This is a genomic window from Streptomyces sp. NPDC001508 (assembly GCF_040298665.1).
Lineage (GTDB): Bacteria > Actinomycetota > Actinomycetes > Streptomycetales > Streptomycetaceae > Streptomyces.
In genome coordinates this window covers 1-43,322 of sequence record NZ_JBEPAP010000016.1, presented here as the reverse complement: position 1 = coordinate 43,322, position 43,322 = coordinate 1, and the positions used below count along the sequence as shown (strand labels likewise).

Annotated in this window: 31 protein-coding genes, 1 pseudogene and 1 riboswitch; of the genes and pseudogenes, 13 read left to right on the top strand and 19 right to left on the bottom strand. The window is 71.0% G+C overall.

The window, feature by feature from the left end; all coding sequences use genetic code 11:
- Positions 1-136: 136 nt before the first annotated feature.
- Both ABT245_RS17075 and ABT245_RS17070 read right to left on the bottom strand, forming a co-directional pair.
- Positions 137-1,702 (bottom strand): sodium:solute symporter, encoded by a 1,566-nt coding sequence (locus ABT245_RS17075; RefSeq protein ID WP_351734251.1) that lies wholly within the window; start codon positions 1,700-1,702, stop codon positions 137-139.
- Positions 1,703-1,710: 8 nt separating this feature from the next.
- Positions 1,711-2,700, bottom strand: a complete 990-nt coding sequence (locus ABT245_RS17070; RefSeq protein ID WP_351734249.1) for an N-acetylglucosamine kinase — start codon at positions 2,698-2,700, stop codon at positions 1,711-1,713.
- A 211-nt stretch (positions 2,701-2,911) separates the two neighbouring features.
- Between ABT245_RS17070 and ABT245_RS17065 the strand changes: the two genes are divergently transcribed.
- The 3 genes from ABT245_RS17065 (at position 2,912) to ABT245_RS17055 (ending at position 5,486) form a co-directional block, all read left to right on the top strand.
- Positions 2,912-3,859 (top strand): MurR/RpiR family transcriptional regulator, encoded by a 948-nt coding sequence (locus ABT245_RS17065; protein WP_351734247.1) that lies wholly within the window; start codon positions 2,912-2,914, stop codon positions 3,857-3,859.
- A gap of 55 nt (positions 3,860-3,914) precedes the next feature.
- Positions 3,915-4,811 carry an N-acetylmuramic acid 6-phosphate etherase gene (gene murQ, locus ABT245_RS17060; RefSeq protein WP_351734245.1) on the top strand — a complete coding sequence of 299 codons (897 nt, stop codon included), beginning with the start codon at positions 3,915-3,917 and terminating at the stop codon, positions 4,809-4,811.
- Positions 4,812-4,919: 108 nt separating this feature from the next.
- Positions 4,920-5,486, top strand: coding sequence for a hypothetical protein (locus tag ABT245_RS17055; RefSeq protein ID WP_351734398.1), 567 nt, complete (start codon positions 4,920-4,922; stop codon positions 5,484-5,486).
- Here the strand turns inward: ABT245_RS17055 and ABT245_RS17050 are convergent.
- The 6 genes and pseudogenes from ABT245_RS17050 to ABT245_RS17025 all read right to left on the bottom strand — a co-directional run.
- Positions 5,445-5,651: pseudogene (locus ABT245_RS17050) on the bottom strand (ABC transporter ATP-binding protein); the annotation flags it as partial. The gene ABT245_RS17055 and the pseudogene ABT245_RS17050 sit on opposite strands and share 42 nt — an antisense overlap.
- Before the next feature lie 83 nt (positions 5,652-5,734).
- Positions 5,735-6,970: a glycosyltransferase gene (locus ABT245_RS17045; protein WP_351734243.1), complete on the bottom strand. Its 1,236-nt coding sequence runs from the start codon at positions 6,968-6,970 to the stop codon at positions 5,735-5,737.
- Positions 6,971-7,777, bottom strand: coding sequence for an alpha/beta fold hydrolase (locus ABT245_RS17040; RefSeq protein ID WP_351734241.1), 807 nt, complete (start codon positions 7,775-7,777; stop codon positions 6,971-6,973).
- On the bottom strand, positions 7,774-8,115 hold the full coding sequence (locus ABT245_RS17035; RefSeq protein ID WP_351734240.1) for an acyl carrier protein: 342 nt from the start codon (positions 8,113-8,115) through the stop codon (positions 7,774-7,776). Before ABT245_RS17035 ends, ABT245_RS17040 begins: the two co-directional genes overlap by 4 nt.
- Positions 8,105-12,706, bottom strand: a complete 4,602-nt coding sequence (locus ABT245_RS17030) for a beta-ketoacyl synthase N-terminal-like domain-containing protein (protein ID WP_351734239.1) — start codon at positions 12,704-12,706, stop codon at positions 8,105-8,107. Before ABT245_RS17030 ends, ABT245_RS17035 begins: the two co-directional genes overlap by 11 nt.
- A gap of 8 nt (positions 12,707-12,714) precedes the next feature.
- The gene (locus ABT245_RS17025; protein ID WP_351734238.1) at positions 12,715-19,521 is read right to left on the bottom strand and encodes an SDR family oxidoreductase; all 6,807 of its coding nucleotides are present in this window, start codon (positions 19,519-19,521) and stop codon (positions 12,715-12,717) included.
- 707 nt (positions 19,522-20,228) lie between these two features.
- On the opposite strand from ABT245_RS17025, the gene ABT245_RS17020 reads away from it, so the two are divergent.
- Complete coding sequence (locus ABT245_RS17020) at positions 20,229-21,065, top strand: SGNH/GDSL hydrolase family protein (RefSeq protein WP_351734237.1); 837 nt, start codon at positions 20,229-20,231, stop codon at positions 21,063-21,065.
- Positions 21,066-21,362: 297 nt separating this feature from the next.
- Here the strand turns inward: ABT245_RS17020 and ABT245_RS17015 are convergent, their stop codons facing one another.
- Entirely contained in the window at positions 21,363-21,980 is a 618-nt protein-coding gene (locus ABT245_RS17015; protein ID WP_351734236.1) for an IclR family transcriptional regulator, read from the bottom strand.
- Positions 21,981-21,990: 10 nt separating this feature from the next.
- On the opposite strand from ABT245_RS17015, the gene ABT245_RS17010 reads away from it, so the two are divergent.
- Positions 21,991-22,260 carry a hypothetical protein gene (locus ABT245_RS17010; RefSeq protein WP_351734235.1) on the top strand — a complete coding sequence of 90 codons (270 nt, stop codon included), beginning with the start codon at positions 21,991-21,993 and terminating at the stop codon, positions 22,258-22,260.
- A 172-nt stretch (positions 22,261-22,432) separates the two neighbouring features.
- Here ABT245_RS17010 and ABT245_RS17005 read toward each other — a convergent pair whose 3' ends face one another.
- From ABT245_RS17005 to ABT245_RS16990, 4 genes are all read right to left on the bottom strand, one after another.
- Complete coding sequence (locus ABT245_RS17005; RefSeq protein ID WP_351734234.1) at positions 22,433-24,859, bottom strand: glycoside hydrolase family 3 protein; 2,427 nt, start codon at positions 24,857-24,859, stop codon at positions 22,433-22,435.
- A gap of 141 nt (positions 24,860-25,000) precedes the next feature.
- Positions 25,001-25,813, bottom strand: a complete 813-nt coding sequence (locus ABT245_RS17000) for a carbohydrate ABC transporter permease (protein WP_351734232.1) — start codon at positions 25,811-25,813, stop codon at positions 25,001-25,003.
- Positions 25,813-26,784 (bottom strand): carbohydrate ABC transporter permease, encoded by a 972-nt coding sequence (locus tag ABT245_RS16995; protein ID WP_351734230.1) that lies wholly within the window; start codon positions 26,782-26,784, stop codon positions 25,813-25,815. Before ABT245_RS16995 ends, ABT245_RS17000 begins: the two co-directional genes overlap by 1 nt.
- Before the next feature lie 2 nt (positions 26,785-26,786).
- The gene (locus tag ABT245_RS16990) at positions 26,787-28,127 is read right to left on the bottom strand and encodes an ABC transporter substrate-binding protein (protein WP_351734228.1); all 1,341 of its coding nucleotides are present in this window, start codon (positions 28,125-28,127) and stop codon (positions 26,787-26,789) included.
- Positions 28,128-28,298: 171 nt separating this feature from the next.
- Here ABT245_RS16990 and ABT245_RS16985 point away from each other — a divergent pair, with 171 nt between their 5' ends.
- Complete coding sequence (locus ABT245_RS16985; protein WP_351734226.1) at positions 28,299-29,045, top strand: GntR family transcriptional regulator; 747 nt, start codon at positions 28,299-28,301, stop codon at positions 29,043-29,045.
- Positions 29,046-29,093: 48 nt separating this feature from the next.
- Here ABT245_RS16985 and ABT245_RS16980 read toward each other — a convergent pair whose 3' ends face one another.
- From ABT245_RS16980 to ABT245_RS16965, 4 genes are all read right to left on the bottom strand, one after another.
- Complete coding sequence (locus ABT245_RS16980; RefSeq protein WP_351734224.1) at positions 29,094-30,143, bottom strand: BadF/BadG/BcrA/BcrD ATPase family protein; 1,050 nt, start codon at positions 30,141-30,143, stop codon at positions 29,094-29,096.
- Positions 30,140-31,441 carry a family 4 glycosyl hydrolase gene (locus ABT245_RS16975; protein ID WP_351734222.1) on the bottom strand — a complete coding sequence of 434 codons (1,302 nt, stop codon included), beginning with the start codon at positions 31,439-31,441 and terminating at the stop codon, positions 30,140-30,142. The genes ABT245_RS16980 and ABT245_RS16975 overlap by 4 nt, the downstream gene beginning before the upstream one ends.
- A gap of 56 nt (positions 31,442-31,497) precedes the next feature.
- The gene (locus tag ABT245_RS16970) at positions 31,498-32,322 is read right to left on the bottom strand and encodes a 6-phosphogluconolactonase (protein ID WP_351734220.1); all 825 of its coding nucleotides are present in this window, start codon (positions 32,320-32,322) and stop codon (positions 31,498-31,500) included.
- 237 nt (positions 32,323-32,559) lie between these two features.
- The gene (locus tag ABT245_RS16965; protein WP_351734218.1) at positions 32,560-34,764 is read right to left on the bottom strand and encodes a SpoIIE family protein phosphatase; all 2,205 of its coding nucleotides are present in this window, start codon (positions 34,762-34,764) and stop codon (positions 32,560-32,562) included.
- Positions 34,765-35,094: 330 nt separating this feature from the next.
- Between ABT245_RS16965 and ABT245_RS16960 the strand changes: the two genes are divergently transcribed.
- The 7 genes from ABT245_RS16960 (at position 35,095) to solA (ending at position 42,463) form a co-directional block, all read left to right on the top strand.
- A complete protein-coding gene (locus ABT245_RS16960; RefSeq protein WP_351734216.1) occupies positions 35,095-36,018 on the top strand; it encodes an LLM class F420-dependent oxidoreductase in 924 nt (307 codons plus the stop codon).
- An 80-nt stretch (positions 36,019-36,098) separates the two neighbouring features.
- Positions 36,099-36,923 carry a DUF1684 domain-containing protein gene (locus ABT245_RS16955; protein WP_351734214.1) on the top strand — a complete coding sequence of 275 codons (825 nt, stop codon included), beginning with the start codon at positions 36,099-36,101 and terminating at the stop codon, positions 36,921-36,923.
- 178 nt (positions 36,924-37,101) lie between these two features.
- Positions 37,102-37,215, top strand: a riboswitch (SAM riboswitch).
- A 35-nt stretch (positions 37,216-37,250) separates the two neighbouring features.
- Positions 37,251-37,367 (top strand): putative leader peptide, encoded by a 117-nt coding sequence (locus ABT245_RS46095; protein WP_502982140.1) that lies wholly within the window; start codon positions 37,251-37,253, stop codon positions 37,365-37,367.
- 168 nt (positions 37,368-37,535) lie between these two features.
- The gene (locus ABT245_RS16950; RefSeq protein WP_351734212.1) at positions 37,536-38,252 is read left to right on the top strand and encodes a GntR family transcriptional regulator; all 717 of its coding nucleotides are present in this window, start codon (positions 37,536-37,538) and stop codon (positions 38,250-38,252) included.
- A 604-nt stretch (positions 38,253-38,856) separates the two neighbouring features.
- Positions 38,857-40,050: an acyl-CoA dehydrogenase family protein gene (locus tag ABT245_RS16945; protein WP_351734210.1), complete on the top strand. Its 1,194-nt coding sequence runs from the start codon at positions 38,857-38,859 to the stop codon at positions 40,048-40,050.
- Positions 40,051-40,169: 119 nt separating this feature from the next.
- On the top strand, positions 40,170-41,240 hold the full coding sequence (locus ABT245_RS16940) for an aldo/keto reductase (RefSeq protein WP_351734208.1): 1,071 nt from the start codon (positions 40,170-40,172) through the stop codon (positions 41,238-41,240).
- Entirely contained in the window at positions 41,216-42,463 is a 1,248-nt protein-coding gene (solA, locus tag ABT245_RS16935) for an N-methyl-L-tryptophan oxidase (protein WP_351734206.1), read from the top strand. The genes ABT245_RS16940 and solA overlap by 25 nt, the downstream gene beginning before the upstream one ends.
- Positions 42,464-42,516: 53 nt before the next feature.
- Here the strand turns inward: solA and ABT245_RS16930 are convergent, their stop codons facing one another.
- Both ABT245_RS16930 and ABT245_RS16925 read right to left on the bottom strand, forming a co-directional pair.
- A complete protein-coding gene (locus ABT245_RS16930) occupies positions 42,517-43,029 on the bottom strand; it encodes a P-loop nucleotide/nucleoside kinase family protein (protein ID WP_351734204.1) in 513 nt (170 codons plus the stop codon).
- Between the two features lie 32 nt (positions 43,030-43,061).
- Positions 43,062-43,322 (bottom strand): zinc ribbon domain-containing protein (locus tag ABT245_RS16925; protein ID WP_351734202.1); only part of this gene is annotated, 261 nt, incomplete at its 5' end.

Here is a 43,322-nt window from a genome sequence, read left to right as displayed (position 1 = left end):
GGGCCCGGGGGCGGGGCGCGGGGGGGGGGGGGGGGGGGGGGGGGGGGGGGGGGGGGCCCCGCGGCCGGGGGGGGGGGGGGGGGGGGGGGGGCCCCGCGCCCCCCCCCCCCCCCCACCGGGTCGGCTGCGTGCCTCGTCACTCGGTGCCGACGGCCGCCGCCGCACGGCCGGGTCCGGACCCGCCGTCGCCCGCACCGGCCTCGGTGGCCTCGGGGGCGCGGTGGAACAGGCTCATCAGGCCGCCGACGACCAGGGTGATCACCACGCCGATCGGGACCAGCCACTGGGCGGCGATCGCGGTGGGTACGGTGGCCCCGGCCACGGTGACGTCGATCTTCACCTCGCGCACGATGTAGGTCATGACCGCGATCGTCACCACGAACGCCACGAGGGAGTCGACCTCGTTGGCGCGTCTGACAAGCCGTCCGAGCAGGAACGCGCCGAGGAGCGCGCCGTAGGTGTAGCCGGCGATGGTCAGGCCCGTGAGGTAGACGTTGCCGGTGCTGGTGCTGAAGGCGCAGGCGAACACGGCCATCAGCACCGCCCAGACCAGGGTCATCACCCGGGCGAGTCGGAGCAGGAACTCCTCGGACGGCGTGCCGCGGAAGAAGCTGTGGATGATGTCGGCGACCGTCGAGTTCGACATCGAGTTCAGCGCCGAGGACAGCGAGCCCATCGCCGCGCCGAGGATTCCGGCCACGAGCAGGCCGGAGATCACCACGGGCAGGCCGTGCAGGATGAAGTCCGGGTACAGGTTGTCGGAGCTGGCAAGGCCCAGGTCCTTGAAGCTCTTGCCCTGGTTGTACGACCACAGCAGGGCGCCGACCAGGGAGAACGCGGCGAACTGCACGGTGACGAAGACACCGGAGGCGATCATGGCCTTCTGGCCGTCGCGCAGCGTCCGGGTGGCCAGGATGCGCTGGACGATCAGCTGGTCGGAGCCATGGCTGGCCATCGCGAAGATGGCACCGCCGATGATCGCGGTCGGCAGGGCGAACGGGCTGGTGAGGATGTGGGCGAGCCCGAAGTCGGTGTCGAACAGCCTGAAGTGCCCGGCGTGCAGGGCGTCCGCGTAGCCGGCACCGCCGACGTGGCTGGACAGCACCGCGATGGCGAGGATCGCCCCGCCCAGGTAGAGCCCCATCTGGATGGCGTCGGTCCAGATGACGGCCTTGATGCCGCCGAGATAGGTGTAGACGACGGTGATCACCGTGAGGACGACGATGATGACGCGGTAGCCGGCGTGCACTCCGAACTCGTCGAGCAGCAGCTTGATCGGGATCGCGGAGGCGAACAGCCGCACGCCCTCGGCCAGCAGCCGGGTGAAGACGAAGGTCACCGAGGCGAGCCCCTGCAGCTTGAGCCCGAATCTGTCCCGCAGGTACTGGTAGGCGCTGACGAAACCGCCGCGCTTGTAGAGGGGGATGAGCACGGTGGCCACGACGACGCGGCCGATGACATAGCCCAGGGCGAGTTCGACGTTGCCGAAGGCCTGGCCGCTGTAGGCGCCGCCGGGCACGCTGATGACCGTGAGCACGCTGGTCTCGGTGGCCACCACGGAGAACGACACCGTCCACCACGGCATGTGGCTCTCACCGACGAAATAGTCCTTCGCCGTCTTCTGCCGGCCGGCCAGCCGCAGTCCGATCACCGCGATGGCGACCAGATAGACGACGACCACCACGAGGTCGAGTTGGCGCACGCTCACTCCTAAACAGCGGCCGACGGTGTCGACGGCAGGGTGGGGACGAGGGGTGTCGCCCGTCGTACCCGGGCGACATGGGGTTCATGGGGTGCCGACGCGTCCAGCGCCAGCAGTCCCGCGCCGTCCAGTGGATCCCCGAGCGGGGCCTGGAGCCGGAGGGGGCGCGGGGAGTCGGTCAGGGCCGACCGCAGCGGACCGAGGAGCGGTTCGCCGAGGCCGGTGAGCCCACCGGTGACGGTGACGGCGTCGCCACCGGTTCGACGGGCGGCGGCGAGTACGGTCTCGGCGAGCGCTCCGGCGGCGTCCCGGAGGATCGCGGACGCCGTCGCGTCACCCGCGGCGGCCGCCCGTGCCACGTCCGGGGCGAAGGCCGCGATGCTGCGGGCCTGGTTGCCGTCCCAGCTGATGGCCGAGGGCAGCCGGTCCGCGTCGCCGAAGCGCTCGACGGCGGCGGCCAGCAACGCGGTGTCCGGTCCGCGCCCGTCGTGGGCGCGCAGCGCGGCCCGCAGACCGGCGGCGCCGATCCAGGAGCCGCCGCCCTCGTCACCGAGCCAGGGGCCCCAGCCGTCGACGCGGGCGTACGCCCCGTCGTCCCCGATGCCGACGGCGACGGATCCGGTGCCGATCGCCAGCACCACGCCGGTGCGACCGCCCAGGGCGCCCGCGTGGGCGGTGATCGCGTCACTGGTGACGGCCACCTCGTTGACGGGCAGGTCCTCAAGGAGCCGGACGGCCAGGTCCCGGGCCGCCTCCGGTGCGGTGGCCGCCCCCGCCGCACCGACGCAGACCGTGCCGGGCCGCAGCGAGGGCTCGCGTTCCAGCAGCGGCAGGACGGCGGCGCGCACGGCGGCACGGGCCAGCGCCACTCCGTTCTCGGCGGCGAGCCCGGGAGCCCCGGGCACCTCCTCGGCGGCACGGGAGCGACCGGCGCCGTCGGCCCACACAACGGCACGACAACCGGTCTTGCCCACATCTACCGCTACTGCTGCTGTCATACGGCATGCCTTCGGTCGGGGTAGATCCAGCGCATCGGACGGTCATGGAACGGACGGGGACCGGTGACCGGCGCGGATCGCGGTCCAGCGAGTATCAGAAGGCCGACCTCCCCATGTCAATAACTAACCTCACAGGTTTTTCTTCGTAACTTTTTGACGTACCGGCGCGGCACGGTTAGCGTGTGCCCAGCCACTCAGGAGGGAACAACCCATGGCCCGCCGGGAAACACCCCGCACCGCCACCCAGCCCGCGGAGGACACCTCCCCCGTCGAGACCCTGGCGCGCATCCGCGCGGCACTCCCGTCCCTGGCCCCTGCCGAACGGCGAGTGGCCGACATCGTCCTGGCCGACCCGGCTCAGGCGGCGGAGCTGTCCATCAGCGCGCTCGGCAAGCAGGCCGACACCTCGGTGGCCACGGTGATGCGCTTCTGCCGGGCCGTGGGCATCCCCAACTACCCGCAGCTGCGCCTCGCCCTGGCCGCCGCGGCGGCCCGCGAGCACGCGCTCGGCGGCCGGCGGCCCGTACCGGGCACCGACATCGGCGCCACCGACACACTCGGCGACATCGTCCGCAAGATCATCTACCACGAGGTGCGCGCCCTGGAGGACACCGGGTCCGGACTCGACACCGAGGCGCTGGGCCGGGCCGTCGCCGCGGTGGCCGAGGCCCGCCGTATCGACATATTCGGGATCGGCGCCAGCGCGTTCGTCGGCCAGGACCTGCACCAGAAACTGCACCGCATCGGCCACATGGCCTTCGTCTGGACCGACCGGCACGCCGCCCTGACCGCCACGGCCCTCCTCGGGCCCGGCGATGTCGCCCTGGCCATCTCCCACTCCGGGGAGACCGAGGACACGGTCGAACCGCTCCGGGCCGCCGCCGAACGCGGCGCCACCACCATCGCCCTCACCAACGTGCCGCGCTCCACCCTCGCGCAGAACGCGGAACTCGTCCTGACGACCTGCGCCCGCGAGACACCCTTCCGCTCCGGGGCCACCGTCAGCCGCATCGCCCAACTCGCGCTGATCGACTGCCTGTTCGTCGGCGTCGCCCAGCGATCCTTCGACGCCACGACCACGGCCCTCGAGAAGACCTACGGGGCCGTCCAGCGTCGCCGGCGCCCGCAGGCACAGCGCCGCACACCGGCCGACGACTGACCCCCCGACCCCGTTTCCGCCCAGCCGACACCACCCCCGAAAGGATGCCCGCGCCGTGGACCTGAGCACACTCGGCACCGAGGCTCGTAACGAGCGGACCACCGAACTGGACCGCATGCCGGTCTCCGAACTGCTCTCGGTCATGAACGCCGAGGACCAGACCGTCGCCCTCGCCGTCCGCGACGCCCTCCCGCAGATCGGGGCCGCCGTCGAGGCGGTCACCGAGTCGCTGCGCCGGGGCGGACGGCTCATCTACCTCGGTGCCGGCACCAGCGGCCGCATCGGACTGCTCGACGCCGTCGAGTGCCCCCCGACCTTCGGCACCTCCCCCGAGCAGGTCGTGGGCCTGCTCTCCGGTGGCCCGGGCGCCTTCATCGTGGCGGTCGAGGGAGCCGAGGACGAACCCGCGAGGGCGGTCGACGACCTCGAAAAGATCGGCGTGAACGACGGCGACACGGTCGTCGGGCTCGCCGCCAGCGGCCGTACTCCCTACGTCGTCGGCGGCCTGAAGCACGCCGCGGCCAAGGGCGCCGTCACCGTATCGGTGGCCTGCAACCGCGACGCGGTGGTCAGCCGCTACGCCGACATCCCCATCGAGGTCCCCACCGGCCCCGAGGTGCTCACCGGATCTACCCGGCTCAAGGGCGGCACCGCGGAGAAGATGGTCTGCAACATGCTCTCGACCGCGTCGATGGTGCAGGCCGGCAAGGTCTACGGAAACCTCATGGTCGACGTCAGGGCCAGCAACGAAAAGCTCGTCGACCGGGCCCGGCGCATCGTCGTCGAGGCCACCGGGGCCGACGCCGGCACCGCCGCCGAGGCCCTGCGCGCCGCCGACGGGCACGCCAAGACGGCCATCGTCATGCTGCTCGCCCACTGCACCGCCGAGGAGGCCGCCCGCCGCCTGGACCTGGCGCACGGCGACACACGTACCGCCGTCGGCCGCTCATGACGTCACGGTGAGCCACATCGCCGGTTGAGCACGGCTGTTGTGGATCTGTGACACAACGGCCCTGCAAGCGTGGGGGAACGGTGACGTCAAGGCTCCAGGATGGAGCCCGTGGACACGACGAACCGGTTCCGGGCCGTACGGCTGGGCTTTCTGTGGCGTTTCTCCGGCGTGGGCCCGGGCTGTCTCCTGGGCCTCGTGGTGGCCGTCGTCCTCGGCGCGAGCGGCGCGGTGGATCGGCTGGGCGTCGGTTTCAGTCTGCTGATCGTCGCCGCGGTCGTCCCCGTCGTGGCGCTGCCCGCACCCCGCAGCTTCTGGGTGCGGGCCGACGGCGACGGCCTCACCCTCTCCAGGGCGCTGCTGCGCCGCCGCTACCGCTGGCAGGACATCACGGGCCTGGACATGGCCTTCGGTGAGGACCCCGATTCGGACGCGGCCCGCCTCACGATGCGGCTGCGCCTGACCACCACTCCCTCCGGCGGCCGTGGACCGGTGGTCGGCGTCCTCGGCCTCGGCCCCGGCCATCAGCTGCGGGGCACCGAACCGCGGCAACTCGCGGACCTGTTCACCCTCCTCGCCGCCCACGGTGTCCCCCTCGCCGACTCCGGCTTCGCCGACCGCGTCCTGGCCGCCCACGGCCTCCCCCCGCTCGCCCAGGGCCCTGCCCCGACCGACTGACCGCTCCCCCGCGATCCGCTCCGCCGAGCCGCGCTCCAGGCCGTCGGCGAAGACACCGTCCGCGAGGAACAGCAGGCGCTCGGCCCAGGCTGCGGCCGGGTCGTAGGTAACCATGACGACCGTGGCACCAAGGTGGTCGACGGCGTGCCGGAGCAGTCCGAGCATGTGCCGTCGCGGACTTCGGGCTCCCCGAGGAAGAGGGCGTCGACGCGCTCGCCGCCCCCCAGTACGATGGGTTGGCCCCTCCGTCATCGGATGCCTGACCTTTCCTGCTCCCGGCCGCGGCCATGGCCGCCGGGGGGCGATTCGGGCCGCGGCAGAAGACCTTCGAGACGGTCGGCCGCGGCCCGGCTTCCGCCCGCCGCCCGGAACGAGCGGCCGATCGCCCGCGCCGCGGCACGATATCCGCCCGTCTCGTCCAGGACCGTGCCGACCGCATCGGCGATCCGCCGCGCGTCGGCACGGCCGAAGCGCAGCCGGACGCCCGCGCCCGCGGCGGTGACCTGGCCCGCGACGATGGGCTGGTCGTCCCTGATGGGTGCCACCACCAGGGGGACACCGTGCCACAGCGCCTCACAGACGGTGTTGTGCCCGGCGTGACAGACCACGGCGTCCACCCGGGCGAGCAGCGGCAGTTGGGGCACGTACGGGAGCAACAGGACGTTCTCGCCCGCCCCCGTCACGCTCCCGGCGGGGTCGGCGACGACGGCGCGTACGGTGGGCAGGCCCGACAGCGCCTGGACCGCGGCGTTCAGGAACGGCCCGCTCGCGTCCATGTTGGCGGTGCCCAGACTGACGAGGACGGTGCGCTCGGCCCCGTCGAGCCATTCCCAGGGAAAGCCGGCCGACGCCGGGCGGTCGGTGACGGACGGTCCCACGAGCCACACGTGTTCGGGCAGTTCGACCGGGCCGAGCAGGGCGCTGGTGGTGTAGGCGAGGACACCGTGCGGGGACATCCTCGGGTCGGCTGTGCCCTTCCCGTCCGCGATCCGGCCGCGCAGCGCCTCAAGGAGGCCGTCCAGCCAGGCCGCCACCTTGGGCATGCCCGCGAGCGGGTCGACCAGTTCGGCCGAGGTGGTCGCGGAGGTGACCCAGGTCAGCCCCAGCGACTCGGCGACGATGCCGCCCGCGACGGTCTGCTGGTCGGCGATCACGATGTCCGGACCGAACTCCTCGATGGCCGTGCGTATGCGGGGGGCCATATGGTCGGCGAGCGGGATCAGGAAGCGCTCCCACAGGAACTGGAAGGCCGCGGGTCCCTTCAGGTCGGCGGTCCGGCCCGCGAACTCCCCGACGTCGTCCGGCTCCGGATCGCACGGCACACAAGGAAACACATGTGCGTTCGGTCCGGCCAGACGGCGCACCAGGTCGGCGGGTCCGGCCCAGGCGATGTCGTGGCCCCGCGCGGCGAGCACGGCCGCGGTGCCGACCGCCGGGTTGACATGGCCGACCAGGGGCGGCACGACGAAGAGGAACCGGCTCATCTAGCCCGCCTCCACAGGTGTGTGGATGTCGTCCTCAAGCCAGCCCAGGATCAGGTCGGCCGTCTCTTTCGTGCGCTCCACGAGCACCGAGTGCCCCTGGTCGGGCAGGACGACGGTACGGCAGTGTGCCAGTGTGGCGGCCAAGTGGCTTGCCTGGACGGAGAGTTTGGAGTCGGCGCCGTACAGGGCGAAGACGGGGCAGCGGATGTCGGCGAGTTCGTCGCCGAGGACGCGGCTGCGCGGGATGTCCTCGCCCAGCGTGGTGTTGTCCAGGATCCGTCCGGCGAGTTGGAAGGGGCGCGCGTTGCGCTCGGGGTCCTCGGCGAGCCAGGTGCGGACCTCCTTGACCACCAGGCCGCCCTCTTCGCCGGTGAGGCCGTCGGCCATCTTCTCGGCCCATGACTTCACCGGCGGCTCGGACTCGATGGCGACGACGGACCGGACGCGGTCGGGCCTGGCGGCGGCCAGTCCGTAGGCGATGGCGCCGCCGAAGGAGTTGCCCACGACATGCGCCGGGCGGTCCTCCCCGAGGGCGTCGAGGAGTCCGTCCAGGTCCGAGACGAAGTCCTCCAGGCGGTAGCCCACGGCCGGCCGGCTGGTCCGTCCGTGCCCCCGCAGGTCGTACATGAGGACGTCCATGCCCCGTTCGGCGAAGGCCGGCCCGAGCGAGAAGTAGTAGCTCGCCAGGCTGTCGATGAGCAGACCGTGGACCAGCACCACCAGCGGCGGCGGGCCTTCGTCCGGCGGACCGGCCGCGGACATGCGCTGCACGTGGACGTCGAGTTCGCCGACGCGGATCATCGTCATGCGCGGGCCGCCTCGGCGGTGGGTGCGGCGGCCAGGGAGGCAAGGACATGGCGCACCAGGTCACCCACGGTCAGCGCGATGATCTCCTCAAGTCCGCGGTCCGCGATGAAGGCGGCGAAGTTGACGGTGTCGCCGTAGTGTGCGCGCAGTGCCGTGGAGAGCGTGACCAGGTCGATGCTCTCCATGTCGAGGTCGTCGTGGAACCGGGTGGTCATGGTGATCTCGGCGTCGGTGAACTCGTCCTCGTCGAGCACCTCGCGCAGCATGCCGGTCACCTCGTCCAGCACGGTCGGTTCGGTCGGGGCGGGCGCCGTGGCGCCGTGGTCTTCAGCGGTCATCGTCGCTCTCCTCATCGGGGGTGGTCGTCCAGCCGACGACGTACTTCCTCGGGGGCAGTCCGGGCGGGCTGCCGACCGTCCGGTGCCGGACGCGGTAGGTCTCGCCGCCGGTGCGGACGGTCAGTGCCGTGCCGGTGGCGGCGTCGATCTCGAACTTCTTCGGGGCTCCGGCCAGACCGGTGCCGCGGGCCTTGCCGACGGCCTCCTTGGCGGTCCAGAAGCGGGTGAACCACAGGGCCTCGGGTTCGCCGCTCTCGCGGACGAGTGAGGCGAGCAGGTCCCGCTCCCGGGCGCCGAGCGCCGCCTCCAGGGTCGCGTCCGGACGTTCTGTGACCTCCTCGATGTCGATCCCGCAGGGGCCGCGCCGGGCGATCGCGACCGCGGCCTCTGCCCGGTGCGCGAGGGAGACGTGGAGGTCGGGGAGGGTACGGCCGTATGCGCCGGTGAGGTACGGGCGGCCTGCGGGGTCGTTGGCGACCCGTAGTTCCGAGGGAAAGATCCCGCCGCTTCCGGCGTCCCAAAGCCGCCGGCGTACCGCGTCCTTGACGGCGATCCGGCCGAGCAGCCACTGGCGCCGGCCGCGGGGGGCGTGCGCTTCGTAGGCGCTGCGTTCCTCGTCTGCCAGCATGTTCCGCATGATCAGCTCGCGGGAGGCCAGGTCGGGCCAGCGTTCATGCACGAGGACCCAGCCGCCGGGCTGCGGCTCGGACAGGGTGTGGTGTTCCGGTTCGCGGTCCACCCGGCGGATCCGCGGATCGCTGTCGAAACGGCGGTCGAGCCAGCCACGGAACTCGGCCCAGACACGGCCCCGTCGGACCAGTTGCATGTCGGCTTCGAGTGCGGTGTCGGTGACGGAGACGATCCGGACCAGGCAGTCCAGCCGTTCGCCCGGCGCCGGGTGCGCGCCATAGAAGCGGATCTCGCGCACTCCGACGGGGAAGACGATGGTGCGGGTGGGCAGTTGGGACATGATCCAGTAGCCGAGCAGCTGGCCGACGTTGTCCAGCAGGGCCCCCGGGGCGGGAGGGGTGGTGATGACTCCTCGGACATGCGCGTCGCCGATCGCGGTCAGTTCGGTGACGCCCTGGAAGCGCGGGCCGTGGAACATCCAGCGCCTGGTGTACAGCTCACGGGCCGTCAGGTCACAGGGCCTTTCCTTGTCCTGGGGAAAGGTCCAGGGGGTGGGGGGCAGGGGAGCGTGGTCCCGCGCGAGTTCGACGGTGGCCCGGGCGTACGGGCCGAGGGTGGCCGCCACCCGGGTCACGCCCGACGGGTGCGCGGGTTCGGGGGTGGCATGGACGGGAATGTCCACCGCGGGGACGGCGGTGATCCACCGGTTGAGCCTTACGTCGTGGACGGCCACCGCGCGCAGCCCGGGTGCCGCCCGTTCGGCGAACGCCATCAGGTGTCCGATGACGGTGGCGCCGGGTACGACGGGCCAGCGGTCCGCGGGAGCGGCCTGCGGTGGTTGCTTGAAGAAGCAGTGGTCGAGGAGATACGGCATGGTGTCGATCGAGACCCGCAGGGAGGTCCGCAGTTCGCCCGGGACGGCCGATGGCGGGCCGGCGGGAGGTCCGGCCGACCGGGGCGCGGGAAGTGACGGGGCAGTCCGGGGCACGGGAAGTGACGGAACAGTCCGGGACGAGGGAGGCGACGCGGCGGTGCGGGACGCGGGAGATGACGCGGCGGTCCGGGGCGCGGTGATTCCCGGGCGGCTGTGACGGCTCGCGGTGAGCACGTCCGCCGCGAGCGCCGTGGCGTCGTCGAGCAGCGCGGAGAACTCGGCGGCCAGCGGGTCCTCGGCGGCGCGGGCGGCGAGGGCGGAGGGCCGCGCGCCGTCCGCGGCCCGGCGCGGCCCGGCCAGGGCGGCACCGACCGCCGTACGAGTGGACTGGTCGAGGGAGATCAGCGCGCCGCCGAGATCGAGCCGGACCGGGCGGTGCGCGGCCTTGCGCACGGCGGTGGGGCGGAGCGCGGTCGTGTCCGGTTCGGCTCCCTCGGCCCACAAGGCAGTGGCCACACGCAGCAGTTGGGGGAGGCCGGAGCGGTGCGGGGAATGGGCGGCGACCACGAGGTGGTCGAGGCCGCGCAGGGTGTCCCCGATCAGCGAGCCGACCTGGCCGGCTCCGAGTTGGACGAAGGCGCGGAACCCGTCCGCGTACATGTCCTCGATCAACAGGCGGAAACGGACCGGTTCGAGGAGGTGCCGCACGAACAACTCACGTACGTCCTCCGGCCGCGAGGGGTACTCCCGCACCGTGGTGGCGGACCAGACCGGCAGCCGCGCGGGGTGCAGGGTGAAGCTGTCCGCCGCCTTCCGGATCGGGTCCAGATAGGGCTGGAGCATGGGGGTGTGGAAGCCTGACCGGAACGGCAGGACCTGTGAGATCGCGCCCCGTTCGCGAAAGCGCTCGACGAAGGCGTCGACCGCGGTCGACGGGCCGCAGATCATCGACTGGTGGGGGGCGTTGTCGTGCGAGAGCACCACCTGGGTCTGCCCTCGCAGGGTTTCCATGACGTGATCGGCGGGCGCACCGATCACGGCGAAGGCCAGGCCCGGCACCCGTAGCGCGTCCGGATCGAACGAGGCGAGGAAGGCGTCGACCTCCTCCTGGGCGTGGATCCCGGCGACGGCCATGGCGGTCCACTCGCCGAGGCTGTGTCCGGCGAGTGCGTCGGGCACGACGTCCATCCGCTCCAGTGCGGTGTGCAGGAGGCGGCCGAGCTGGAACACGCCGGTGCCCTGGCGGCCGATGTCACCGATCGTGACATCGGTGCCGGAAAGCGACCAGGACAGACCGAAGTGGCGTGCGACATCGTCGCAGTTGGCGTCGAAGTCGGCTTCGAGCCCGGGAAAGACGAAGGCGAGACGGCCACCGGCGTCGCCCAGCAGCGGTTCGGGGACGAACCACAGGTCGTTCCTGCCGCGCCACGGCCGGCCTCGGTCGACCGCCTTGCGGGCCAGCGCCAGCCGTCTGGCCGTCGGGTCCACCACGCCGAGCCGGACCGGGCCGGCCGGACCGGGACCGGGACCGGTCACGTCCGACGCCAAGGCGAGGAGGTCGCCGTCATCGCGGTCCAGCATGCGGGCCAGTTCGACGGGTGACCCGGCTGCCAGCCGCAGCACCCGTTCGGGCTCGCGCACCACGGCCGCGCCGCCACCGGTGCCGGACACGACAGGGACCGAGGCGGGCTGTTCCAGGACGACATGCGCGTTGATGCCGCCGAATCCGAAGGCGTTCACCGCGGCACGGCGTACGGGACCGTGGGTGTCGGTCTCCCACGGAACCGCGGCGGCCACGGTGGTGAAGCGGGTACGGGCGAGTGCCGGGTGCGGGTCGTCGCAGTGCAGGGTCGGCGGGAGGACGCCATGGTGCACGGCGAGCGCGGCCTTGATGAGCCCGGCGATCCCCGCGGCCGGCATGGTGTGGCCGATCATGGACTTCACCGAGCCGATCACGCCTCGGGGAGCGTTGCCCGGCGGGCCGAAGACCGCGGCGACCGTCTCCAGTTCGGCGCTGTCCCCCGCCGGGGTGGCGGTGCCGTGGGCTTCGAGCAGCCCGAGGGAGCCGGGCTCGGCCGGGTCCCGGCCGGCACCGCGCCACGCTTCGCGGATCGCCTCGGCCTGACCCGCGGAGTCGGGGCTGAACAGACTGCCGGTGCGGCCGTCGCCCGCGACGCCGGTGCCGGTGATCACGGCGTAGATCCGGTCGCCGTCGCGCTCGGCGTCGGCGAGCCGTTTCAGCACCACCACACCGGTGCCCTCGCCGATGAGCACCCCATCGGCGTCCCGGTGGAACGGCCGGATGCGCTCGCTGCGGGACAGGGCACCGAGCTGGGAGAACACGCTCCACAGCGTGATGTCGTGGCAGTGGTGGACTCCCCCGGCCAGGACGACGTCGCAGCGGCCGCTCTCCAGCTCACGGGCCGCCTGGTCGACCGCGATGAGCGAGGAGGCGCACGCGGCGTCCACCGTGTAGGCGGGCCCCCGCAGGTCCAGCCGGTTGGCCAGCCGGGAGGCGGCCAGGTTGGGCACGAGGCCGATGGCCGACTCCGGTGCCTCGGGGCCCAGTTGGCCGGTGAAGGCGCGGTGTACCTCCTCAAGGCGCTCTTCGGCGAGGTCCGGCAGGATTTCCCGCAGTGTGCGCACGAGCTGACCGGCGGTGCGCACCCGCTGGTCCAGGCGGACCAGGCCGGGGGTGAGATACCCGCCGCGGCCCAGGATCACTCCGGTGCGGCGGCGGTCGGCGAAGAGCCGGTCGGCGCCGCCCGCGTCCTGGACCGCCTGGGACGCCACCCGTAGCGCGATCAGTTGGTCGGGCTCGGTGGCCTGCACGGAGGCGGGCATGACGCCGAAGGCCGTGACGTCCACGTCGGCCAGATCGTCGACGAAACCTCCGCGGCGGCAATAGACACGGTCGGCACGGCGTTCGGCGTCCGGGGCGTAGTACTCGGCGTCCCAGCGGGCCGCGGGGACCTCGGTGATCGCGTCGACGCCGTGGACGAGGTTGTGCCAGTACGTGTCGAGATCGGGGGCGCCCGGGAAGAGCGCCGCCATTCCGACGATGGCGATCGGGCTCCTTCCGGGCATCGCGGCGGTCACCAGCCCGACGCGGTGTAGACGACGGCGGTGCTCTCCCGCGGGCCCCAGGCCAGCTCGCGCAGCAGGCTGATGGCGCCCTCGTCGGGGTCGATGAGGCGGATCCCGCGTGCCGCGTAGCTGCGCATCAGTTCCGGGGTGACCATGCCGTCGTTGGTGCCGGTGGGCGCCCACGGGCCCCAGTGCACGGTCAGCCCGCGACGGCCGGCCTCCTCGCCCCAGGCCCGGCCGATGGCTTCGAGGGCGTCGTTGGCGGCGGCGTAGTCGCTCTGGCCGCGGTTGCCCAGGGTGGCCGCGATGCTGCCGAACAGCACCGCGAGCCGGGGGCCGTTCGAGAGTGAGCCGACGGCGTCGAGCACGGTCCTCGCACCGTCGGTCTTGGTGCTGAAGACCCGGTGGAAGGAGTCAGGGGACTTCTCGGCGAACAGCTTGTCCTCGATCACACCGGCCGCGTAGACGACCGCGTCGAGTCTGCCGTGTTCGGTATGCACGTTCTTCACGGCGCGGTGCACGGCCTCGGTGTCGAGCACGTCCACGCAGTGGTAGCGCACGCGGCTGCCCAGCCGGGTGAGTCGGTGGACGGTGTCGCGGACCTCGCGCTCGGCCTTGATCCGCCCGATCTCCCGCTCGACCTGGGCCGGGGCCTTCAGGCCGCCCGCGATGAGTTCGGCGCGCAGTTCGGCGTCGGTGGTGGCGGCCGCCCCGAGCATGTCGTCCGGGGAGGGCGACGGCGTACGGCCGAAGAGTTCCAGGCGGCAGCGGGCGGCGGTGGCGAGCGCGGTGGCGAACCGGGCGGTGATGCCCCGTGCCCCGCCGACCAGGAGCACCACCGACTCGTGGTCGAGTCCGAGAGCCGCGGCCTCGGCGGCACCGTCGTCGCCGGGCCCGGCTCCGGCGCTGCCCAGGACGGCGCGGTCGGTCTCGGTCATCCGCAGCCCGCGGCGGGTGTCCTGCGTGCGCAGCACGACCGGTTCACGGTCTGCGGAGGTCAGCTCCCCTACGATCGCTTCGGCCGCGGCGGACGGGTCCGCTCCGGCGGGCTGTTCGATGACACGGACGAGGGTCTGCGGGTACTCCCGGGACAGCGAGCGGAACAGCCCGCGCAGTCCCTCGGCGGCGCCGACGGCCAGCATCCAGCGTGGGCCGGCGGCCAGTGCGGACTGGTAGAGGGGGACGGCGCCGGGCAGCACCGGCTCGTGGGCCGGGCCGCCGTCCGGGGCGACGAGGTGGATCAGGCCGTCGAAGCGGACGGCATCGGGTATCCCGGTGGCGGTCACCGCGCAGGCACCACAGGCGTCGAGCCGTTTGGCGACGGCCACCGCGAGCGCGCCTTCGCCGATCACCAGGAAGGTGCGTCCGGCGAGTTCGGCGGGCTCCGCGACGGCGGGCGCGAGGTCGAACTCCGTCATCACCAGTCGTTGGGGAGCCGTGACGTGCGCTTCGGCGTCAGCGGGCGGCGCGGCCGGCTCGGCCGCGATGGGCCCGGCGGCAGCGGGCTGCGTCGGTGAGGTGTCGTCCTGCCGCGCGGCGACGATCAGTTCGGCGATGCCCGCCGCCGTGCGCGCCCTGGACAGTTCCTCCATGTCGACGCCGTCGGCGGCGGGCAGGTGGAGGCGTCTGGCGAGCTGCCCGGCGATCTCGGCACGTTTGATGGAGTCGACGCTCAGGTCGGCCTCCAGGTCCAGATCGGGCTCGATCATGTCAGCCGGGTAGCCGGTTCGTTCGCCGATCACGTCCAGGACGGCCGCCAGGATCGCGTCCGCGGTCAGCTCGGTGGGCGCCGGGTCCGGTGCGGGCTGCGCGGCGGCGGGCTCGGTCGCCGCCGCCTCGGCGGGTGCCGCGGGCACGGGGAGCACCGTCGCGGTCAGCTCCTGGGGCGCGTACCGCGCGGGCAGCGGTCCTGACCTGACAGCGGGGTCGGCACCGAGGTAGCCGAGCAGGACGTCACGCTGAACGGCCAGCATCTCCCGGCTGGTGCGCAGGAATTCACTGATGAGGGCCTCGCTGCCGGTCCCCGCCGCATCGTGGGCAGAGTCGGTGCCGAGCATGTGTCCATGGTCTTCGTGTCTGCCGGAACGGGTGGTCACCAGGGCCTCCGAGATGCGCTGGGCGGCGTGCAGGGCGGTGGCGGCGATGGCGCCGTCGGCGGTGCGTACGAGGTGGCCGTCGACGGTCCAGCCGGCGCGCCTGGGGCGAGGGGTCCGAGCGGCGTCGACCGCGTCGCGGCCCTGGAACAGCCACCCGGTGCGTACGTCGGCTCCGGCGACGGCGAGTTCGGCGAGCGCGGCGAGGAAGCCGGTCAGGCCCGTGCCGTACCGGGCCTCCAGGGTGACGGTGCGGTGCGGGCGGTCGCCGAGGATCTCGGTGACCTGCCGGGTGAGCACCGCGCCGGGGCCCGCCTCGACGAAGATCCGGGCCCCTGCCTCGTACATGGCCTCGATCTGCTCGACGAAACGGACCGGCGACCCGATCTGGGCGGCCAGTTCCGCGCGTATCGCCTCGGGGGCGGTGGGATAGACCGCGGCGGTGCGGTTGGACCACACCCGGATCGACGGCGCTTTCAGCGGCACGGATGCGAGGGTCGCCGCGAAGGTGTCGCCCGCGGCGGCGACCACGTCGCTGTGGAAGGCGCAGGCGACAGGGATCCGTTTCGCCTTCAGTCCCTGTGCGCGCAGCCGCTCGACGGCCGTCTCCACCTCGTCGGTGGGGCCGGATATGACCGTCTGGCGGGGTGAGTTGTGGTTGGCGACGACGACGGAGTCGGCAGCGCCCGCCTTTTCGAGGGCGGCGGTGACCTGCGATGCCGAGGCGATGACCGCGGCCATGGTGCCGGGGTCGTCGCCGGCGGCGGCGAGCACGGAGTCGGCGCGTGCCCTGCTGCACCACAGCAGTTCCTCGGGACCGAGGACGCCGGCCGCGGCGAGGGCGGCGAGTTCGCCGTAGCTGTGTCCGGCCGTCATCGCCGGGCGGATGCCGGCCCGGCCGAACAGATGGTGGGCGGCGAGTCCGGTGATGCCGAGCGCGGGCTGGGCGACGCGGGTGTCGGTGACACGGTCGGCCTGGGCCTGGCGTCCGGCCTCGTCGAAGCAGGCGGGTGGGAACAGGGCCGCCGCGGCCGGCTCGTCGAGGCGCAGGAGACGCTGGAGTTCGGGAAAGGAGACGAACAGGTCGGCGAGCATGCCGGGACGTTGGCTGCCCTGCCCGGGGAAGAGGAAGGCGATCTCGCCCGGTTCGGTGCCGTCCGCGAGATGGATGCCGTCGTCGGGGGCGTGATCGCCGTCGACGGCCCGGCGCAGCGCTACCGTCAACTCCGGTACGGAGGAGGCCAGTACGGCGATATGGGTGGGCAGGCCGCGCACAGCCGCGAGGTCGGCGCGTCGGGAGGCGGCCAGGGCGAGGTCCCGCAGCCGGGGCGGCTGGTGGGCGGTGTGGTCGGCCTCGGCAAGGGCGAGGATTTCCCGAGCGGTCTCGGCGGCGGCCTCTCGGTCGGCGCCGCGGAAGGTGAACAGTTCGACGGGCCACTCGTCGCGGGCGTGGACGGCTGGGGCGTCGTCGTCGTGGGCGCGCAGGACGACATGGAAATTGGTGCCGCCGAAGCCGAAGGCGCTGACGCCGGCGACGCGTTCGGCGGGCGGCACGGGCCAGGGCCTGGCCCGGGTGTGGAAGGCGAAGGGGCTGGTGTGTTCGTCCCAGGCGGGGTTCGGCTGCCGCAGGTGCAGCGTGGGAGGTTTGACGCCGTGATGCAGCGCGAGCGTTGTCTTGATCAGTCCGGCGAGGCCGGCCGCGCACTTGGTGTGACCGATCTGGGACTTCACCGAGCCCAGGGCGCAGCCGCCGGGGTCCGCCCCGGCCTGGGTGAAGATCTCGGTCAGGGCGCCCAGTTCGGTGCGGTCGCCGACGACGGTACCGGTGCCGTGGGCCTCGACCATGCCGACCTCGGCCGGTGAGATCCCGGCGTTTCGGTAGGCCCGGGTGAGGGCCCTGCGCTGGCCGTCGGCGTTCGGCGCGGTGAGGCCGAGGGCCCGGCCGTCGCTGGAGCTGCCGACGCCCTTGACGACGGCGTAGATCCGGTCGCCGTCCCGTTCTGCGTCGGCGAGTCGTTTGAGGACCACGCAGGCCACGCCCTCGCCGAGCGCGATGCCGTCGCCGGAGCGGTCGAAGGGCGCGGAACGGCCGGAGGGGGACAGGGCGTGCGCCGAGGCGAACAGCAGATAGTCGTTGATGCCGTTGTGCAGGTCGGCGCCGCCGCACAGCACCAGGTCGCTGGTGCCGGCCGTGAGTTCTTTGCAGGCCACGTCGACCGCGGCGAGGGAGGAGGCACAGGCGGCGTCGACCGTGTAGTTGGCCCCTCCCAGATCGAGGCGGTTGGCGATCCGCCCGGCGATGACGTTGGCGAGGATCCCGGGGAAGGAGTCCTCGGTCAGGCGCGGCAGCTGGGCGTCCAGCTCGGGCGGAAGCTGTCCGATGTAGGACGGCAGGACCGTGCGGAGCGTCATGCCGTTCGAGAGGTCGCTTCCCGCCTCGGCCCCGAACACCACGCAGGCGCGGTCCCGTGGGAAGGGACGGTCGGCGTAGCCGGCGTCGGCGAGCGCGCGTCGTGCCACATCGAGGGCAAGGAGCTGGACGGGTTCGATACTCGGCAAGGAGGCGGGCGGGATGCCGTAGTCCAGGGGTTCGAAGGGGATCTCGGGCAGGAAGCCGCCCCAGCGTGAGGGGGTGTGTTCCCCCGTCCCGTCCTCCGCGTAGTAGAGGGAGGGGTCCCAGCGGGTGGCGGGCACCTCGGTGACGGCATCGGTGCCGGACAGCACGTTCCCCCAGAAGGACGCCACGTCGGGTGCCTTGGGGAAGACACAGGCCATCCCGACGATGGCGATGTCCAGTGGCGCGCCGGCGGGGGTCGGCTCGGTCGGTCCGGTGCCGAGGGCAGCCCGGCGCCGGTCGAGGAAGGTCTGCGCGCCGGTGGTGACCGAGGTGTGCAGCGCCGCGACGGTGGTGACCTTCGACCGCAGGACGGCGACTTGCCCGGCCATGAACATGCCCTCGGAGAGCTGCCGGTCCTCGTCGACCTCGCGCAGTTCGTCATCGACACGTTCGATCCCCTTGCTCGCCACCCGCAGCCGGCCGACGTTGAGTCGCTCCAGCCGCTCCCATGCCTCGCGACGGGGTACGTCATCGGCCCGCAGCCGCTCCTTGACGGCCGCGAACTCGTCGGTGAAGGGGCTGCGCACACAGCGGGTGGCGTGGCCGGGGGCGGTTTCCAGCAGTTCGGTGCGCTCGGCGTCGATCATCTGCCGCTGGAAGAGCGGCTGTATCGCGCCTGCCGTGACGGCCTCCTCCGTGAAGAGGTAGGCGGTGCCCATGAGGACTCCGGTCGCGGTGCCCCGCGCGGCCAGGGGTGCGGTCATGGCGGCGACCATGGCCGCGGACCGCTCGTCGTGCACGCCGCCGGCGAACAGCAGTTGGAGTTCGGCGGCGACGTCCTCACCGGCGGCCGCGAGGAAGTCGTCCACCACGTCGAGCTGCGCCTGCCACAGTGCGAAGCCGGCGCGGGGGCCGATGTGGCCGCCGCACTCGGAGCCTTCGAAGACGAACTTGCGTGCGCCGGCTTCGAGGTACTGGCGCAGCAACCCGGGCGAGGGCACATGCAGAAAGGTCGAGATGCCGACCTCTTCGAGAGCGAGGGCCTGCGCGGGGCGGCCGCCGGCGATGATGGCGTGCGAGGGACGGACCTCCCGGATGACCTTCAGCTGGGCCTCCTTGACCTCCTCGTCGGCGAAGCCGAGGACGCCGACGCCCCAGGGCGCGTCGCCCAGGGTGTCCCGGGTCTCCTCCAGCACCGCGCGGGTCCGCTCCGCGCCGGACACGGCGAGCGCGATGAACGGTAAGGCGCCCTCGGCGGCCACGGCGGCGGCGAACGCCGCCTGGTCGCTCACCCGTGTCATCGGCCCCTGGACCACCGGGAGTCGAGTGCCGAGAGCGCGGCTGCCCAGGCTGTCCGGGCCGAGTGCGGGCACGTCGGCGGCGAGCGCGTCGCTCACCGCCGCGCGTATGCCGCGGATCGCCGCTCCCAGCGTGCCCCAGCGCTGTTGGAAGCGGACCGGCAGGAACGCGTCCTGGCCGATCTCCAGCGGGGCGGCGGCGCCGTCCGCGCCGGGGACACGTCGCCGCAGCACACGCAGACCGTCCTCGACCACGGTCTCCGAGCCGTCGAGTCCGCTGAGCACGCTGGTGATCTCGGCGGGAAGTTCCGCCTCGGCGAGCAGCGCGGTCTGGGTGTCGAGGACCACACCGGCGGCGCCTCCGGCGACCGCCGCCGCCGCGGTGTACGCGCCGATCCCGCCGCAGGCCCACACCGGCAGCCCGTGGGCCTTGTCCGCGAGCAGCTGCTGCAGCAGTACGAACGTGCTCAACTCGCCTACTCTGCCGCCGGCTTCATGGCCGCGGGCGATCAGGCCGTCGACCCCGGCCGCCACGGCGGCTCGCGCCTGTGAGGCGGAGGTCACTTCGGCCAGCACGCGGCGACCGGGGAAGTCGGCGGCGGTCGCCGCCGCCCCGGCGGCGAGGACCACGGTGTGGACGCAGGCAGGAAGGTCCGGCGCGGGGATGTCGTGCCCCGCGCCCAGCCGTACGCCGAACCCGGAGCGTGACCACTCGGCGGCCAGGACCAACTGCTCACGGCCGGCCCGGGCATCGCCCGTCAGATCGAGTACTCCCAGTCCGCCCGCTCGTGCGGCGACCGCGGTGAACCGTGCCGACGCGACACCGAACGGATGCACTACGAGGACCAGATCTGATGTCGTGGACATGCCATCACCAGCTCCGACGCAGGGCGTGCGCATGAAAACACTCCAGGGGACGAGGAGGCGCGCGAAATCCACTGTCCAGAAACGACGCCAGTCACCCTCTTCGCCAGGCACGCGAAGGCACCCCGGACCTGAACCGGCCCCGAGAAGAGGAGCGAGCTGCCGCGAATCAAGCGCCTCAGAAGCGTGTGGGGGTAAGGCGTTCGAGGGGCGAGCAGCCGCGATCGTACTACGGAGTACGGCAATCCTCTCGACTTTCTCGGTTACGAATTGACATCGACGGATCGATCACCCAGAGCTGATCGACATGAATAAGCGTTCATCATTCACCTATTCAAATTCCCGGCAACGCGCGGGATAGCCGCCGGGCACCCGACGCACCATAGAGGCGGCCACCACATAAACCCCATCACCCCTGGCTGACAGACCCATACCGAGAAGGCGTCAGTGACGTGACTATTCCCCTACGCCGACCGTCACCCCGAACCATCGAGCAGAATCCGGGAGTCGTCGCGCATTTCCGATTGACGCGCACACGCCAGTGAGGATTCGGTCCGTGGAATTAGCCCGCAGAAGACTTTTCCATGCCCAGCCTGCCCGAAAAGGCGCGATGAGGATTCCCAGGACATTCACGCGGGCTGAGCGGAGTCCCACGTGAGCAATGCCCCAGCCAGGTCTTCCAGCACCCTCACACCTTCCAGGAGTGAAACATGCGCTCGTCAAGAGCACGCCGCCGCCTCGCGTCGCTTTCCCTTGCGGTGGCCGCCGCCTGCCTCGCGGTCACGGCTGCCCCGGGTGCGTACGCCGCGGACGTCGAGCCGGCCGCCGCCGGAAAGTATGTGGCACTCGGCGACTCGTACGCCGTCGGGCCCGGCACACGTGAATACGACAACCCTGACGACCCATGTCGTCGTGGCCCGTCCACATACTCCCGGTTATGGGCCCAGCAGCACCCCTCGTACTCCTTCGTGGAGGCGTCGTGTTCCGGGGCGACCACCGCAGACCTCACAAGCCAACAGGTGCCGCAACTCACCGCGGACACCACACTGGTGACGGTGCATGTGGGCGGCAACGACGTCGGCTTCGTCGATGTGCTGAAGAACTGCATCCTCACCATCGACGACGACGACTGCATCGCCGGGGTGAACACCGCGAAGGCCGTCGCGACCAGCAGTCTGCCGGGCGGCCTGGCGAGCACATACGCGGCGATCCGGGCGAAGGCACCGAACGCCACGGTCGTGGTGGTGGGTTATCCCCGGCTGTACACGATCGGCGGCAATTGCGGGATTCTCGGGCTGAGCGACCGGGAGCGGACGGCACTCAACTCGGCCGCCGACACCCTGGCCTCGGTCATGGCGGCCGAGGCCGCGAAGGCCGGGTTCGTCTTCCTCGACCCGCGTGCCGCGTTCGACCCGCACACCATCTGCTCCAACGGCCCGGTCTGGGTGACGAGCCTGGAGTGGGACAAGATCAACGAGTCCTACCACCCCAACAAGGCCGGGCACCGCGACGGATACCTGGCGTTGCTGGACGCGTTCACGGGCTGATCGCGCCCGGCTGTTCAGGGTTGCGGACACCCAGCGGGGGCGTGACTCCTGCGGCACGACTGCCGGCCTCGGATCACCGGCTTTCGCGCCGCCCCAGCCCTCGTCCGCCGACCCGATCCGTCCCCCGCGACGCCAAGTCGCCCGCATACGCGCCGACCACCCGGTCGCCGCCGCTGCCCGGTTGTCCGGAGCCGCGGCGGCGACCGGGTGCGCCCGGTGGCAGATCTTCCGTGAAGCCGCCCTCGCCGGCCGGGCCGGCACCTGAGCCCCTGCCGGGACCGTGGCCCTGTCCTTGCCTCACTCCGCCGCCTGTCCGTGTCCCAGTTCGGCGGAGAACTCGAGTGCCACCGCCCGGACCTCGGCGGCGAGTTGGTCGAGTGAGAGGTTCTGGGTGCCGGCCACCGTGGCGACACCGATGGCCGCGACAGCACTTCCGTCGCCGGTCCGCACGGGCGCCGCGACGCACTCGATGCCCGAGGTGGTGGACCCGACCTCCACGGCGTAGCCCGCCGTCCGTACATCGGCGAGCAAAGAGGTCAACTGCTCGAAGGAGTCGACTCTGACGTCCGTACGCCGCGGCCAGCTGTAGTCGGCGAACCGCGCACGCAACTCGCCGTGGTCCAGGAAGGCCAGAATGGAGCGCCCGACAGCGGTGAGATGGGCCGGCAGCCGAGTTCCCACGTCGGTGACGAGACGTGTGCCCGATCCCTGCGGTTCCCGCTTGTCCAGGTAGAGCACATCGGTTCCCTGTAGGACCGCCAGATGGCTGGTCTGCCCGGTCCGCGCCGTCAACGCGCTGAGGTGGCGCTGCCCTTCGTACTGAAGGTGTCCGGTGCGCAGATAAGCGGCGCCGATCTCCAGCGCGCTGATCCCGAGGGACCACACCCTCGCGGCCTGGTCGGACCGGGAACACACCCGGCGCATCGTGAACACGGTGACCGAGTGCCGCGAGACGTTCCGCCGGGCGCTCGGCGACCGGGGCCTGTTCACCCCCGGCTCCCGCGCGAACTTCGTCTGGCTTCCCGTCGGGGACCAGGCGGAGGCCCTTGAGGCGGCCTGTGTGCGACGCGGCGTATCCGTGCGTGCCTTCGCCGGCGAGGGTGTACGCGTGACGGTGGGCTGCCCGGAGGCAGAGGCCGCCGTCCTGGCCGCCGTGGACGAGAGCAACGGCCGGGCCGCGTCCGCGGCGCAGTGACAACGCGCGGGGCACCGGGGCGTCGCGGTGGCGGCCTCTGGTCCCACGCCCCTCGACTCCCGCGAGGCGCGCACGAAACGACACATCACCACGCCCACGCGCGGTGGAAGCCCGCGGGTCCCGGTCCGGGTGTCAGGTGCCGGACCGGGACCCGCGGGAGTATTCGCCCGGGTCAGACGTGGACCGCGACGGTGATCCTGCGGTCGGCGATCGAGCGGCCGACATGGATGTTGTACGCACCCTTGACGAAGGCCCACGAGCCGGTCGCCTCGTCCCAGACCTCGAAGGCGCGGCGGGGGATGTCGACGACGGCCTCGACGGTCTCGCCCGGACCCGCCTCCACCACCGCGAAGCCGGCGAGCCACCGCGCGGGGCGGTCGGAGGCGCGCTCGGCCGGGGCGAGATAGACCTGCACGATCTCCCGGCCCGGCCGGTCGCCGCTGTTGTGCACCCGGACCGTGGCGACGTTGCCGCACACCTCGACCGACTTGTAGGCCCAGTCGGTGTACCCAAGGCCGTGGCCAAAGGGGTACGAGGGGGTGCGGCCGGCCTTGTCCCAGGCCCGGTAGCCGATGAACACACCTTCGCTGTAGGACAGTTCGCCGTTCTCGGGGACGACCTGGGAGACCGGGGCGTCGGTGAGGGAGCCCCAGGTGGTGGGAAGGCGCCCGCCGGGCTCATGGGTGCCGATGAGCACGTCGGCGAGGGCGGCGCCGCCCTCCTGACCCGGGAACCAGCTGAGCAGCACGGCGGCGACCTCGTCCCGCCAGGGCATCTCCACCGGGGAGCCGGAGTTGACGACCACGACCGTGTTCGGATTGGCGGCCGCGACCGCGCGGACCAGGTCGTCCTGGCGGCCCGGCAGGGCCAGGTCGGTGCGGTCGAAGCCCTCCGACTCGACCCGGTCGGTGGTGGCGACCACGACGACGGCGGTGTCGGCCGCCCGGGCCGCTTCGACCGCCTCGGCGATCAGCTCGTCGGCGTCACGCTGCGGCTCCTGGTGGGCAAGAGTGATCGTGACGTCCTCCCGCAGGGAGTCCGCATCGATCGCGACGACATGGGTGAGGCTGACGTCGACGGGTTCTCCCGCGGTGAGTTCCACCTGGGCGCGCGGTACGGGAGAGCTGAAGAAGCCCTCGAAGGGGTCGCCCTCGTCGTGGGCCTGGACACCGTCGTAGTACGTGACCCCGTCGACGGCGAGCTGGAAGGCACCGGTTCCCTTGATGGCGAGGGTGTGCAGGCCGGTGTGGCGCGGTGTGAAGGTCCCGGTCAGTTCGACACTGTGGAGGTTGCCGAACGAGACACCCTCCGGGAGGTCCGCGAACGACCAGTGGATCTGGCCGTTGGGGATGCCCGTGGTGGCGAGGACCGTGCCGTCGGCGCCACGGCACACGGCGCGGAGGGTGAACCCCTTGTCGGCGGTGGCCGGTTCGGTTCTCGGGTCCGCTCCGATCGCATAGCTGAGCGTGCCCTCGGGGAGGGCTTCGGTGAGGCCGCCGAGCGGGGAGACGATCCGGTCCGGGAAGACGGTGGCGGAGCCGCCGCCGAGGACGCGGGCGTCGCGGGCCGCGGCTCCGATCAGGGCGACCGTACCGCCCGGCTTCAGAGGGAGGGCGGCGTTGTCGTTCTTGACGAGGACGAAGGAGCGCCGGGCGATCTCCCGTGCCAGCGCGACGCCGTCGACGCTCTCCGGCGGTTCGGTGACGGCCGGCTCGGCGGTCTCCAGGGCGCCGACGCGGACGGCCAGCCGCAGGACGTTGCGTACGGCCTCGTCGACGGTGGACTCGTCGACCTTGCCGTCCCTGACCGCCTTGGCGAGGGCATCGCCGTAGACGGTCCGCGGTCCGGGCATGGCCACATCGAGGCCGCCGTTGATGGCGTCGACCGTCGACCGGGCCGCCGTCCAGTCGGAGACGTTGAAGCCGTCGAAGCCCCATTCGCCGCGCAGGACCTCGTTGACCAGGTAGTGGTGTTCGCTCATCGTCGTGCCGTTGACCGAGTTGTAGGCGGTCATGATGCCCCACGGGTGGGCGTTCTCGACGATCGCCTCGAAGGGCGCCAGATACAGCTCGCGCAGGGCACGTGCGGAGATCAGGTTGTCGACCGAGAAGCGGTCGGTCTCGGCGTCGTTGGCCACGAAGTGCTTGACCGTGGTGCCGACGCCGCCGGACTGCACACCGTTCACATAGCCGGAGCCGATCACCCCGGTGAGATACGGGTCCTCGCTGTAGCACTCGAAGTGCCGGCCGCCGAGCGGCGAGCGGTGCAGGTTGACCGTGGGGGCGAGCAGGACGTGGACGCCCTTGCGGCGGGCCTCCTGGGCGAGCAGCACACCGGCGCGGTGCGCCAGTGCGGGGTCCCAGGTGGCGGCGAGCGCGGTCGGCGAGGGCAGCGCGATGGACGGGTTGTCCGCGCTCCAGCGCACTCCGCGCACCCCGATCGGACCGTCCGACATGACCAGGGACTTCAGCCCGATCTCGGGGACGGGCGGCAACGACCACCGATCCTGTCCGGCCAGGAGCCGGGTCTTCGTGTCCAGGTCGAGCTGGGCGAGGGCCGTCTCGACAGCCGCTTCGGTCGCACTGGGTGCCTGTGTCACAGCGGCTTCTCCTAGGGGAACGTCGTTGGCCGTGTTCATGCAGAAGTCATTCCGTACAGAGCAGTGGAGGTGGGTGTGGGGCGTCCGGTGTGTGCGCGGATGACACGCGGCGGGGTACGCGAAGCAGGCCCGCCGCGTGACTCAGCCCTTGACGGCGCCGGAGAGCATGCCGCGGATGAACTGCCTCTGGAAGAAGAGGTAGAGGATCACCACGGGAAGGCTGATCAGAACCGCTGCCGCCGCGAGCAGGTTGATGTGGACGAGGTAGCGGCCGGAGAAGGCGCCCAGCCCCAGTGTCATGGGCTGGTGGGCCGGATCGGAGACGAGGATCAGGGACAGGAAGTAGTCGTTCCAGGTCCACATGAAGCTGAGGAGCACGAAGGTGAGGATCGCGGGCCGGGCGATCGGCAGGTAGACGCGCCACAGCATGATCCAGCTGTTGGCGCCGTCCATCTGGGCCGACTCGCCGATGCTCGGCGGCACCGAGCGGAAGGCCGCGCGCATCCAGAACGCGCCGAAGCTCACTCCCAGGCCGACATGGGCGAGGATGATGCCCTGGTAGGTGTCGGTCAGTCCCTGGCCCTGTAGGTCGTAGTAGAGGGGGACGATGATCGCTTCCATCGGGATCATGATCCCGAACAGCAACACCGGGAAGAGGACCTTCTCCCCCACCACGCCCAGCACGCCGAACGCGTAGCCGCTGAAGATCGCCAGCACGGTCGAGACGCACACCACCGTCCCGGTGATGATCAGGCTCGACTTCAGATAGTTGTTGAACCCGGCTTCTTGCCACGCCTCGGTGAAGTTGGACCATTGCAGATGGCCGAGGTCGAGTGTGCCCGCGATGTCGGGGCTCACCGCGACACCGAGGATCCAGACCACCGGGAAGAGGACACCGAGGGCGAGCAGGGTCAGGAAGGTGTAGTTGAACACCTTCTCCCGCTTGGAGATCATCAGTCGTCTCCTTCGGACAGCTTGACGACGACAAGCGACACGGCCAGCGAGACCAGTGCCAGAACGACACCGATGGCGCAGGCGGCCCCGACGTCCGGGTTGCTGAAGGCCCGCTGGTAGAGGACCACGGTGGGGGTGATCGTGGACGTGCCCGGGCCTCCCTTGGTGGTGAGCCAGACGATGTCGAAGACCCGGATGGCGCCCAGCAGGGTGAGGGTGAGCACCACCGCGAGCTGTCCGCGCAGGCCCGGCAGGGTGACGGTGAAGAACTCGCGGACCGGACCGGCCCCGTCCATGCGCGCGGCGTCGTACAGCTCACCGGGGATGTTCTGGGTTCCGGCCACGAACAGCACCATGCACAGCCCGTACGCCGCCCAGGTTCCGGCCAGGCCGAGGGCGGGCAGCGCCCAGGTGAAGTCACCGAGCCATCCGCGGGTCAGGCTGCCAAGGCCGAACGCGGTGAGGACGGAGTTGAGGGGGCCCTCAGGTGCGTAGATCTGCTTCCACACCACGGCGGCCACGGCCGGGGTGAGCACCTGGGGCAGAAAGATGATCGAGCGGTAGACGCTGGCCCCGCGCACGTCCTTGCGTGCGGTCAGCGCGGCACTCACCATTCCCAGGAAGATCGGCAGGATGGAGAAGAACACGATGAAGAACAGCGTGTGGGTGACGGCCTGGCGCAGCGTGGCGTCGGTGAAGAAGCCGGTGTAGTTCTCGAACCCGGCCCAGGTGGCGGTGGTGACCCCGTCCCAGTGGTAGAAGGACAGTTGCACCCCCTGGACGGCGGGCATCAGCACGACGAACGCGTAGATCAGCAACGCGGGAGCGAGGTAGGCGAGCCCCAGGAGGCGTCGGCGGCTGCGGGGGGAGGAGAACCGGCCGCCCTTCGCGCCTCGCGGAGCACCGCCGGCCGCGGCGGCGTGGGGGATGACCGCGGCCTTCGATGGGGTTCCTTCCTTGAGTGTTGCCATCCTTACTTCCCCAGGGTCTTCACATAGGCGCTGGCGTCCCGGTCGGCTGCGGTGACCACCGCCTTCTCGGAGGACTTCCCGGCCAGCATGTTCTGCATGGTGGTGTTGATGGTGTTGTAGAGCGTCGGCGTGGTCCAGTCCATGTAGGGCACGGAGGTGCCGTCGGCCGAGATCTTCTGGGCGATGGCCACGTCGTCCGCGAGCAGCGGGTCTGTACCGGTCGCCTTGACGCTCGTGTGCAGCAGCGGCATCGTCTGGTGCTCGACGGCCAGCTGGGCCGCCTTCTCACTGGCGGCGAAATTCAGGAAGGCGGCGGCGGCATCGGCATGCTTGGTCTTCGAGGAGATGGAGAGGTTGGCCGCGGCGGAGGCGGTGGCCACCGGCTTGCCGCCGTCCTCGCGGGGCAGGACGAACGAGCCGAAGCCCTTGGACTGGCCCGTCTTGAGCGGCAGGGAGCCCGAGTAGTCGAAGTGGAACAGTCCCTTGCCGTTGACGAAGGACTGGGCGGCGTCCGCGGAGGGGAGGCCGGCGTAGTCCTTGGTCAGATAGCCCTTGTCGGACCACTGCTTGAACGTGGACACCGCCTTGGGGAACCCGGTCTGGTCGATGCTCACATCGCCCTGCGAGTAGATGAAGTCGGAGATCTTGCTCTGGTCGCCGAAGGCGTTCGTCAGCGAGAAGAGCGGCTGGGTGACGCCGTTCTGATCGGCGTTGCCGAGGGTGATCGGGGTGATGCCGGCCGACTTCGCCTTGTCCAGAGCGGCCTGGAACTCGGCGTAGGTGGTCGGGACCTTCGCTCCGAGCTGCTTGAGGAGCGAGCGGTTGTAGTAGACCTCGATCAGGGAGGCTCGGGCGACCGGGGTGCCGAACACCGACCCGGTGCCCATCTGCTTGCCGTCGGTGCTGAACTCGTGCTCGCTGAGGATGGACTGCGGGAAGGACTTCTTCCATCCGTAGGCGTCGGCGTAGTTGTCCAGGTTGAGCAGCAGGCCGCCGCGGACCAGGGTTCCCATGGACTGCCAGCCGTTGTTGGGCGGGACGATGTCCGGCGGGTTGCTGGACTTCAGCTTGAGCGGCAGGGCGGCCATCGCATCGCCCCAGGCCATCGAGGTCCGCTTGATCGTGATGTTGGGGTACTTCTTCTCGAAGGCGTTGACGACGGATGTCATCCAGGCGTTGTCCGTGCCGCCGGAGAAGGTGTCCAACACGTTCAACGTGACCTTGCCCATGTCGGCCGGATCAGTGACGACCGCGTCTTTCCCCGCGGTGTTGGACGAGCCGGCTCCACTGGTGCCCGGCACGCAGCCGGCGAGCAGGCCGGCCGTTGCGAAACATACGAACACGCCGGTGATCCGTCGGGTTCTACTGCGCGAGACCACGGTGTCTCCTGTCCTCGATGAGTGCCCGAGAGCCCGGGTGGACCGAGCCTAAGTCAGGGCATACCACTTAGTCCAGATTCATGAAGCTGGTTTGTTCATTCCATTTGTCAGACCAGTTTTGGTAGCGTTGGAGGTATGACGAGCGTGGAAGACACCAAGGCGGGAGCTGCCGTCGGCCAGACCTACCGTCGACTCAGTGACGCACTGCGCCGCGGGGTCTACCAGGCCGGAAGCAGACTGCCCGGGGAGCGCGATCTCGCCGTGGCCCTCGGGGTCAGCCGTTCCACTCTGCGCCTGGCCCTGAGCCGCCTGGCCGAGGAGAACAAACTGGAACGTTCTTCCCAGCGGGGCTGGTTCGTCCGCCGCAACGTCGTCGGCGAACCGCCGAGCACGCTGCAGAGCTTCACCGAGATGGCACACGCCCGCGGGCTGCGGCCGGAGTCCAAGGTACTGCACCAGCGCGCCAGGTCCGCCACCTTCGAAGAGGCCGAGCAGCTGGCCGTCGCCCCCGCCTCCCGCGTTCTCGACCTGCAGAGGCTGCGCAGCCTCGACGCCGTGCCGGTGTGCGTGGACACCAGCGTGGTGGCGCTGTCCCTCGCCCCCGAACTGGCGGAGATCGACCTGACCGGCCGCTCGCTGTACGAGACACTGGAGCAGACCTGCGGAGTGCGTATCGCCCGCAGCTCCTACACGGTCCACGCGGCGGCGGCCGACCAGACCACCGCCGAACTGCTGGGCATTCCGCCCGGGGATCCGGTGCTGATCGGCGAGGAGGTGACCTACGCCGACGGCGGCTCCCCCGTGCTGGCCGGCCGGATGGTCTACCGCAGCGACGCCTACCGTTTCCAGGCCGACCTGTTCCGCCCGATCGCACCGACCTGACGCCTAAGGCCCGGCCGGCGGTGGCATCCGCCGGCCGGGCCTTACGCCTCAGGTCGCCAAGAACTCCTGGGGAGGCATGCTCCCCGTGACTCTTTCCAGTACGGCTTGGGCCGCCTCCGGCTCGTGCAGCGGTACGCCCGCCTCGCCGAGCGCGTCCAGCAGTGCTCCCGCCACCGGTGGCAGCGAGCCGCGTCGCAGCACCGCTCCGGGTACATGGGCGGGCAGCTCCGCGAGCAGCGCCTCGGCGACCGGGGAGCCCGGTGCCGTCAGCACCGAGCCGGACAGCACGACGCTCACCGGACGGTCGGCCTGCGCGAGCCCGGTGCGCCGCGCCGCCACTCCGGCGTACCGGGCGAAGCGGGCGCCCTGGGCGCGGACGATGTCCACGGCCACCGGATCGCCCGCCGCGGCCACCGCCGTGACCACCCGTGCGCAGCTGTTCCGCTCACGCCCGGTGGCATGGTCCTGGCGTCGGGTCAGCCAGTGGTTGAGGGCCGCCGCCGTGGGTTTGCCGTAGTGCTTGAGCAGGGCCTCGGTCAGGGCGGTCTGCGGTCCGAGCCCCAGCTCGGCCAGGAAGACCGCCCGGAAGGACTCGTTCGCGAGCCCCACGGCGCCCATGGCGTGCTGGCTCCACCAGCCCATGTCCCACAGCTCGCCGCCGGGCCCACGGGCGGCGATCGCCGCCGCCGTGCCCCCGGTCACCGAAATGCCGACACCCGAGGGATCACCGCACCGGATCGACGCATAGCCGTCGTTCAGGATGGTCCGCGCGCTCAGCGCACCGGGGCAGTGCCGGGTCAGGGCCTCGTCCCAGTAGTCCCGGTCCTCGGGCCAGTCGACGCCGGCCAGCCGGAAGGCCGCGCCGGCGATGTCGCCGATGTCCGCCCCGGCCTCGGCCAGCGCCGTACGCACGGCCGCCAGCACCTCGGCCACGGCCGCCTCGGGGGTCGGCGCCCCGTAGATGTCCCCGCAGCCCGAACGCCCGGCGCCCACCACCTCACCGGAGGCGGTGGACACCAGGGCGGCGGTCTTGCTGTTGCCCGCGTCCACGCCCAGGAAGAGCGTGGACGCGGGACACGCCGTCTGCGCCTTGCTCACGGCAGCAGACGCTCCGGCAGCCAGGCGCGCTGGGCGTGGGCCATCTCGGCGTACAGCGCCTCGGCCACGGACAGCGACGGCACGAGCGGGTTGGCCATCATGGCGCGGACCGCGTCCGCGACGTTGCCCTCCCAGCCGGCCTTGGCGGTCAGGATCTGGTACTCGGCCAGCTGCTGGGTGATGCCCAGCACGGAGTGCGGCAGCGGCTTCTGCTTCTCGGGGTGGAAGCCCTTGCCGTCCACCGTGCCCCACAGCTCGACGACGGTCGAGTTCTCGAACCCGGGCAGCCAGCCCTCGGTGTTGGTGATGTTGAAGGGCTGACGGATCGGAGCGTCGTTGTAGTACGCGCTGATCGCGTCGATGGCCAGCTCCAGCTCGTGGATGCCACCACGGGAACGCTCCTGCTGCAGCTGCGGGGCGTCGGAGTTCGCCTGCTCGCGGTAGTGCTCCCAGTAGCCGGGCAGCGCGTCCATGATGATCTCGGAGCGGGTCTTCTCGGCCAGCTGCCGCTCGCGCAGGATGTCGTCCCGGAAGTAGTAGTAGTTGAAGTAGTCCGAGGGGATGGACTCCATCGCCACCGCCAGGTGCAGCGCCCGCAGACCGTTGATGTCGTCGGTCGGCTTGCCCTTCAGCGCCTCGTAACGCTCACGCAGGATCGGGAACGCGTCCTGCCCGTCGTACGTGGCCTCGTTGGACCAGCAGTTGTGGTTGATGCCGACCAGGTTGGCCTTGAGCTTGTCCGGGTCGAGACCGGCGGCCTTGGCGACCACCGGCGGGAAGACGATCGGGCCCTCGCAGAAGGAGGCGATCGGGATGTCGGTGTAGTCGGACACCGCCTGGGAGACGATGTTGACCGGGTTGGTGTAGTTGAAGATCCGGGCGCCGGGAGCGACATCGGCGAGGTCGGCACAGAGGCTCTTGATGATCTGGATCGAGCGCAGCGCCATCATCATGCCGCCGGGGCCCTGCGTCTCCTGGCCGATGACGCCGTACTTGAGCGGGATCCGCTCGTCCAGCGCGCGGGCCTCGAAGCCGCCCGGACGGAAGCTGCTGAGCACGGCGTCGACATCGCGCAGGGCTTCGCGCTGGTTGGTCGACGTGGTGATGGTGATGTCGAGACCCTGGTTGCGGGCCATGTTCTGGGTGAGCTTCTGGACCACGTCGAGCCGGTCCTGCTCCAGGTCGATCAGCACGAACTCGGAGCCGTCGAACTCCTTGCCGTGGTGCATGAACGAGGCCATCGTCCCCGCCGCACGGGAGGAGCCACCGCCGAGGTAGGCGATCTTTACGCGAGCCATCGATCCTCCAGGATCTGTTGGTGAATCAACTTCGGATTGCGATATGAGGTGCGACGTCAGAGCGAGGCGAACGACGCGGAGGCGGCGACCGCCGCCTGGTCCAGGTAGAGCTGGGGTTGCGCGCAGTCGGCGAAGACGGTGGCCGGCCAGTCGGCCTCGTATCCCGTGGCCTGCGTGAGACGCCGGGCGGCCTGGCCCTTGTCCTGGCCGTGCACCACCATCACCACGCGCTTGGACTGCGAACGAATGGTGTCGAGACCGACGGTGACCCCGTACCGGGGCACGTCCTCCAACCCGCGGAAGGTCGGGAAGGTCGACAGGTTGTCGATCCGGGTCTGCTCCGCCAGCGGCACCACCCTGGTGCGGGAGTCCGCTGCGCTGCCCACGGGGTTGAACGCGACATGCCCGTCGCCCGCCCCCGAGGCGAGCAGGAAGAGATCGATGCCACCGGCCTCCGTGATCCGGCGGTCGTACGCCTCCGGATCACTCGGATCGGGCAGCCAGAGCCGATCCGGGGCGATTCCCCGCCCCGGCTCCGCGGCTGCGTTCAGCGGCTCCACTATCTCCTTCCGCCCGAAGCGGAGGCAACTGTGGGGCAGCTCGGGATCGATCACCCGATACCGCGAGCCGTGCGCGTCCGACGCCACGGCCTCGGTGTACTCGTCCATCATCACGATCACGACGTGTCCGAGGTCCATCCGGCGTGCCGCCACTTCCCGCGCCAGGGCGCGGTAGGTGCTGGCGGCACTGCGGCCCCCCGGACAGCCGAGCACATACATCCGTCCTGCCCGCGCCGCGTCCTCGATCTCGTCTGCGATCTCCGCGGCAAGTCTGCGCCCCAGTGCCTCTGGGTCCGGGAAGACGATCGGCGAAACCCGCACAGAATGAACTCCTTCTCAGCCAGCCAAAGACTCGGGCGAACCAGTTACTCCACGGATACTACTGTGGTCTGACTGGTCTGGGCAATGGCCCAAGTGATGTCATCCGCGTCATGCCGAACCGAGCGCTCGCAGGGGGCTCCGCCCGGGGCCCACCGTGGATCGATCACCGTCGCCGATCGACACTCGTGTCGCCCTGGCGGCCCAGCTCCCGCTCACCACCGAGGAGCCTGTCGCGCGTCAGAAAGGAAGCTCGAACCAGACGGTTTTTCCGCGACCGCTGGGCGAGTTCCCCCACGCCGAGGCGAGAGCCGAGACGATCATCATCCCCCGGCCGCCCTCCGCCTGGGCCTCGCCAGGACGTCCGACGTTGATGGCGGGGTGGGGGTCGCTGTCCCTGACCTCCACCCGCAGATGGTGCGGATACCGCCGCACCCTGAGGTCCACATCACTGTCGGCATGGACGAGCGCGTTCGTCACGACCTCCGACAACAGGAGCTGCGCCTCGTCGTCGAGCGCCTTGAGCGACCATGCGGACAACCACGCCCGCAGAAACAGGCGGGCGCGCTGCACTCCCCGCAGATCACGTCGAGCGATCTCCAGACGCTGCACATAATGACGTGCCTGCGCTGAGGGCTCCTCATAGCGCAGAAGCAGCAGCGCCGCGTCGTCCGCGGCCCGCGGAAAGACGCTCGTGCGTTTCACCACCTCGTCGCCGATGGCCTCCAGCTGGCCGTGGGAGACGGCGTAGGCGCTGTCGATGACACCACGGCCCATCTCATGCCCGGGGCCGGCGCGGAGGAAGCCGTCGGTGTAGAAGGCGACCAGTGCTCCGGGCTCCAGATGAACACTGACATCGGTGTACTCGTATTCGACGTCGACTCCGAGCGGCGGGCCCACATCCGGTCGGGGATCGAGATAGTCACCGGAAGCCTGTCTGATCAGCGGGACCGGGTGACCCGCTGTCGCGACGCGCATGCGTCCCGTTTCCGGGTCCAGCAAGGCACAGCAGCAGGTGGCGAAGAGGTCGGTCTTCAGTTCACCCAGCAGACGATTGGTACGCCGCAGCAGTGACCCGGGGCTGGCCCCGTCGGTGGCATACGCCCGAACGGCGCTACGGAGCTGCCCCATCACCACCGCCGCGGCCGTGCTGTGACCTTGCACGTCTCCGATGACGGCCGTGACACCGCCGGACGGGCCAGGGATCAGGTCATACCAGTCGCCCCCCAGTTCAAGGCCGCCACTGGCAGGCACATAGCGGCTGGTGGAGACGAGCCCCGGAATACTCGGCAGCATTCTCGGCAGGAGTGCCTGCTGCAGCTGTCGTGCCAGCGCGTGCGAGGCTTCCTCGGCACGGATCCGCTCAAACGTCTGACCGAGAAGAGGTACCAAGGCATTGAGAGCGGCCCGCTCGGCAGCAAAGTGACGGTCGTCGGCGGTGAAACCGATGGAGCACGTACCGAGCACGCGTGTACCCGCCATGAGGGGACTCACTATCCATACGTATTCCTCGGCTTTCTCGGCCTCCTCGGCGCCGTCCCCCGCCGCCGTCGACTCGACCCGATCCCTCGTCTGCGGATGCGCCGTGTCGCAGAAGAGCTGTCTCTTCTCGGTCATCGCGCGTTCCTCGGGCATACCGCTACAGGAAGAGGAGACTTCCAGCCGCCGCAGGAACGCCTGCGAACAACCGGAGGCGCCCACCACCCGCAGCCGCCCGTTTTCCAGCGACGTGATGGCCATCGCCCGGGCCTTCAGTCCAGCGACGACTCGTTGATCGACCTCGTGGACGACATCCTCAAGGCTGAACGCCCTGGGCAGCCTCAGGGCCAGTTGCTGGATGTGGTACATGAAGGGAGCTATCTCCGCGTCCCGAACCGTGTCGTCCCCGACCGCCGGGGACACCGCACACATCGCCGTCACCAGCGGAATCTCGCCGGCCTGCATCGAGACACCCGCTGCCGCCAACGGAATCAGTTCGCGGGCCGCCTCCCGGCCCACAGCGGAAAGTCGGTCCACTTCGTCCGAACGGATATGCCGGAAAATTCCGGGCCAGAAGGCGGCGATCGCACCGAACCGCTTACCCTCCGATTCCAATGGCGCCGACGCTATGGTAAGGGGATAGGGAACGAAGACTGCGAATTGCGGATACTTGCCGAGCGTATCGATGGAGTGCGCAACCTTGGGCTCACCGGTTTTATAGGCGGCGACGGACGGGAAAATCTCGTCGTCCATGGGCAGCCGCTCCATCAGTCCGACGCCGAGCGGTTCCACGGCGGCGACCGCCGCGCCCAGGATGGGCTCACCCCGCACGGGAAGGAACACGGCCACCGAGGAAGCGCGCAGATCACGCAGCGTACGACAGGCGGCGTTCACGAGCACGTCGTCGCGGCTCCTGGCGGGATGTGCATCCGCTCGCCGGCCCGGCCCGCGCGTGTCAGCGTTCATACCGTTCAGCTCCCGGCGCCGTCGAACCACCTCCAATAGAGCACATGATAAATGTCCGGACGGCCAATCGGCTATTCAGCTGTGGTTTGAGGCCGTCCACGTTCACGTTTTTCGATCAACTAATACTCAAGCACTTTGCTTTTCCCGCCCGCTCCCCCGCACCGCGGCAGGGCCGGCCCCGACCGGCATGGCGGTCACCGGTGCCGGCCCGGCGCGAGCGGCGCCCGCACGCATCCGACCCCGCACACATCCGATCCCGTACACATGACTGACAAGAAGCTGAAACACAGGGACGGAATGCGGGTCCGGCCGCCGACCGTTCTGGCTGGCATGACGGTAGGAGTAGCACTCAACGCGTCCGACGCCGACAACCAGGTCGACACCACTGTGGAGCTGGCCCGCGAGGCCGCGGCGGCCGGTCTGCGCTCGGCCTGGTTCGGGCAGACCTTCGGCGCGGACTCACCCCAACTCGCGGCGATCGCCGGGCGCGAGGTACCCGGACTGCACGTGGGGACCTCCGCGATCCCCGTCTTCGGCCGGCACCCGCTGCTCGTCTCCAGCCAGGCCCAGACCGCCCAGGCCGCGACGCACGGCCGCTACCACCTCGGGCTGGCCCTGGGCACCAGGCTGCTCACGGAGACCGGCTTCGGACTGCCCTTCGCACGGCCCATCGCCCGCCTGCGTGAATTCCTCACCGCCCTGCGGCAGTTGACGGACACCGGCACGGCCGACTTCCACGGTGAGCTGCTCACCGCGGCCCCGCCGATCCCCGCGCGCGTACCGGGGGCCGAGAACGGCGTTCCCCTGCTGGTCGCCGCGATGGGCCCGCAGGCGCTGCGCGTCAGCGGTGAGCTGGCGGACGGGATCCTCCCCTATCTGGCCGGGCCACGCGCCCTGGCGGAACACATCGTGCCCGCCCTGACGGCCGCGGCCGAGGCCGCCGGCCGGCCCGCGCCCCGGATCGTGGCCCTGGTGCCCGGCGTGGTCACGGACGACGTGGAGGCGGTGCGGGCCAAGGCCACCGAGCAACTGGCGTTCTACGAACAGATCCCGTCCTACGCACGGGTCATCGAACTCTCCGCCGCCCGGCGGGCCGCCGACGTGGCCGTGATCGGCGACGAGAAGACGGTCGCCGCCGAGGTACGGCGGTACCGGGACGCCGGAGCCACCGAGGTCGTCTTCTCGGGCACCGAGATCGCCGGGGAGGCGGACCGGCGGCGCACCTGGGCGCTCCTCGGCGAACTCGCCGGCTGAGTGCCCGACGGCGGGCCGCCGACCGGATACCTGACCGCACACCATGGCGAGGCCGGGCCTCGCGGAACGAGGGAGCACCCATGACCACCGATGTCACCCCGACGGATCTCCATGCCTTCACCGAGGAATGGCTGGACTGGTACCGCGCCCAGGAGGCCCGGCTCGCCGATCCGCACGGTTTTCTGGCGATCACCGCCCTGCACTGGCTCGACGACCGGCCGCAGCGCTTCCCCGACGCCCCCGGTGTCTGGCGTACCGGCCGCGACGGGGTCGTCGTCACCCTGGACGACGGAGAGGAACTGGTCGTCCAGGGAACACCGGTGCGGGGCGAGCACCGTTTCGGCGTGCTTCCCGAGCGCGGCGGTGTCGACGCGGTCTGGAAAGACGCCGTGATCGAGGTCGCCAAGCGTGGCGGGCACGACATCGTGCGTCCCCGGCACCCGGACGCGCCGTTGCGTGCCGCCTTCACCGGGACACCCGCCTACCCGCCCCATCCGCGCTGGGTGGTGAAGGGCCGTTATCTGCCCTTCGACGAGCCGCGGCCGACCACCGTGGGCGCCGCGGTGGAGGGCCTCGAGCATGTGTACGACGCCCCGGGCAGGATCGAGTTCGAGCTGGACGGGCGCCGGTTGTCCCTGACCGCCTTCCCCGGGCGCGGTGCGGGCCGGCTGACAGTACTGTTCACCGACGCGACCTCCGGGGTCACCACCTATGCCGCCAACCGGGTCCTGGCCGTGGAGCCGCCCGCCGCCGACGGCGGCGTCGTACTGGACTTCAACCGCGCCGCCAATCTGCCGTGCGCCTACACGGACCTGGCGACCTGCCCGCTGCCACCGGCCGAGAACCGGCTTCCCGTGGCGATCGAGACCGGCCAGAAGATCCCGCACGAGCGCGGCGGCTCCTGACCGGCCCACGCCGCTCCCGCGGTCGCCCGGCCACCGTCGTCGTGACCCGCGCCGCGGTGGATACCGCGGCTCCGCGGTTCCGGGACGGGCTCGTCGGCGATGCCGACGCGCACCGCACCCGGTGGTGGCCGTCATCGGGGATTGACGCATGACAACACCGCTCCGTACGATCACGTCCGGCATTGAGTGTCAGCGTCAAGCCCTGGCTCGCTGACCGGCAACCCTCCCCCGCGGTGGGGTGCTCCAGGTGAAAGCCCGGCAGGACCACCCACATGTCCTGCAAGCGCGTGCCCCCGGGACCGGGGGCGGGAAACATGGAGGACCGGGATGCGGCACAGCGATGAGCCCAGGGCCTCCTTCGCCGTCGCCACGGTGTTCTCCCGGCTCTCCCGCCGACGCCACATCGGTCTTCAGCGCTTCACCAGCTGTCTGTGTCTCGTCTGACACTTCGTCTCATGGCCGGCCGGCGGCCTTCGCCGGCCACGGCTGCCGGTATGTGTCTCCCCCAGCGCCCTGCGTGGTGCCGTCGGCCCGCTGCCCATGTTCCGCGACCGCCATGGGATGTCACACCCGGAAGGAAACAGGCCGGCTTCGGCCAAAGCGGAGGTTCTGATGCCCGTCACCCAACGTATCTACGGCGCCTTGCGTTCGGGTATACGGGACGGCCGGGTGCCTTCGGGCTCGCGGCTGGACGAGGTGAAGCTGGGCCGTGCGCTCGCCGCCCCGCGCGACGCGGTCCGACTGGCGCTCCAGCGTCTGCGCGACGACCGGCTGGTCGAGCGAGCGCCACGCAGGGGCACGGTGGTGAGGCGCGGCCCCAGCCGCGTGGACGTCGGTCAACTCTTCCGTGTCCGCAATCTCGACCCGACGGTGGCGCTGCTGGAGATCACCACCTGCCCCACTCCGCCCGGACTGTTCGACGAGGGGCCGTCCGCGACCGAGGCGGTGACGATCGAGCGGCTACTGGGCCACGGTGACGCCCTGTGTTTTGAAATAACCTTCGCCAGGGCCGTCGACGCCGGCTTGCTCGGCAGGCTGTCGAAGCTGTACGCGCAGGACCGGTCACGCCGACAGGCCGACCAACCTCTTGGCGAGTACTTCATGGAGGCCTACGGGACGGCACTCGGGAGTGTGGCCGTCACCGCGGAAGTCGTGGAAGGTGATCGGCAGCTCGCCGCGCTCATCCGTATCGGCGACAGCGAACCGGTCTTCCGGTTCGAGCGACGGCTCAGCGACACCGGGGGTGTCCTCCTTGAGGTGACACACGCGTACTTCCCGGCGAGTGCCAACTTCCTCGACTTCACCGGCGACTTCACCCGGGCCGACTGACGGTGGCGGCGTGGACGCGGGCCGACCGCGAGAGGCGTACGCGTCGCCGCGTAATCCCGCGTAATCGCCGTCCGAGGCCCGGAATCAACGGGCCGAACAGGGTCGGATTGGCGCGGATTCCAGAGTGTGAAACCGAAGACAAATCAATCCGGTCAGCGTTTACGATGCCTTTCGGATTTCACGTCCGCGATCTCTGGGAGGCTGGATGCCGGGTCGGCTGTCAAGGACTGCGTTTCGCCCGGCGGCGATGGTCTTCGTTCCGACAGATGACGGCACACTGTGTGGCGGCCGGCCAGGGTGGCCGACGTCGTACGCCGTCTGACGGAGCTGAGCCCGTATTTGGAGACCCTGGTCGGCAGACCCGCCCGGATCGCCGACGGCACAGCCCGTATCGCGCGGACGGCCGGTGTCGACGGATTCAATCTGCACGAGTTCCTCATTCCCCACGAATTCACCGAGTTCATCGAGTCCGTCATACGATCCTGCAGCGGCGCGGCCTGTACCGCACCGCGTACGAACCGGGCAGCCACCGGCACCGGCTGCTCGGCCGGGGCGGCCGGGTGGCAGGCACCCGTCCCGCCGCCGTCTTCCGGGAGGTTTCCCTATGAGTTCCGCACACGTGCCCGTCCTGTCCTCGGCCGCCGAGGCCGTTCAGGCGGCGAGCCGGCTCGCCGCCGAACTCGCGCCGGGGGCGGCGGGGCGCGACCGCGAGGGGCGTTTCCCGTATGACGCGGCCCGTCTGCTGTCGGACTCGGGGCTGCTGGGCATCCGCGTGCCCGCCGAGTACGGTGGCGCGGGTGTCGGCCAGGAGACGGTCGCCGAGGTCTTCCGGATCCTCGCCTCCGCCGACGGCGCGCTCGCGCAGATCCCGCAGACCCACTTCGCGTTCGTCGACGCACTCCTCACCGCCGGCCGCGAGGACCTTCGGCACGAGCTGTTCGGCGCGGTGCTCGCCGGCGCCCGCATCGGGAACGCGGCCAGCGAGCAAGGGGGCAGGACCGCGGCCGACTTCCGCACCCGGGTCACCGGCACCACAGCCGGGTTGCGGCTGCGCGGCACCAAGCACTACGCCACCGGGGCGCTCGGCGCCGCCTGGATCGCCGTCTATGCCCTCTCCGGCGACGACCTCACCCTCGTCTTCGTGCCCGGGGACGCTCCGGGTGTCCGCCTCGCCGACGACTGGGCCGGCATGGGACAGCGCGCCACCGGAAGCGGAACCGCCGAGTTCGACGACGTACCCGTCGCCGCACACCGGGTGATCTCGCCGTGGACCCAGCCCGGCGCGCGCCGCGGCTGGTGGCTCGCCGGGCGTCTCGCCCACACCGCCATCGACGTCGGTATCGCCGAGAACGCGCTTGATGACGCATTGGCGTACCTGACCACGCGAGCCCGGGTCTCCCCCGGGCTGCCGTTCCACACGCCCGGCGAGGACCCGCTGGTCCAGCGCGGCGTCGGGGTGGCCGCCGCCCGTACACGTGCGGCACGTCTCCTGCTGGCCGACGCGGCGCGGCTGGTCGACGCGGCCTGGGCGAGCGACGACGACGCCGACGTAGGGGAGGCACGCCTCGCCCTCGACCAGGCCAAGGCGTTCGCCGCCGACGTCGCGGTCGAGGTGTCCGGCGAGCTGTTCGCCTGGACCGGCACCAGCGCCACCGATGACAGGCATGACCTGCACCGTCACTGGCGCAACGCCCGCACCCACACCCTGCACGACCCGAACGAATGGAAGTACGCCTCCGCGGGTGCCGCCCTCATCGAGCGGGCCGGCCACGGCGGCACGCCCGGCGCAGCCGACTGAGCCGAAACCGGGTCAGCGCCCACCGCGCCCCGACCACGGCCGCACCCGAGACCGACCGCGGGCGGCCGGCCACGACCGCACCCGGCCCTGCCGGACCGTCCCACACCGTAGGGAGAACCATGTCGACCACCGCCACGTTCAACGACGAGCGCCCCGACCCGCACGATGTCTTCCGCGCCGACCCGCGCCGCGCCGCGGGCGTCGAGTACCGGCGGGCCGGCCGCTCCGGCCTCCTGCTGCCACCGATCAGCCTGGGGCTGTGGTACGGATACGGAGACGACCGGCCCTTCCAGACCCAACGGGACATCATCCGCTACGCCTTCGACCACGGCGTCACCCACTTCGACCTGGCCAACAACTACGGCCCGCCGCCGGGCGCCGCCGAGGAGAACTTCGGGCGCGTGCTGCGCAAGGACCTGCGTCCCTACCGCAATGAACTCGTCATCACCACCAAGGCCGGCTGGCCGATGTGGCCCGGCCCGTACGGCCGGCTCGGCTCGGCCAAGTACCTCCTGTCCAGCCTCGACGAATCGCTCGACCGCCTCGGCGTCGACCACGTCGACGTCTTCTACTCCCACCGCTACGACCCGGACACCCCGTTGGAGGAGACCATAGGGGCGCTGGACACGGCCGTACGGGCCGGCAAGGCCATCCATGTGGGCATCTCCTCCTACTCCGCCGAGCGCACCCGGGAGGCGATCGCCATCGCGCGAAGGCTCAACACACCGCTGACGGTCCACCAGCCGTCGTACTCACTGCTGAACCGGTGGATCGAGACCGATCTGCTGGACACGCTGGGCGAGGCCGGTCTCGGTGCCGCCGTGTTCACGCCGCTGGCCCAGGGCTTGCTCACCGACCGGTACCTCGACGGCTTCGACGGCGTGCGGCGCAGTGGCGAGCGTCCCACGCTGCCGGACGCGGCACGCACCGACGCAACCCTCGCGAAGCTGCGGGCCCTGAACCGGATCGCCCGACGCCGGGGCCAGAGCCTGGCCCAGCTCGCCCTCGCCTGGGTGCTGCGCGATCCCCGGGTCACGACCGCGGTGGTCGGCGCGACGAGCGTCGAGCAGTTCCGCGACAATCTGGGCGCGCTCACGAACCTCTCCTTCACCGCGGAGGAACGTGCCGAGATCGACACACACGCGACCGACGCTGGAGTGAACCCGTGGACGCTGTCCTCCGAACTGTGAGCGGCGACCCCGCCGGCGAGGCGCGGCAGGCGCACATCGCCGCGCAGCCGCCCGAGCCGGCGCGCACCGATGTCCTGGTGATCGGCCTCGGCGCGTTCGGCTCGGCGGCGCTGTGGCGGCTGGCCGAGCGCGGTGTCGACGTGGTGGGCATCGAACGCTTCGGCGTGGGGCACCCGTTCGGCTCCTCACACGGCATCACCCGCCTGTTCCGGGTCGCCTGCCAGGAGCACCCCGGGCTGTCCCCCATCGCGCTGAGATCGCGGGACCTGTGGCACGAACTCGGCAGTCGGCTCGGGCAGCCGCTGCTGCGGCAGAGCGGGTGCCTGAGCGTCGGGGCACCGGGATCGGCGCCGGTCGCCGGAACGCTCGCCGCCGCCCGGGCCGCGGGCCTTCCAGTGACCCGGATCGCCCACGACCGACTCGCGGCCCGCTATCCGCAGTACGCCGGCCTGGCCGAAGACCACGAGGCGGTCCTCGACCCCGAGGCCGGCCTCTGCTACCCGGAACGCGCCGTCCGCGCCCACATACGGGCCGCGGCCGACCACGGCGCCGTGGTCTACCAGGACACGCGCGTGCTGGCCCTGGAACTCACCGCCCACGGAGTCACGGCACAGACCCCCACCGCGCGCGTGGTCGCACGGCAGGCCATCGTCGCCACCGGTGCCTGGCTCGGCAAGCTCGTCCCCGGACTGCCGCTCCGGCCGCGCCGCACACCGCTGTTCTGGTTTCGGCCCCGTGACCCGGACGACGACGCGTTCTCGCTGGAGCGCTTTCCCGCGTTCATCCGTGAACTCCCGGACGGCAGGGTGCTGTGGGGTCACGGCTCGGACGCCCACGAGGGTTTCGGCATCAAGATCGGCATGGAGGACCAGGGGCACAACTTCGCCGACACGGACCCCGACGAGGTGGACCGTTCCATCCGTCCGACCGCGGACATGGCCCAGTTGTCCGCGTGGGTCGCCGACGCGTTTCCCGGCATCGACCCGGTACCCGAGAAGGCCACCGTCTGCATGATCAACAACTCTCCGGACCACCAGTTCCTCGTCGGACGCCCCGGAGGCGATCCCCGTCTGATCGTCGCCGGCGGTGACTCGGGGCACGGTTTCAAGCACGCCGCCGGCATCGGCGAACTCCTGGCCGCACTCGCGGTGGGCGAGGCCCCGTACACCGGCATCGGCTTCCTCGACCCGAGCCGGTTCTCGGCCCGGCGGGCCGACCGATGACGCCACCAGTGGTGCCCCGCTCCAGCGGACACCGCCGGTGTGCCGCCGGGCCGCTACGCGTCGAGGCGACGAAGCAGCGTGGCCAATGACTCCTTCGGCCCTTGTCGTGCGGTGTCCAGGACGATGTGCGCGCGGTCCCACGGTTCGTAGTCCCGGTCGACGACCTGCTGCCAGTCGGGCAGCGGCAGGTCCGGGATGTCGACCGCGCGTGACGTCACCCGGTGCCGGTGCTCGGCCGGATCGGTGCAGACCAGTTCCACCTCCCTCGCCGGGACCCCTGCCCTGACGGCCGCGTCACGCCAGGCGTCGCGTGTGACGGCCAGCGGATTGACCGACTCCGCGATCACGGTCAGTCCCTGTCGCAGATGCTCCTCGGCCAAGGCGTATCCGACGGCGTATCCGGCCGGCCCGACGGGATGCCGCGCCAGGCCGGAGCGGACGATGGCCTGCTCGATGGTGTCCACGCGTACATGGACCGCGCCGATGCGCGCGGCGAGGAGCCGGGCGAGGGTGGTCTTGCCGGTGCCGGGCAGGCCGCCGATGACAATGAGCGTGACTCCACCCACGACTAAAGGTCGAGGGCTTCCTGGATCGCTGGCTAAGCAGCGTCGCAGAGGACCAGCCCGGCCCTGTGCTGGACGTTCAGCGCGCCTACGTGGTCGGCGTTGCCGGACCAGCCGCAGTTGACGCACTCGAACTTCGCTTGGGTGACGCGGTTCTCCCTGGCAACGTGTCCGCAGCCTCCGAGGCTGAGCGGGCACGTGCGGGAGGTGTTGCGAGGGTCCACCGGAACCACCAGGCGACCGGCGCTCTCAGCCTTGTTCGCCAGAATGTTCAGGAAGAGCCGCACGCCCGCGTC

What these genes read in the sequence shown, in the direction of transcription:
- ABT245_RS16945 (WP_351734210.1), top strand. Translation starts at nt 38,857, where the DNA reads ATGAGTTCCGCACACGTGCCCGTCCTGTCCTCGGCCGCCGAGGCCGTT.
- ABT245_RS16995 (WP_351734230.1), bottom strand. Translation starts at nt 26,784, where the DNA reads ATGGCAACACTCAAGGAAGGAACCCCATCGAAGGCCGCGGTCATCCCC.
- ABT245_RS17070 (WP_351734249.1), bottom strand. Translation starts at nt 2,700, where the DNA reads ATGACAGCAGCAGTAGCGGTAGATGTGGGCAAGACCGGTTGTCGTGCC.
- ABT245_RS17045 (WP_351734243.1), bottom strand. Translation starts at nt 6,970, where the DNA reads ATGAGCCGGTTCCTCTTCGTCGTGCCGCCCCTGGTCGGCCATGTCAAC.
- ABT245_RS16975 (WP_351734222.1), bottom strand. Translation starts at nt 31,441, where the DNA reads ATGGCTCGCGTAAAGATCGCCTACCTCGGCGGTGGCTCCTCCCGTGCG.
- ABT245_RS17020 (WP_351734237.1), top strand. Translation starts at nt 20,229, where the DNA reads ATGCGCTCGTCAAGAGCACGCCGCCGCCTCGCGTCGCTTTCCCTTGCG.
- ABT245_RS16940 (WP_351734208.1), top strand. Translation starts at nt 40,170, where the DNA reads ATGTCGACCACCGCCACGTTCAACGACGAGCGCCCCGACCCGCACGAT.
- ABT245_RS17035 (WP_351734240.1), bottom strand. Translation starts at nt 8,115, where the DNA reads ATGACCGCTGAAGACCACGGCGCCACGGCGCCCGCCCCGACCGAACCG.
- ABT245_RS17065 (WP_351734247.1), top strand. Translation starts at nt 2,912, where the DNA reads ATGGCCCGCCGGGAAACACCCCGCACCGCCACCCAGCCCGCGGAGGAC.
- ABT245_RS46095 (WP_502982140.1), top strand. Translation starts at nt 37,251, where the DNA reads ATGCGGCACAGCGATGAGCCCAGGGCCTCCTTCGCCGTCGCCACGGTG.
- ABT245_RS16960 (WP_351734216.1), top strand. Translation starts at nt 35,095, where the DNA reads ATGACGGTAGGAGTAGCACTCAACGCGTCCGACGCCGACAACCAGGTC.
- ABT245_RS17025 (WP_351734238.1), bottom strand. Translation starts at nt 19,521, where the DNA reads ATGTCCACGACATCAGATCTGGTCCTCGTAGTGCATCCGTTCGGTGTC.
- ABT245_RS16965 (WP_351734218.1), bottom strand. Translation starts at nt 34,764, where the DNA reads ATGAACGCTGACACGCGCGGGCCGGGCCGGCGAGCGGATGCACATCCC.
- ABT245_RS16985 (WP_351734226.1), top strand. Translation starts at nt 28,299, where the DNA reads ATGACGAGCGTGGAAGACACCAAGGCGGGAGCTGCCGTCGGCCAGACC.
- ABT245_RS17000 (WP_351734232.1), bottom strand. Translation starts at nt 25,813, where the DNA reads ATGATCTCCAAGCGGGAGAAGGTGTTCAACTACACCTTCCTGACCCTG.
- ABT245_RS16955 (WP_351734214.1), top strand. Translation starts at nt 36,099, where the DNA reads ATGACCACCGATGTCACCCCGACGGATCTCCATGCCTTCACCGAGGAA.
- ABT245_RS16950 (WP_351734212.1), top strand. Translation starts at nt 37,536, where the DNA reads ATGCCCGTCACCCAACGTATCTACGGCGCCTTGCGTTCGGGTATACGG.
- ABT245_RS17030 (WP_351734239.1), bottom strand. Translation starts at nt 12,706, where the DNA reads ATGCCCGGAAGGAGCCCGATCGCCATCGTCGGAATGGCGGCGCTCTTC.
- ABT245_RS17040 (WP_351734241.1), bottom strand. Translation starts at nt 7,777, where the DNA reads ATGACGATGATCCGCGTCGGCGAACTCGACGTCCACGTGCAGCGCATG.